Source organism: Planotetraspora kaengkrachanensis (genome assembly GCF_016862895.1).
Taxonomy (GTDB): domain Bacteria; phylum Actinomycetota; class Actinomycetes; order Streptosporangiales; family Streptosporangiaceae; genus Planotetraspora; species Planotetraspora kaengkrachanensis.
In genome coordinates, this window is record NZ_BONV01000011.1 from 1 (window position 1) to 57671 (window position 57671).

Here is a 57671-nt window from a genome sequence, read left to right on the forward strand (position 1 = left end):
CTAGCGGAGGGTGAGGACCGGCTCCCACGATCCCGGTTTCTGCGTGTTCTTGCGGAAGGCCGCCAACTGGAGCGACTTCCTGCCGTCGACGCTCACCAGCACCAGCCCGTTGTTGAACTCGTTGCCGCACGTGCCCGCGCAGCCCAGCCCGATGAGATGGTCGTCGTCGGCCCAGGCCAGCAACTGGAGGACCTGCTGGCTCCCGACGACCTTCCCGGTCGAGAGTTCGGTGACCGCGGTCGGCAGGCCCGCGGGGCCCGCGAGCAACCTGCCGTCCGGCGACACTCCGGCCTGCGACCCCCTCGACAGAACGAGGGAGTCGGGGGAAGGGGGGTCGTGCGGCCTGCCGCCAAGGTCGTAGAAGAGCGCGGGACGCTCGGTGGAGACTCCCCACTCGTACACCAGGCTGCCGTCCGTGCTCCATTGGAAGTCGCGCCGCGTGTTCCAGGGCGAGGACTCGGCCGCGCAGGGGTCGACGGCATGGAAATCACCCGCGTCCGCGGCCGCCACGTCGATCACATAGAACCCGGTGCGGCTGGTGCCGATCATGTTCGGGATCGGCGGGTGGTCCTCCGATCCCGGCCCTTCGACGGGCGCCTCTCCCCCGCTGCCCGGGGGGCACTCCGTGTGGGGTTCGGAATCCCCATCGGGATCGCGATCATAGGCCGTGGCGAGCAACCTCGTGCCGTCCGGCGACCAGGCGATCCCGCCGACGGGACGGTCGACCGGGATCCAGGCCAGCACCTTGCGCGTCTCCATGTCCAAGACGCCGATCCTGCGCGCCGGAAGGGTCTTCTCCAGCACGGCCGCGTACCGGAGCCCCGGCGCCACGTCGAGGTACGCCCAGGGGGTCTTCCGGTACGTCCGGGTGACCGGGTCGAGGAGGTACCACGTGCGGTCGAAGGTCTCGCCGCCGTTGCCGGTCTTGTGCCGCCTGCCCGTCCAGTAGGCCGAGACGGCCACGCGACCGGCCGCGAGCATCTTCTGGGGCGGGGAGTTCCCCGTGTCCGTCAGGATGCCGCCCTCGGTGTCGACCCCGCTGGTCACCTTGGCGGGCGGCCGGTGTGCCGGAGCCAGGTGGATCACCTCGTGCCGTGCCGGCGTGGCGACGGGATCGTGCGGGCCGAACCTCGGGACGACCAGTGCGACCGAGGTGACGACGGCGGCCGTCGCCAGGGCGGCGATCACCGCCGTGCCGAGTCGCCTGTGGCTGCGCCGGCGGAGCGCCCGGTCGGCCAGGTCCGCGGGGACGTGCGCCTCGCGGGACCAGTCGTCCATGGTCTCCTTGAGGATTCGCGGCGTCATGAGGTCACCTCGCTGACGGAGAGTCGGAAATCGGCGAGTTCCGGCGCGGTCACGCGCAGCCGGGCAAGCGCCCGGTGCGCCGTGCTGCGTACCGTGCCGACAGAGCACCCGAGAAGCCGCGCCACTGTCTCCTCGGGCAGGTCCTCGGCGTAGCGGAGGACGAGCACGGCCCTTTGCCTGGGCGTGAGCCGGGCGAGCGCGTGGCGCAGCACGAGCCGGAGCTCGGCCCTGCTGGTACCGTCGGCAGCCACCCCCTCGGGCAGGCTGGCCATCGGCGTCTCCCGCTGCCTCCAGGCCAGACGCCACCAGCTGATCTGCTGGCGGTACATGATCTGCTTGACGTACGCCTCTGGCTCGTCGATGCGCTGCCACTTCACGACCGCCTTCGCGAGGGCGGTCTGCACGAGATCCTCGGCGGTGTGCTGGTCGCCTCCGGTCAGCAGGAACGCCAGCCTCATCAGCGCGGGCGACCGCGCCGACACGAACTCGCGGAATCGTCGTTCGTCTGCGGCGTCCACAATCACCTCCAAGGAATACTGTCGGCTTCTAGACGCCTTGCGCACCCTCCCGCTATGCGTCCGAAGGACACGAAGTGACATCAAGAGCGTTGCCGGCCGAATCGATCGGAAGAGACGAATGACTGAGTGGACTCCCGACGCGCGGGAACTGGCGGACCTGGAGTTGCTGCTCTCCGGGGCGTTCGCGCCGCTGACCGGCTTCCTGACCTCGGCCGACGCGAACGCGGTGGCCGAGACCGGCAGGCTGTCCGACGGGACGCCCTGGCCGGACCCGATCACGCTCGCCCTTCCCGACGACATCCCTCCCGGCGCCCGGGTGACACTCATGGATCCCGAAGGCGCGGCGGTGGCCACGCTGACCGTCGAGGAGCGGGACGGCCACCATGCGGCAGGCCCGGTGGCGGCCCTCGACGCGCCCGCCTTTGGCCCGTTCGCCCGGCTGCGCCGTACGCCCGACGAGGTCCGCAAGGACCTCCCCGACGGGGAGATCCTCGCCGTGACCATGCGGGGCCCTCTCGACTCCGCCGTCCTCGAGGATGTGGCGGCGACCGCCGAGGAACTGGAGGCCACCGTCCTGCTGATGCCGCTGGTGTTCGGCGAGAGCGGCCCCGCGCTGGTGCGCGCGGCGCTCAAGGCGTCGGAGCGGCTGCCCGGATCGACCGTGGTCGCCGTGCCGCTCGCGCCCCGCGAGGACACCGAGATCGACCTGGAGCTTCGTGAGCATGTGGCGCGCAACTACGGCGCGACCGAGCACTACGCCGGGCCTGCCCCCGTCGTCATCCCGGGGCCGCCGCACCGGCGGGGACTCGTCGTGTTCTTCACCGGCCTGTCCGGGTCGGGCAAGTCGACGGTCGCGCGCGGCCTTCGCGACGCCCTGCTCGAACGGGGCGGGCGCACGATCACCTATCTCGACGGTGACGTGGTACGGCGGCTGTTGTCCGCCGGGCTCACCTTCTCCCGGGAGGACCGCGACCTGAACATCCGCCGCATCGGCTTCGTCGCCGCGGAGGTCGCCCGGCACGGCGGCCTGGCCATCTGCGCGCCGATCGCGCCCTACGCGGCCACCCGCGACGAGGTGCGGGACATGGTGGAGGAGGTGGGCGCCGACTTCCTGCTCGTCCACGTCGCGACGCCGCTGGAGGAGTGCGAGCGGCGCGACAGGAAGGGCCTGTATGCCAAGGCCCGCGCGGGGCTGATCCCCGAGTTCACGGGGATCTCCGATCCGTACGAGGAGCCGGACGACGCCGAGCTCGTGCTCGACACCACCGGGGTGACGGTCGAGCGTTCCGTGAACGCCGTGCTCAACCTGCTGACCTCGGGAGGCTGGATCCGCTGATCCGCGGCGTCCCCGCCCGCCGGTTCAGCGGGTGGGGACGCGCGTGCCGGAGAACTGGGGCTCGCGTCCGAGCTCGGCGAACGCGCGGCCGCCGCCCGGAGTCGTGTCGAACCGGGTGTCGCCACGCGGCGCCACCGGCGAGTCGAAATACACCAGCGCCTTGATCTGCGGATAGTCGTCGATCTGCCGCGCGACGGACGCGAAGAAGTCACGCTTGAACCTGGGCGAGCCCGATCGCTCGAAGGCCCCCCATTCGGCGATCATGATCGGCTTGCCGGGGAAGCGCCCCTGCATCCACCGATAGAAGCCGGGCCAGTGGGGATAGTCCGGGCGGGTCTTGTTCACCATGCCGGCGAAGTCGTTCACCTGCGAGTCGGCGTAGGGGTCGATGGCGACCCAGTCGACCACGTCGTCGCCCGGGTAGAGCGACTCGAACCACGGCTTGGACGCCCAGTTGGGCGCACCCATGTAGGTCATCACCGTCACGGCGTTCTGGACGCCCCGGGCCCGGAGGCGGGAGACGACGTGCCGGTACATGGCCACGTAGTCGGTGGCGGAGAACCCGTCGCCCGGGCGGACGTCGTCCTCGGGCTCATGGTGGATCGTCAGGAAGAAGCGGCCGGGGAAGGTCCGGGTGATGTAGTCCGCGAGCCGGTCGATGCGGTCGTCCACCTCGCCCCGGGCCACCTGCGCCCACGTGCGGTCAGGTGCCGGCTTCCAGTTGACGAGCAGCAACCGGGGGCCCCGTGCGACGGCGCGCTCCTGAGGCGTGGGGAACAGCTCCTCACCCCGGTGGTACACGTGCACGATGTCCGCCCGGCGGCCCATCCTCCGCTCGGCCGTCTGGACCGACTGCAACGGGCGCCTGCCGGAGAAGACGTCGGGCGCGATCCCCCACCACGCCCCGCACGTCGGGATCAGCTTCTCCGTCACCACGCAACTGGCGACCCTCGGCGGCCTGTGCGTCTGCTCAAGGTACGTCCCGACCCCCCGTGACGTGCTGTTCGCGGCCGAGCAGCCCACCGCGCCCGTCCCCATCAGTACGGCCAGGCCGGTGAATGCGGCCAAGCCGGCGCCCCCAGTTCGTCGCACCGCTTCCCCCCTCGTGTGGTCCACATCCCCGCGGGGGTTCACCTTCCCACCAAGAAGGGGAGCCTGGTGGGCCATTCTTACCAAGTCATCTGTCCAGAAATTTCCGAGAAAAGTAGGCCGCTATCCGGTCATTCCTGCGTTGAAAATCTTCAATAGTGGAGGGGGAAAACCTCTCACCGGCCTATAGTTCGACTCCGAGCGAGGGGCACGGAGAGTTGGACATGATTCTTTCACCGCACAGCAGAGACATCGCGGAATACGGTTCCGTCCTGCGCAGGCGGTGGCAAGTCTTCCTGTCATGCCTGGCCACAGGGATGATCGGCGGTGCGGTTCTCCTGTTGGAGACGCCCGCCTCCTTCATGTCCACGGCCCAGGTCCAGGTCTTTCCCACGGGAATGCAGGAACAACTCAACCTGATAACCCCACGGCAGAGGGAACCCCTCAACCTCGACACCGAGTCGCAGATCGCACAATCCACCGTGGTCGCCTCCATAGCCGCACAGGGCCTGAATTATGCGGATCCTGAGGGCTTACGAGAAATGGTCGACGTCAACGTTCCGCCCAATTCGGCCATTCTTGCCATCTCATTCACCACCACCGATCCCGGATCGGCGGCGAAGGGCGCCCAGGCGTTCGCCGACGCGTATCTCCAAAATCGGTTCCGCTCGGCGATGGACGCACTCACGGCCGAGCAGAAGGTCATCGCGGCCAAACTGCGCCAGGTGAACGCCGATCTGGCGAAGGCGGCCGCCGCCGTATCCGTGCAGGCCCCCGGATCGGCCGCGCGGGCGGTCGCGGCGCACCGGCAGACGGTGCTGGCCCGCCAGGCGTCCAACCTCACGGTCAAGTACGACGCCCTCAAGACCGTCGCGATCACTCCGGGCACCGTCATCAGCCCCGCCCGGCCGCCTGTCGAGCCGAGTGCCCCCAGCGCACCGATCCATCTCGGCAGCGGGCTCTTCCTGGGCCTGGTGTGCGGCGCGGGGGCGGCGTTCGCCCGGGACCGGCTCGACACCCGCCTGCGCCGGGCCGGCGACGTGGAACGGCTGACCGGACTGCCCATGCTCGCCGAGACCACGGGGCGACCGGAGGCGGTGATCTCCCGCGAACTCGCGGCCATCGCGGTGACCGCGCTGGGCGACGGCCGCCACACGCTGCTCCTCGACGACCTCGGAGACGAGGGCCGCGGCCGGTCCATGGCCGAAGGACTGCGCGCCGCGCTCGCACCGCTCGCGCCCATCTCCGTCGCGACCGAGCGCGGCACCGGACCGGGCGCGGCGATGCTCCTCGCCCCGCTGGGCTCGACCACGTCCGCCGACGTGGCCGAGGCCGTACGGCGACTGGCCCGACAGGGCGTGCGCGTGCTGGGCGTGGTGGCCTTGCCGCCCAGGCCCGCCGCGCCGGTGCCCGACCAGGCGGAGCAGGTCACGTGAGGCCGGCGGTGTGGCCGGTCGGCGCGCTGCTGATCGGCTATCCCGTCTGGTGGGCACTCGGACTCGGCGGCCTCGCGGTCATCGTGCTCGCCGTGCCGATGGCCGTGATCCTGTGGCGCAGGCGGCCGATCAGGGTGCCCAAGGGCTTCGGCCTGTGGCTGCTGCTGCTCGCCGGATACCTCATCAGCGCCGCCACCCTGGCCGAGACGCCCGACGGCACCTACGGCGACCTGTCCCCCGGCCGGGTCACCGGCTACCTCGTGCGCCTGGCCGTCTACGTCTCCCTGCTCGTCATGGTCGTCTACCTGGGCAACCTCTCCCTCGACGAGCTTCCCCAGCTCACCCTCGTGCGGATGCTGGGGGTGCTGTTCGTCACGACGGTCACCGGGGGCCTGCTGGGCGTGTTCGCCCCCGGCTTCCAGTTCACCTCGCCGCTCGAGACGGTCCTGCCGGGGTGGATCGCCGACAACTCGTTCGTGCGGAACCTGATCCATCCGACGGCGGCGCAGATCCAGCACGTGCTCGGGCACAGCTCGCCCCGTCCGGAGGCGCCGTTCGAGTGGGCCAACGCCTGGGGCAGCAACGTGTCCGTCCTGGTCATCTGGTTCGTGGTCGGCTGGTGGGCGTACGGCGGGCCGTACCGGCGGGTGACGGCGGTGCTGCTGCTCGCGGCCGCCGCGGTGCCGATCGTCTACTCGCTGAACCGCGGCCTGTGGATCGGGCTCGCCATCTCGGCCGTCTACCTCGCCCTGCGCGGCCGCCCGCTGCTCGTCGGGGCCGCGGCCGCCCTCGCGGGCGCGGCCTTCTTCCTGTCGCCGCTGAGCACGATCGTCGCCCAGCGCATCGACAGCCCGCACAGCAACGACATCCGGGCCTTCACCGTCTCCTCCACCGTGCGCGTGGCCGCCACGTCGCCGCTCATCGGGTACGGCAACACGCGCAACGCCTTCGGCAACCAGCGCACGGTGACGACGGGCAAGACGCAGTGGTGCGAGGAGTGCGGCCATCCTCCCCTGGGCAGCGACGGCCAGTTGTGGCTGCTGCTGATCAGCCAGGGCTTCGCCGGCGCCCTGTTGTACGTCGGCTTCTTCGCGGGCGCCGTCCGCCGGTTCTGGCACGACCGCACGCCCATCGGGCAGGCGGGCACGCTCGTCATGATCCTCGTGCTGTTCTACATGTTCGTCTACGACGGCCTGATCAGCGCGCTGAGCCTGTATCTGATCTCCTTCGCCCTCCTCTGGCGGAACGCATGAGAGACACCACGACACGTCTGCGCTACCTCCACGAGGTGCTGGCCGAGCTGTATCCGCCGGGCACCTCGAGGGGGTCCCGCACGCTGCTCCCGCACCGGCTGGTGCCCCGGAGGCTGGTCCCGCGCACCCGCTGGCACGCGGCCCTCGGCCGCGGCGTGCCCGTGTGGGACGGCCCGGACACGATCGAGACCCACCTCAGCCAGGTACTCGGCACGCGGATCCGGGCCGTCGTGCACGTACGGCCGGCCAGGCGGGCCAACCGCAAGCCCGTCCTGGAGGCGCACGGGGAGGGCGGGCTCATCGCGTTCGTGAAGATCGGCGACTCGGATCGGACCAGGGAACTCGTCCGCCACGAGGGCGAGGTCCTGCGGCTGCTGGCGGATCACCCCATGAAGGTGGTGGTGCCGCCGTCCGTCGTCCATCAGGGAACGTGGCGCGGGCTCGAGGTGCTCGTGGTCTCCGCGCTGCCCGTCACCGCGGCACCGGCGCCCCGCGGGCTCCGCGACGCGGCCGTGGCCGAGATCGCCTCGTTCGGCCGCCGGCGGATGGCCGCGGGATGCGAGCGGAGCGAGCCGGCCCGGCCGCGGGCGGTGCCCGCGCGGGCGGGCGGCACGCCCCCGCATGACCACTCCGGATGGGGGTGGCACGGCGACTTCGCGCCGTGGAACGTGTCCGCGGCCCCCGACGGGCGGCTGCTCGTCTGGGACTGGGAACGGTTCGCCACCGGCGTCCCCCTCGGGTTCGACGCCCTCCACTACTACTTCAACCGGGCGCTGCGCCGGATGCGCCCCGCCGTCGCGGCCCGCTCCTGTCTGGCGCAGGCCGGCCTGCTCCTGGAGCCGTTCGGCCTGTCCTCCGCGGAGGCACGCGGGACCGCCGCCCACTACCTGATCACCCTTGCCGATCGGCACCACCGGGACGGCCACGAGCCGCTCGGCCCGTCGTCCCTGTGGCTCAACCCCCTCGTCGATCATCTGGAGAGCCTGCTGTGAGGTCCACGTTGAAGCGCTCGGCTCATGCCGTCTCCCTCACCACGGGCATGCTCACGACGCGCGCGCGGATGTTGCCCTCCTTCCTGATCGTCGGAGCGCAGCGGTGCGGCACCACCTCGCTCTACCGTGCGCTCTCCCGGCACCCGTTGATCGTCAAGCCGGTGCTGCGCAAGGGCGTGCACTACTTCGACGTGAGCTACGACCGCGACCTGTCGTGGTACCAGGCGCACTTCCCGCTCAAGGCCACCGGGCAGCGGCTCGAGCGCCGCCACGGCCATCGCACCCAGGCCTTCGAGTCGTCGCCGTACTACCTCTTCCATCCGCTCGCGGCCGCCCGGATCTCCTGGAACCTCCCCGGCGTGAAGCTGATCGTGCTGGTCAGGGATCCGGTCGAGCGGGCCGCGTCGGCGCACGCGCACGAGCTCGCCCGGGGGTTCGAGGTCGAGCCGTCGTTCGAGCGCGCGCTGGACATGGAGGACGCGCGGCTCGCAGGCGAAATCGCACGGCTGCGTGAGTCCCCCCACTACCTCAGCCACGCCCACCGGCACCACGCCTACGTCGCCCGCGGCAGGTACGCCGAGCAGCTGAACCGCCTGGAGCTGCTCGTCGGCCGCGACCGGCTGCTCGTACTTGACAGCGGCAGGTTCTTCCGCGAGCCGGAACCCGTCTACGACCGCGTCCTGGAGTTCCTGGGGCTGCCGCGGCTGGGTGACCCGGTGTTCGAGGTGCACAACGCGCAACCGCGGACCTCAGAGATGCCCCTGTCGGTGCGCCGGCGGCTGAGCGCGCACTTCGGCCCCTGGGACGCCCTCCTCAAACAATGGCTCGGGACAGAGCCCTCGTGGCACCGATGAGCGTCCTCGGAACACGTCTTCCCACCGGCCGTGTGGCGCGCGGCGGCATCGCCGGACTCGCCGCCGCGGGAGGCGGGGCCGCGAGCCAGTTCCTCATCGTGTTGCTCGTCACCCGATCACTCGACCCCGGCGCGGCGGGGGCGTTCTTCACCGCGACGGCGTTGTGCCTCATGCTCGCCGGGATCCTGCGGCTCGACGCCGGCAACGGGCTGATCTACGCGCTGGCGCGGCCACGGGACGAGCACACGGCCCGCGCGGTGGTGTGGGCGGCGCTCGCCCCCGTCGTGGCGTGCTCCGCACTCGCCGCGGTCACCGTCACGATCCTCGATGCCGAACTGGCAGCGCTGACCGGCGTCCCCGACGCCGTCTGGCCGGTGCTGGCGGCGGCCCTGCCCGCCGTCGTGCTGGCGGACGTCCTGGTGGCGGCCACCCGAGGGCTCGGCTCGATGCGCCCGACGCTCCTGCTCGACGGCCTCGCCCGGCCGGCGAGCCAACTGCTCCTGGTCGCCGTGGGGGTCCTCACGGGTGCCTCCCTGCCGATGACGACGGCCGCGTGGGCCCTGTCGGCCGTCCCCGCCACCGTGCTGGCGGCGTGGTGGCTCGGCCGGCGCCTGCCGGGCCCGGCGGCTCTCCCGCTCACGTGGGATCGGGAGGCGACGGCGTCGTTCTGGCGATACACCGGCCCGCGGTCGGTCGCCTCGGCCATCCAGGCGGTGTTCCAGCGCCTCGACATCGTGATCGTCGCGGTGCTGGCCGGCCCGGCGCCCGCGGCCGTCTACACGGCGGCCACCCGATTCAAGGTCGTCGGGCAACTGGCCAACCAGGGGCTGACCCAGGCCGTGCAGCCCCACCTCGTCAGGGCGATCGCCGACGGCGACCTCGCACGGGCCCGGCGCCTCTACCAGACCACGACCATGTGGCTGGTCGTGCTCACCTGGCCGATCTGGCTCGGGTACGCGGCACTCGCGCCGTGGTTGCTGCCGCTGTTCGGCCCGTCCTACGCCGACGGCACGGCTATCGCGCTGGTGCTCTCCGGGACCATGGTGGTCGCCACCGCCTGCGGCATGGTCGACGTCGTCCTCATCGCATCCGGGCATACGGCGGCGAGCCTGGCCAACACCGGGTGCGCCGTGGCGGTGACCGTCGTGGCCGACGTGCTGCTGGTGCCGTCCCACGGCGCGCTCGGTGCCGCGCTCGGCTGGTCGGCGGGGGTGCTGGTGAAGAACGCGTTGCCGCTGGTACAGATCTCCCGGCGTTACGGTCTGCTGCCATTCGGCCGGCATTCCGCGGGAGCCCTGAGGTTGCGAAGGAGCGTCGCGTGACCGCGTCAGGGCCGCCTGTTCTGGTCACCGGCCTGCCGCGCAGCGGCACGAGCTGGGTGGGCAGGATGCTCGCGGCGAGCGGGGAACTGGTCTATGTCAACGAGCCGCTCAACCCGCAGCGTCCTCCCGGCCGTTCCCCCGGCGTGCTGGCAGCGTCGGTGACCCACCGGTTCCAGTACATCTGCGACGACGACGAGATTCCCTGGCTCGACGCCTTCTCCGGGACGATCGCGCTCCGCTACCACTGGCTGGCCGAGATCCGCAGCAACAGGCGGCCCGGCGATCTGGCCCGGATGGCCAAGTACGGCACAGCGTTCGGGATGGGCGCCCTGCGGGGCAGGCGGGCGCTGCTCGACGACCCCTTCGCGCTTCTGTCCGCGGAGTGGTTCGCCCGGCGGCTCGGCTGCCAGGTGATCATTCTGGTCCGCGATCCCGTGTCGTTCGTCGCGAGCTGGCAGCGGCTCGGCTGGACGGTCTCCGTCGACGAACTCCTGGGGCAGTCGCTGCTCCTGCGTGATCACCCCTGTGTCGAGGGGCTCCGCCCGCTGGCCGGCTCGGCGGACCGCATCGCCACGGCGGCCGCACTGTGGAAGACGGCCCGCCAGGTGACCGAGTCGGTGTCCGCACGCTCGGCCGGCATCCGCGTGGTGGGCTTCGAACACCTGGCATCCGCTCCCCTGGACGGCTTCCGCGACCTCTACGAGTGGTGCGGCCTGCCGTGGACCCGGCGCGCCGCCCGGCGCATCACCTCGGCCTGTACGGCACGGCGCTCCCGGTCGGGCGGCTTCGCCTGGACGGGCCTGTCACGGACGGCCTTCCGCCCGATGGACTCCCGCGAGGCGCTCACGGCCTACCGCCGGCGCCTGTCCCCCGAAGAGATCGCCCGCGTCCAGTCCCTGACCTGCCTCCCCGCAACCTGACCAGGTCAGGAGATGCGAGAAAACGCAATCAACACACACCATGCTAGTTAGCATGTCAGTTAGCATGCTCGCGTCAGCGTAAGGAGGACTCCGAGGATCGGCGCCCGCAGATACTCGATGCTCTTGGCGAAGAGATTCTTTCGAGAGCTGAACTTGCCCGCCGAACAGGTCTGACGGACCAGACAGTTCGGCGATGGCTATCCATCATGCGGGAAGAAGGCACGGTGGAGCTCATCGGCGATTCACCTCGAAGCAGTTCCGTGCGCTACCGCAGGGCCCGCCAAGGATCCCTGTTTCCCTGAGAAAGATGTCTCCGGCGATCAGGATCCACGCCGGAGCCGCCGCGACAGGCGTTTCAACAGGCAGACGGCGAGCAGGCGCAGCGCGAACGGCAGGTCGTCGACGAGGTAGCGCCGCGCCAGCCTGCCCGGCTCGCTCAGTAACCGGAACAGCCACTCCAGCCCGTGATCTCCCATCCACGCGGGAGCCCGCCGTACGGCGCCGGCGGTGAAGGCGATCGCGGAGCCGCAGCCGACGAACCACGCCCCGGGCAGATCGGCCCGGACCGTGGCGATCAGCCGATCCTGCTTGGGGAAGCCGAGCCCCACGAAGACCAGCCGCGGGGCGGCCGCGACGAGCCGCCTCCGCACCTCGGCGACGGCCTCCGGGCACGATTCGAATCCGTACGGCGGGGCGTCGGTCCCGGCCACCACCAGCCCCGGATAGCGGTCGCACAACACGTCCCTGGCGGTCTGCGCCACCCCCGGCGGACCGCCGAGCAGGTAGATCGGCATGCCGCCGGCGGCGGCGGCTTCCGACAGCGACCAGATCAGGTCGGCTCCGGTGACCCTTTCCGGCAAAGGACGGCCGAGCAGCCGGGCGGCCCAGACCAGTGGCATGCCGTCCGCGACCGCCAGGTCGGCCCGGGTCACCAGGGCGCGCAGGTCGGCGTGCCGCGAGATCGCCCGGCAGATGTCCACATTGGGAGTGACGAGGTGGCCGCCCCTGCCGCGGCGGAGCGCCGCGACCACATGCTCCACCACCTGCGCCTCGGTCAGCGGATCGACCTTGACACCGGCGACCGCAACCCGACCGTGGCGCCGGCGGGCCGGAGCCTGCGCCACCTCCGATCGTGTGGCCATCAGATGCCGTGACCGCGGGCGTTGAGCAGGCTCAGCACGGCGCTCGCGGAGATCAGCCTCCCGGCGACCGCCAACGCGACGGCGGCGCGGGGTTCACTCCTGCGGGCCGCGAAGGCCCTGAGCGCCCAGCGGGCGGCCTCGCGGCGGTGACCGAGAGCCGCGTGCGAGAAGGCCAGCTGGCCGTAGATCCGGGCGGCGCCGCGCGCGTCGGCCGCCAGCTCGGGATGGCGGCCCAGCATCCAGTCGAGGCCCGCGATGCGGTCGGCCCACTTCGTGACGTACTGCGAGGCGCCCCAGCGCACCCGGACGAGGGGACGGTCGACGTGGACGATCGGATGCCGCCACGCCGCGCGCAGCGCGAGGTCCCAGTCCTCGTTCTGACCGCCGGGGGCGCTCTCGTCCACCCAGATGGAGCCCCGCCGGAACAGGAACGTGGACGAGTGGACCATCATCATCCGCGAGCGCGTCAGATGCTCGCGCGTCACCCTGTCGGTTCCGGCGAGGCGGGGGACGCGGCGCGAGCCGTACTCGATCTCGATCGCACAGCTCGCGAAGTCGGCCTCCGGCTCCTCGGCCAGCGCGGCCGCCTGCGCGGCCAGCTTGCCGGGCAGCCAGAGGTCGTCGTCGTCGCAGAAGGCGACGAGTTCGGTCTCGAGGGCGGCGATTCCGGAGTTCCTTGCTCCGGGCAGCCCGGGCCGCTGGCGGTTCGGCAGGATCCGGACGCGGCCCCGAGGCGAGCCCATGATGCTCCCCAGTCGCCCGGCCACCTGCTCGACCGGCACGTCCGCCGCGTCGACGACCACGACGACCTGCAACGGGCGGCCGTAGGCCTGGTCCAGCACGCCGGCCACCGCGGCGGCGAGCGAGTCAGGCCGGTCTCCTCGGGTGGGGATCACCACTCCCACGGACGGGTTCACGTAACGAGCTCCGATCAGTAGGCGAGGGGGTAGCCGTAGACGAGCAGCAGCGGCCAGGTCAGCGCGGTGACCAGCCAGCGCTGCCGGAACCGGAGTGCCGCGCGGCGGTCGTGGAACTCGATGTGGCCCACGGCGAACCGCATGGGGTTGCCGGAGACCGTGTGCGCGACACCCAGCCGGGCCTGGCCGTCCTCGACGAAGCCGAGCGCCTCGGGGGAGTCGGGCAGCCGCAGGTCCGCGGCCAGCCGCGTCAGCGTCGTGACGGGGTCCTGCACGAGGTCCTCATAGTGGACGCGGACGACCTGGACGCCCTTCCACCGCAGGACCTCGAAGGCCAGGTTCTGCGCGAGCCAGTGCATGGCCGTCCTGGCGGGCGCCCACCGCGCCATCGGCCGGCCGTCCTCGGGCCGCCGCACCCTTCTGCGCCAGGACGCCGCGACCGCCCGCGGGTCGCGCACCACATGGACGACTCGTACGTCCATGGTCGCGGACAGGCAGAACGCCAGGGAGGCGTGCTTGCTGGAGTCGATGACGACGCGCGCCGCCGCGACCTCGGCCGCGGCGGCGTAGATCCGTGAGTACGCCGAGACGTACTCGGCGAGTTCGGCCTCCCGGGTCAGCAGCCCGACGGCGAAGACCGGGATGCGGCGGGTGCGGTCCACACGGGCGCGCAGCTCCTGCAGCATGACGGCCCGGCTCTCCCGCCAGAAGCCGAACGCGCGGCCGCCGACCTTGGTCCAGAACGTGCACTGGGAGAACCGTGAGCCACAGCCGCAGGGCTCGTCGGCGCGGACGCCGCGGGCCCACAGATGGACGACCTCTCCGAGCGGCGCCACGCCCGGAATCTCTCCGAGAAGGCGTTCGAGCAGGGTGGTGCCGCTACGGCCCAGCCCCCCCACGAAGATCACCGGCTGAGCGTCGGCCACGAGCCCTCCACCTAGTGGATGCGGAACGTGACGACACTAGCGCGGAGAGTAATCGAACGCCGGATGATCCCTAAAGGATCTACTCAGTGCGCATCGACGATCATCCCTGCACCGACGGTGCTGTTGGTGGCCTCGTCGATCAGGATGAACCCGCCGGTTTGGCGGTTCCTGGCGTAGTCGTCCACGAACAGCGGCTGGGTGGTGCGCAGCGTCACCCGGCCGATCTCGTTGAGCCCGAGCGAGGTCGCCGACTCGTCGCGGTGGAGCGTGTTGACGTCCAGGCGGTACTGCAGGTCCCTGACCACGGTCCGCGCGGTCCTGGTGCTGTGCTTGAGAACGAGCTTGGAGCGCGACTGCAGCCGCACCCCGTCGGTCATCCACGCGACCATCGCGTCGATCTCCTGGGCCACCTGCGGCTGGTTGTGCGGGCGGCAGATCATGTCGCCACGCGAGATGTCGATGTCGTCCTCCAGCCGGAGCGTGACCGACATCGGCGGGAAGGCCTCGTCGAGCGCGCCGTCGAACGTGTCGATCGACCTGATCCGCGTGGTGAGGCCCGACGGCAGGTGCATGACCTCGTCGCCCGGCTTGAGTACGCCCCCGGCCACCTGACCCGCGTAGCCGCGGTAGTCGTGCAGCGACTGGTTCGTCGCGTTGTGCGGGCGGATCACGTACTGCACAGGGAAACGCACGTCGACGAGGTTGCGGTCGGAGGCGATGTGCACGTGCTCCAGGTGATGGAGCAGCGAGGTCCCCTCGTACCACGGCATGTTCTCCGAGCGGGAGACCACGTTGTCCCCGTGCAGCGCGGAGATCGGGATGAACGTGAGGTCGCTGGCGTTCAGCTTCGACGCGAAGGCGGTGAACTCCTCGCGGATCTCCTCGAACCGGGCCTCGGAGTAGTCGACGAGGTCCATCTTGTTGACCGCGAGGACGAGGTGGGGCACCCGGAGCAGCGTCGTCAGGAACGCGTGCCGCCGCGACTGCTCCAGCACGCCCTTGCGGGCGTCGATCAGGATGATCGCCAGGTCGGCGGTCGAGGCGCCGGTGACCATGTTGCGGGTGTACTGAATATGCCCCGGGGTGTCGGCGATGATGAACTTCCGCCGCGGCGTCGCGAAGTAGCGGTAGGCGACGTCGATCGTGATGCCCTGCTCCCGCTCGGCCCTGAGCCCGTCGGTGAGCAGCGACAGGTCGGTGTACTCCGTGCCCCGGTCGCGCGAGGTGCGCTCGACCGCTTCCAACTGATCTTCGAAGATCGCCTTGGAGTCGAACAGCAGCCGGCCGATCAGCGTCGACTTGCCGTCGTCCACGCTGCCCGCCGTCGCGAAACGAAGGATGTCCATTACTCGTGCTCCCCAAGGTTCGTACGGCTCGCAGCAGGAAGATCGGCGCGCGTCGGAAGCGGCCTTCGCGTCCGGCGGGGCCGGTCCTCCGTGACCCCGCCGCGGGAAGACAGGCCGGCCATCAGAAGTAGCCTTCCTTCTTGCGATCTTCCATGGCGGCCTCGGACGCGCGGTCGTCGGCGCGGGTGGCGCCGCGCTCGGTGATCCTGGTCGCCGCCACCTCGTCGATGATCTGCTCGACGGTCGTGGCGGTCGAGGCCACCGCGCCGGTGCACGTCATGTCGCCGACCGTGCGGTAGCGGACCACCGCCTCGAAGATCGGCTCGTCCTCGCCCCGCTGGACCACCTCGGCGTCGGCGAGCAGCATGCCGTCGCGCTCGAACACCTTGCGGGTGTGGGCGAAGTAGATCGAGGGGATTTCGATGCCCTCGCGCTGGATGTAGTGCCAGATGTCCAGCTCGGTCCAGTTGGACAGCGGGAACACGCGGATGTGCTCGCCCTTGCGGATCCGGGTGTTGTAGAGGTTCCACAGCTCGGGCCGCTGGTTCTTCGGGTCCCACTGGCCGAAGTCGTCGCGGAAGGAGAAGACGCGCTCCTTGGCCCTGGCCTTCTCCTCGTCCCGGCGGGCCCCGCCGAACACGGCGTCGTACTCGTGCTCCTCGATCGCGTCGAGCAGGGTCGTGGTCTGCAGGCGGTTGCGCGAGGCGCGCCGCCCGGTCTCCTCCATCACCCGTCCCGCGTCGATGGACGCCTGGACCGAGGCCACGACCAGCCGTGCGTTCAGCTCGGCGACGCGGCGGTCCCTGAAGTCGATCACCTCGGGGAAGTTGTGCCCGGTGTCCACGTGCATCAGCGGGAAGGGGATCGGCGCCGGCCAGAACGCCTTCTCCGCCACCCGCAGCATGACGATCGAGTCCTTGCCCCCGGAGAAGAGCAGACACGGGCGCTCGAACTCGGCCGCGACCTCGCGCATGACGTGGATCGCCTCGGCTTCGAGCACGTCGAGCTGTGACGTCGTGTAGTCACGCTGGAGCATTGGTGCTTCCTCCGGGAGATTAGCGATGAAGGTCACGGATGCCGGCGAGCAACGTTGGCGCCAGATCCGGTAGGCAGACAAGGATATCCGGCAGTGAGGGGTCCGCCTGGTTGTATACGAGCGGCGAGCCGTCGATCCTGCTGGCGTGCGCGCCCGCGGCGAGCGCCACGGCGACCGGCGCCGCGGAGTCCCACTCGTACTGGCCGCCCGCGTGGACGTAGGCCTCGACCTCGCCGGTGAGGACGGCCGAGATCTTGGCCCCGGCGGAGCCGATCGGGACGAGGTCGGCGCCCGCGAGGACCGCGAGTTTCCGCACGAACTCAGGGGGTCGGGTGCGGCTGACCGCGATCCGGAATTCGTCGCCGGGCTCGGCGATCACGGGGGGAGCGGCCGTCGTGAGGGTCCTGCCCTGCGCCGGAAGCGCCACCGCCCCCGCCGTCAGCCCGCCCCTCTCCCACAGCGCCACGTGAACCGCCCAGTCGGACCGGCCCTCCTCGGAGAACTCACGGGTGCCGTCGAGCGGATCGATGATCCACACGCGGTCGGCCGTCAGGCGGCGCGGATCCATCCGCTCCTCGCGGGTGGCCTCCTCCGACAGCACGCTGTCGCTCGGCCTGAGCCGCTGCAGGGCCTCGGTGAGGAAACGGTGCGACGCCTGGTCGCCCGCGTCCTTCAACGCCCGCTGGTCGGCGAACCCCTGCTTGTCACGGAGCGTGAGCAGCCGCTCCCCCGCCTCGGTGGCCAGATCCGCCGCGAGGGCGTGGTCGTCCCTAATCGTCATTCAGTAAGCTCCCGCGCCGCCGGCGACCGCTGACCAGGTCTTCCATAGGATCTGCAGATCCAGCATCAGCGACCAATTCTCGATATAACGCAGGTCCAACCGTACCGATTCCTCCCACGAAAGATCAGACCTGCCGTTGACCTGCCAGAGGCCGGTCATCCCGGGACGCACGACCAGGCGCCTGCGGACGTCGTCGCGGTAGCGGGCGACCTCCTCCGGCAGCGGCGGGCGTGGTCCCACCAGGGACATGTGACCCCGGAGCACATTGATCAACTGGGGCAGCTCGTCGAGCGAGTGCCGCCGCAGGCGGACCCCCATGCGGGTGACCCGCGGATCCTGACGGATCTTGAACAGCAGTCCGTGGCCCTCGTTGACCAGCTCCACCCTGCGGGCCTCGGCGTCGTTCCGCATGGTCCGGAACTTCAGGATCGTGAACTCCACACCGTCTTTCCCGATCCGCGTCTGCCGGAACAGCACCGGCCCGGGGCTCGACGCCCGTACGGCTATCGCGATGGCGAGCATCAGCGGAGCGAGCAGAATCAGGGCGACGCCCGCGACCAGCCGGTCGAAGGCCGTCTTGAGCAGCTGGCGCGCGCCGGCGAGCTCCGGATGCTCCACGTGGAGCAGGGGAAGCCCCGCCACGGGCCGGATCGTGGTGCGCGGCCCGGCGACCTCCATGAGGGCCGGGGCGACCACGAGGTCGGTGCGGGTCCGCTCCAGCCGCCAGGCCAGCCTCCGCAGCGCCGTGCCGTCGAGTTCGGGACAGGCGAGGACCGCCACGGTGTCCGCACCCATCTGCTGCACGACGAGGGGCACGTCGGTGAAGTCGCCCAGGACGGGGATCTCCTCGATCTCCCCGGACGACTCGGCGGGCAGGCACGCCGCGACGATCTCCATCCCGTGGTAGCGCTCGCGCCGGAACCTCGTGATCAGCTCCGCGATGCCCGCGTGGTGGCCCACCGCCACCACCCGGCGCATGCAGTCCTCGCCCCGGCGCCGGCGACCGTGCAGCCGGCGGCGTAGGCCGTACCGGGCGAGAAGGGTCAGGACGGTCATGAGCGGCAGCGCCACGACGACGTACCCGCGGGCGAGATCGGCCTTGGTCACGTAGGCCGTGATGGCGACCGCCGCGATGAGGATGAATCCGCACTGGGCGATCCGGCGGAACTCCTCGGAGCCCACACCGATCAGGCGGGGCTCGTAACCCCTGTCGAGACAGATCATGGCGGCCCACACGGGTGGAAGCGCACAACTCAACACCACATACGGCGCCACGTAAGGAGTAACCTCGCCGAACCTGAGCAGTACGGCGGCGACCCCGGACAGAAGGGCACACGTCATGTCGGACACAACCGCGTGTAACCGGTATCGGGTCGCCCAGCGTGGCGGCCGCGGGGTCGGATGCGCCGGCGCCACCCGCGCCCGGCCGGCGGCGACCACTGACACTTCGCCGTCCAGCACGCACCCTCCACACTCATCACCCTGCGCCGTCGCGTAACGGCGTCGTCACTGACAGTGAGGAATGCTAGCGGTCATCCGGCGGGGCTTAGAGGAGAATTCGTGAAAGCCGAAACGTACATCTCTGTGGATATCGAGGCCGATGGCCCGATTCCCGGCCCCTATTCCATGATCAGCTTCGGCATGACGGTCGCGGGGAGGATGGTCGGAAGGCGGTTCGAGAAGACCGACCCCGAGGCGACGACCTTCTACGCGGAGCTCCGGCCGATCAGCGACGACTTCGTGGCCGAATCGCTCGCTGTCAGCGGACTCGACCGCGACGCGCTGGTCGCGGACGGCCGCGACCCCGCCGAGGCCATGGCCGACGCCGCGGACTGGATCCGGAAGGTGTGCGGCGCCGACCTCCCCGTGCTGGCGGCGTTCCCGCTGGCCTACGACTGGATGTGGCTGTACTGGTACTTCCTGCGTTTCACCGGGGAGAGCCCTTTCGGCCACTCCCGGTGCATCGACATCAAGACCCTCTACACGGCCAAGGCGGGCGTTCCCGTCGCCTGGTCGACCAAGCGGCAGATGCCGCGCGAGGTGCGGTCGGACCGCCGCCACACCCACAACGCGTTGGACGACGCCGTCGAGCAGGCCGAACTGTTCCAGAACCTGATGCGCTGGCAGGGATCAGCGGGGCGGCTTCACCGGGTTGAGGTCCCCCGCGTGGAACCGGTTCTGGGTGACCTCGACCCCGCTCGTGATCAGTGACTCCACCATGTCGGCGGCCCGGTCGACCAGGAACGGCAGATCCTTGCGCTCGGCCATGGCGAAGTCCTTCAGCACGTAGGCCGCCGGATCCATCCGTCCCGGCGGGCGGCCGATACCGAACCGGATCCGCGGATAGTCCTTCGTGCCCAGCGACTTGGTGATCGACTTCAGGCCGTTGTGGCCGTTGTCGCCGCCGCCCAGCTTCGTGCGCAGCGCGCCGTACGGGATGTCGAGCTCGTCGTGGACGACGATCACGTTCGCGGGCGCGACCTTGTAGAAGTCGGCCAGCGCCTTCACCGGACCGCCCGACAGGTTCATGTACGACAGCGGCTTGGCCAGCACGGCCCGAGCCCCGGCCGACCTGCCTTCGACGATCTCGGCACGCGACTTGTGGACCTTGAAACGGCCCCCCATCCGGGCGGCCAGCTCGTCGACCACCAGGAAACCCGCGTTGTGCCGGTTCCCGGCGTACTCAGGCCCGGGGTTGCCCAGGCCGACGACGAGCCACCGCTGGTCACCGGGCTCGGCGATCCCAGACATCACGGTCTCCTCACATGAAGAAGTCCTCCACAGGAGGTCCTGTGGAGGACTGTCTCACAATCGGTGCTACTCGGCGGCCTCGGCCGGAGCGGCCTCAGCCTCTCCCGCGGCCTCCTCGGCGGCCTCGCCCGCCTCGGGCAGCTCGGCGGTCGGAGCCGCGATCACGTGCAGGACCAGCGCCTCGGGGTCGCCCACGAGCGTGGCGCCCTTCGGCAGCACGATCTCGCCGGCGTGGACGGCGAAGCCGACGTCCTTGCCGTCGACGTCGACCTCGACACCGGTCGGGATGTGCGTCGCCTCGGCCTCGACGGACAGCGCGACGAGCTGCTGGTCGAGGATGCCGCCGCCGATCACGTCGCCGGAGACGGTGACCGGGATGTCGACGGTGACCTTCTCACCACGCTTGACCAGGAGCAGGTCGACGTGCTCGACGAAGCCCCTGATCGGGTCGCGCTGGACGCCCTTCGGCAGCGCGATCTCGTCGACCCCGTCGCCCTTGACGTGGATGAGCACGTTGGCCTGACGCAGCGCGAGCAGCAGCTCGTGCCCCGGCAGGGTCAGGTGCCTGGGCTCGGTGCCGTGGCCGTACAGCACGGCGGGGACCTTGTCGCCCCGGCGGATCTTGCGGGCGGCGCCCTTGCCGAACTCCGTGCGGAGCTCAGCGGCGATTCGAACCTCGGCCATGGCACATCTCCTAGGGATGTCTCGTGGATGGATGACCGCGCTCCCCCTGATCCGCCCTAGCGGTAGGCGTTACGAGCGCAGCCTGCACAGTCTAGCTGTGTTTTTTTGGCCTCGCCTCCGGCGAAGCGGCCGTCTGGCTAGCTGTCGCCTTCGAAGAGGCTGGTGACGGAGCCGTCCGTGAAGACCTCGGTGATGGCGCGGGCGATCAGCGGGGCGATCGACATCACGGTCAGGCTGTCGAACCTCTTCTCCACCGGGATCGGCAGGGTGTTCGTCACGACCACCTCGGAGATCCGCGAGTTCTTCAGGCGGTCCACCGCCGGGTCGGAGAACACCGCGTGCGTCGCCGCCACGATGACGTCGGTCGCCCCGTGCTCGTAGAGCGCGTCGGCCGCCTTGCAGATCGAGCCACCGGTGTCGATCATGTCGTCGATCAGCACGCAGGTCCGGCCCTGGACCTTGCCGACCACCTCGTGCACCTTCACCTGGTTGGCCACATCGAGGTCGCGGCGCTTGTGGATGAACGCCACCGGCGTGCCGAGCGAGTCGGACCAGCGCTCGGCCAGCCGTACGCGGCCGGTGTCGGGCGAGACGATCGTCGTGGTCGCCGGGTCGAGTTTGCCCCGCAGGTAGTTGATCAGCACGGGCATCGCGAACAGGTGGTCCACCGGGCCGTCGAAGAAGCCCTGGATCTGAGAGGTGTGCAGGTCGATCGACATCAGCCGGTCCGCGCCTGCCTGCTTGAACATGTCGGCCATCAGCCTGGCCGTGATCGGCTCTCGCCCGCGGCCCTTCTTGTCCTGCCGCGCATAGCCGTAGAAGGGCATGATGACCGTGATCCGCTTGGCCGAGGCGCGCTTGAGCGCGTCGACCATGATCAGCTGCTCCATGATCCACTGATTGATCGGCGCGGTGTGACTCTGCATCACGAAGGCGTCGCAACCGCGGACGGACTCCAGGTAGCGCACGTAGATCTCGCCGTTCGCGAAGTCGCGCAGCGCCGTGGGCGTGATCTCGACCGCGAGGTTCGCGGCCACCTCGTCGGCCAACTCGGGGTGAGCGCGTCCGGAGAAGAACATGAGGTTCCGCTCACCCATCGTCTTCTTGCCGCTCATGCCACACTCCTCGAATGCCGAGCCCCCCGGCCGGCCGTTCCGTAACGGGTCGCCTGGTCCCGCACACACGGCTCGACGCCGTGCCGTCCTGTTCGCTCGCCCCGCTGAACCACGGTGTCCTCCTGGCCTGCCCCTGAGGGCGTTACGCGGTGAGACCGCGCCTTGTTCTCATTACCGTTGCCGTGCGGGTCCATGCCACAGGAGCGGCACGCCGTACAGCGGCGCCGCCGACCCGTGACATCAGACCCGTTCTCGCGACTACTCCGCGCCCGTCTCCGGTTCCGCCTCGCCGCCCTCGGCCACGGCCTGCTCGGCCGCCTTGGCCGATGCCGTCCCCGGGCGGCGGCGGACCACCCACCCCTCGATGTTGCGCTGCTTGCTCCTGGCCACGGCCATCGCCCCCGGGGGGACGTCGCCCGTGATGACTGAGCCGGCGGCGGTGTAGGCGCCGTCGCCGATGCTCACCGGAGCGACCAGCATGTTGTCGCTGCCCACCCGCACGTGGTCCCCCACGAAGGTGCGGTGCTTGTTGATCCCGTCGTAGTTCACGAAGACGCAGGCCGCGCCGATGTTGGAGCCCGTCCCGATGGTGGCGTCGCCGACGTACGACAGGTGGGGGATCTTGGACCCCTCGCCGACGGACGAGTTCTTGGCCTCGACGAAGGTGCCGATCTTGCTCTTGCGTGCGAGGACCGTGCCCGGCCGCAGGTAGGCGTAGGGGCCGACCAACGCCTGCGGGCCGATCTCGGCCCGGTCGCAGACCGCGTAGCGCACCACGGCGTCCGCGCCGACGACGGTGTCGGTCAGCGTCGTCGACGGTCCGACCTCGGCCCCCGACGCGATCCTCGTGGCACCGTGGAGCTGGGTCGCCGGGTGGATCACCGCGTCGGCCTCGAGCCTGACCCCGGCGTCGATCCAGGTGCTCGCGGGATCGACGACGGTCACGCCGGCCCGCATGTGCGCGTGGAGGATCCGGTCGTTGAGCACCCGGCGGGCGAAGGCGAGCTGGACGCGGTCGTTCACGCCCTCCACCTCGACGTAGTCGGTCGCGACGTGCGCGCCCACCCGGTGCCCGTCCTCGCGGAGGATGGCGAGGACGTCGGTGAGGTACTCCTCGCCCTGTGCGTTGGCGGCGCCGACGCGCTTGACCCCGTCGGCGAGCAGGGCCCCGTCGAACGCGTAGACCCCCGAGTTCATCTCGTGGATCGCCCGCTGCTCGGGGGTCGCGTCCTTCTCTTCGACGATCTCCAGGACGGTTCCGCTTTCGTCGCGGACGATCCGTCCGTACCCGGTCGGGTCCGGGACCTCGGCGGTCAGCACCGTGACCGCGTTGCCGTCCGCCGCGTGCCTGTCCAGCAGCGCCGCGAGGGTCTGCGTGCGCAGCAGAGGCGTGTCGCCGTACGTGACCAGGACGGTGCCCCGGATGTCGCCGACCGCCTCGAGCGCGGTTCGCACGGCGTGGCCGGTGCCGTTCTGCTTGTCCTGGACGACCGGCCGCGCGTCTGGCGCCGTGCCGGCGAGGTGATTTTCCACCTGCTCTCGGGCGTGTCCGATGACCACGATCAACTGCTCGGGGTCGAGGCCGCGGGCTGCGGCGAGCATATGGTCCACGAGCGCGAGGCCGCAGATCTCGTGGAGGACTTTGGGGGTGTTCGACTTCATCCGAGAGCCCTCGCCGGCGGCGAGGACGATGACGGCAGCCGGACGCGGCACACTCACGGACTGAGGCTCCCTCGGCGTCACGATAGGGACGAGTCGGCTTCCGGATCACGGGCGGCCACCCACAGGGCACCGCACGGTCACCCGCTCGACAAGGTGAGCTTACCTGTCGGGCCTGCGCTCGAATCCAGCCCCACCCTCAATCGCCGGATCCTCAGTTGAGCTCCGGCGCCAGGACTCGAACCTGGACAACAGGGACCAAAACCCTGCGGGCTGCCAATTACCCAACGCCGGAAAGGTGTGGCGAACGCCGGTGATCCCGGCCGCAAGCCGCCTCCTACGATACCGATCCCCCCGGATCTGTGACGCCAAGACGCGGCTTCGTCGATCATCCGGATCCGGCCGTCGGCGTTCCGTCATGAAGCGGTTACCAGGTCAGCGTTTTCGGGCAGACAACCTCATATCCACACCTCGACAGGTCCGAACCACGTGGCCGGGGAAAGCTCATAACAGATCGCACACCGTTCCAGCAAGGCGTGGATTCGCCACCAGATGTACGTGGGAGCGTCACCTTCCACACATTCAGTCCCGGGAAATTCCTAACTTACGATGGCGTAGGTTACGGTGGCGTAGCCAGACATCTTCCCCACACGCGAGGTAGCCCATGACCGTCCTGACGGAACGGCCCGGACCGCAGCCCAAGCCCGACTTCGAGCCCCAAGGCAAGTCCAGGGGCGACCTGATCATCTTCGGCGTCGTCGTCGGAGCGCCCATCCTCGCGGTCCTCGCCGCGGTGCCCTTCGCCTGGGGATGGGGTCTGGGCTGGACGGACGTGGCGATCGCCTTCGTCTTCTACACAGTGTCCGGTCTGGGAGTCACGGTCGGCTTCCATCGCTACTTCACGCACGGCTCCTTCAAGGCCAAGCGCCCCCTGAAGATCGCTCTGGCGGTCGCGGGCAGCCTCTCGCTCGAGATGTCGGTCCTCGACTGGGTCGCCGCCCACCGCAAGCACCACAAGTTCTCCGACAAGGAGGGCGACCCGCACTCGCCCTGGCGATTCGGCACCAGCTTCTGGGCCCTGTCCAAGGGGCTGCTCTGGGCGCACATGGGCTGGCTGTTCGAAGTGGAGCGGGTCAACCGGCAGAAGTACGCCCCGGACCTGGCCAAGGACCCGGACATCATGAAGCTGCACAAGTTGTTCCCCGCCCTCGCGCTGACCTCGCTCCTGCTGCCCGGCGTGCTCGGCGGCCTGCTGACCTGGTCGTGGCAGGGCGTCCTGACCGCTCTGTTCTGGGGCACGATCGTCCGCATCGGCCTGCTGCACCACGTCACCTGGTCCATCAACTCGATCTGCCACGTGTTCGGCGACGAGGAGTTCGAGTCGCGGGACAAGTCCCGCCAGGTGTGGTGGCTCGCCATCCCCTCCTTCGGCGAGTCCTGGCACAACCTGCACCACGCCGACCCGACCTGCGCCCGGCACGGCGCGCTCAAGGGCCAGATCGACCTGAGCGCCGGGACGATCCGCCTGTTCGAGAAGGCCGGCTGGGCCCACGACGTGCGCTGGCCGACCCCTGAGCGACTGGCGGCGAAGCGTCTTGCCTGACGGTTCACATACCGATGACAGGGCCGCCGCCGTCGACCTGGTGGCCCTGTCGTCTCCGCGTCACACCTCCGTCGACGACGACCCGCTGACGGCCGTCGCGTTACCCCTCACCAGGGCGACGCTGGTGGCCGTACGCGCACAGATCCCACCAGTGCCCCGCGAAGTGGCGCGGGCCGAACCCGCGAAAGCCGTACAGGGGAAGACGGCCGGCGGACGCGGACAGGCCATGATTGAAACCGTGAGCGACTCCTCCCGATCCCGCAAGCGCATGACTGGCGCGGAACGGCGCGAGCAACTGATCCAGATCGGCCGGACCCTGTTCGCCGAGAAGGGCTTCGACGGCACGTCCGTCGAAGAGATCGCGGCGAGCGCGCAGGTCTCCAAGCCCGTGGTGTACGAGCACTTCGGCGGCAAGGAGGGCATCTACGCGGTCGTCATCGACCGCGAGATGCAGCGGCTGCTGAGCCTGGTCACCCAGGCGCTGGTGGCCTCGCACGCGCGAGTGAAGCTGGAACGTGCCGCCCTCGCCCTCCTGCAGTACATCGAGGAGAGCAGCGAGGGTTTCCAGATCCTGGTCCGCGACTCGCACGCCGCCTCCGGCACCGGCACGTTCGCCAGCCTGATCAGCGACATCGCCGCCCAGGTCGAGAACGTGCTCGCCGACGAGTTCAGGGAGCGGGGATACGACCCCGGCCTGGCGCCGATGTACGCCCAGATGCTGGTGGGGATGACCGCGCTGACCGGCCAGTGGTGGCTGGAGGAGCGCAGGCCCCCGCGCGAGGAGGTCGCCGCCCACCTGGTGAACCTCTCCTGGAACGGTCTCACGGGCCTCGACCCGGCCCCCGGACTCACGTCCGCCTCGCGCGGCCTGGTGCTGACCCCGGCGACGGACGTACGGCCGCCGCCTGTGCGGACCCCGTCCGAGCGCGAGCTCAAGGAGCAGGAGAAGGTCCGGCGCGAGCAGGACAAGGCCCGCGAGCGCGAGCTCAAGGAGCAGGAGAAGGCGCGCGAACGCGAGCAGAAGGAACAGGACAGGGCCCGCGAGCGCGAGCTCAAGGAGCAGGAGAGAGCCCGCGAGCGCGAGCAGAAGGAACAGGACAAGATCCGGCGCGAGCAGGACAAGGCCCGCGAGCGCGAGATCAAGGACCTGGAGAGAGCCCGCGAACGTGAGCAGAAGGAGCTCGAACGCGAGCTCAAGGAGCAGGAGAAGGCGCGCGAGCGCGAGCAGAAGGAACGGGACAGGCAGCGGGCGCAGTCCCAGGATTCCCACCCGCCGGGGCCGGAGAACACGGCGGGTCCGGCGGACACTGAGGCAGACAGGGTGCCCTGACGATTTCGTTGCGTCGTAGTTAACGTATCGTTCAAACAATTAGGGCATATTTTGTCATATGTCCGCCGAATTCGCTTCCGTCCCTGAACCCGAGGATGTCACCCTGCCCGAGGACGCCCCGCTGCCCCAGGATCGGTTCCTCAACCGAGAGGAGAGCTGGCTCCAGTTCAACGAACGAGTGCTGGAGTTATCGGAGGACCCGTCCGTACCGCTGCTCGAACGCGTCAGGTTCCTCGCGATCTTCGCGAGCAATCTGGATGAGTTCTTCCGCGTCCGGGTGGCCGGCCTCAAGCGGCGAATGGCGACCGGCCTGCTCCTGCGGACCAAGAGCGGTCTGAAGCCCAGCGAGGAACTGGCCAGGATCGCCGCGATCGCCGACGACCTCGCCCGGCGGCACGCCGGCGTCTTCCACGACGTCGTGCTGCGCCAACTGGCCGCGGAGGGGATCGAGATCGTCCGCTGGGACGATCTCGGCCAGGAGGAGCGGACGGCGCTGCGGCAGCTGTTCTCGGCGCGGATCCGGCCGGTGCTCACACCGCTCGCGGTGGACCCCGCCCACCCCTTCCCTTACATCTCCGGCCTTTCTCTCAACCTCGCCGTGACCGTCCGCAACCCCATCAGCGGGAACACGGTCTTCGCCAGGGTGAAGGTGCCCTCGCAGCTGCCGCGGTTCGTCTCCGCGTCGCGGGACCGGTTCGTGCCGATGGAGGACGTCATCGCCGCCCACCTGGGCGAGCTCTTCAAGGGCATGGAGATCGTCCAGCACCACGCCTTCCGGGTGACCAGGAACGAGGACCTGGAGGTCGACGAGGACGTCACGGAGAACCTCATGCAGGCGCTGGAGCGTGAGCTCCGGCACCGGCGGTTCGGGCCGCCGGTGCGCCTGGAGGTCGAGGACACCATCACTCCCGAGGTGCTGGAACTGCTCGTCGACGAGCTCCGGGTGGCCGACCACGAGATCTACCGGCTGACCGGCCCGCTGGACCTGACCGGCCTGCACGCCATCGCCGACCTCGACCGCAGCGAGCTGAAGTTCAACAGGTTCGTGCCTGCGGAGGCCGTGAGCGCCGAGGACGGCCTGTTCGCCACCCTGCGGGAGCGGGACATCCTGCTGCACCACCCGTACGACTCGTTCGCCACGAGCGTGCAGCGGTTCGTGGAGGAGGCGGCGGCCGACCCGGACGTCCTGGCGATCAAGCAGACCCTGTACCGGACCAGCGGCGACTCCCCCATCGTGGACGCCCTGATCGACGCGGCCGAGGCCGGCAAGCAGGTCGTCGTCGTCGTCGAGATCAAGGCCAGGTTCGACGAGCACGCGAACATCTCCTGGGCGCGCAAGCTGGAGAAGGCCGGCTGCCACGTCGTCTACGGCGTGCTCGGCCTGAAGACGCACTCCAAGCTGGCCCTCGTGGTCCGGCAGGAGGCGAACGGCGAGCTGCGGCGCTACTGCCACATCGGCACGGGGAACTACAACCCGAAGACGGCCAGGCAGTACGAGGACTTCGGCCTGCTGACGGCCGACCCCCAGGTGGGCGAGGACGTCACGGACCTGTTCATCCACCTCACCGGATACTCGATCCAGGAGGACTACCGCAGGCTTCTCGTCGCGCCCGACTCGCTCAGGCAGGGCCTGCTGTCCAGGATCGACGGTGAGATCGCACGGCACAGGAACGGCGAGCCCGCGCGGATCCGCATCAAGACCAACTCGATCGTCGACGAGCCGCTCATCGACGCGCTCTACCGGGCGTCCCGGGCCGGCGTGCCGGTCGACCTGTGGGTCCGCGGAATCTGCGCGCTCCGACCGGGTATCCCCGGCCTGTCGGAGACGATCCGGGTCAGAAGCATCCTGGGCCGGTTCCTCGAGCACTCGAGGGTGTACGAGTTCGGCGAGGGCGACCGGTCGGAGATCTGGATCGGGAGCGCCGACCTCATGCGCCGCAACCTGGACCGGCGGGTCGAGGCGCTGGTGCGGGTGACGAGCGGCCAGCAGCGCGAGTACCTGTCCGACCTCCTTGACCTCGCCATGAGCGACGCCACGACCGCCTGGTCCCTGAACTCGGACGGCAAGTGGCTGCGTCACAGCGGCGAGATCGATCTGCAGCACCATCTGATCGCGCGCAGGCGCTGGCGGGCCGTGGACGATTCGACCAGCCTGGACTGAGGGGTGGACATGTTCGAATCCGGGGTCAGATCCACCGGCGTGACCGACATGATCCGCGCGGCCGGAGCCGTGGTGTGGCGCGGCGACGAGGCCGACCCCGAGGTGGCCCTCGTCCACCGGCCGAAGTACGACGACTGGAGCTTTCCCAAGGGGAAGCTCAAGCCCGGCGAGCACGTGATCGTGGCGGCCCTGCGCGAGGTGCGGGAGGAGACCGGGCTCGACGTGGTGTTCGGCAGGCCCCTGCCGCCCAGCCACTACCTCAAGGACGGCCGTCTCAAGCGGGTGGACTACTGGGCGGCGCGGGTCGTGGGCGTCGCCGAGGAGTTCCCCTACGGCGACGAGGTGGACGAGGTCGTCTGGCTCCCGCTGGACGAGGCCCGGCGGCGGCTGACCTACGAGTGGGACGCGGGCCTCCTCAGGGCGCTGACCGCCCTGCCGCTCGCGACCGTGCCCCTGATCTTCGTACGGCACGGCCTGGCCGGGTCCCGGCAGGAGTGGAAGGGCGACGACGACCTCCGCCCGCTCGACGAGTCGGGGTGGGCGCAGTCGGCGGCCTTCACCGCGGTGCTCGGCGCCTACCGCCCGGCGGTCCTGGTCAGCTCGCCCAGCCTGCGGTGCGTCCAGATGCTGAAGCCGTACGCGGACGACCTGGGGATGCGCGTGCGCGAGGACTTGACGCTGTCGGAGGACGGCTACGATCCGCGCGCCGCCGAGCGGCTGGTGGGCGAACTCGCCGCCTCGGGCGAGCCGGCCGTCGTGTGCAGCCACGGCAAGGTGCTGCCCGAGCTGCTGGCGATGTCGTGCCGGGACCGCCCGGACGGCGACCCGGCCGAGGTCGAGCTCGACAAGGGGGCGTTCGCCGTGCTGAACCGGGCGGCCGGGCGGCTCGTGAGCGTCGAGCATCACCTCACGTGACGCCGGCGGTGGGCGGGGTCAGCCGACCTTCGCCCACACGTCCGGGAACTGCTCGTGGGCGAGATCGGCCTCCGCGTGTTCCAGGCCGACCAGGACTCCGTAGGTGAAGGTGTCCTCGCCCGCGCCGCGTGCGGCCTCGGCCTCGTCGGCCAGCACGCCCTGGGCCACCACGCCGTCCTGGTGCCTGCCCAGCACCTCCTGCACGGTCTCCGCGCGTTTGGCCAGGTCGGACAGCCCGACCGCCTCGGCGGTGTAGCGGGCCCGCTTGGCGGCCTTGCGGACGTCGTGCATGGCGATCTCGCGCTCGTCGGGGTCCTCCATGGCCTGTGCGGCCTTGTATGCGGCGCCGACGCGCTTCCAGTTCTTGTCCGCGATCTTCTCCAGGGCCTTGCCCGCGCCCGCGGCCGCGAGGTCGGTCAGCGGGGGCCTGGCGGCGAACTCCTCCAGGGCGTCGAGCAGCGCGAAGTACCGCTCGCCGCTGAGCGCCTCCCGGATCCTGCCGTAGGCCTCGTGCTCCTTCGCCAGCAGGTCGTCGCCCAGCCGCCGCCGTACGGGCCCCACGACCAGCGAGGGGTCGAGGGCGTCGAGGCGGGCGGCGAACCTGTCCCTGATGACCTCCAGGTCACGCGCCTCCCCCAGCACCTCGCCGAGCCACCTCAGCTCGTCCTGCAGCGCGGTGGTCTCGCCGAGGAGCGACTTGAAGGCCTTGAACGCGCTCCTCAGCCGCCGGCTGGCGACCCTCGCCTGGTGGACGGCGTCCTCCTCGGCCCGCCTGACCCGCGGGTCCTGGGCGGTGAGCGCCTTAACGTGGCCTCTCAGGTAGTCGACGACGACCGCGCCCGCCGATCCCGGGTCCAGCGCGGTCTCCCGCCTGACCGGGACGTCGCCGAGCAGGCGGGCCAGCTTGTTGCTCGCGCCCGCCGGGGTCGCCCCGGCCTTGAGCAGGCGTTTGCCGACACGCCTGAGCACGTCGCGGTCGCCGTCCTTCAGCTCGGCCTCGACCTCGCGCCATCGGACGACCCGCGGCTCGTCACCGAGGATCGTGCCCTTGACGCGGTCGTCAGCGACCTCCACGAGTTCCTGGCCCTCGGGGCCGAGGAGCCGCGTGACGCCCCGCCGCGTCTCCAGCTGGGCGACGGGGGCCAGCGCCGAGCCCCTGGTGTAGGCGAGGACGAGCTCCGCGAGCTCCGGCGGCACGATCTTGGCGCTGCGCGTCAGCGGGACAGTGATCTCCTGCCTGGTGGAGCGCTTGGCCTTGGGCAGCTTGAGGTGCCAGCCCTCGTCGTCGCCGCCGCGACGGCGGCGCAGGGTGATCCCGCGTGCGGCGAGCCGCAGATCCGGGGTGTCGAAGTACAGCGCGACGAGACGATGGCTGAGAGGCTGTGACACCTCGGCGCAACCCTTGACATCACTCAGATCCGGCAAGCCGAACTCGGATGGCACGTCGAACTTGTCTTCGATCTCGATCGTCATGATCACCCCTAGCATCGGGACCCTATTTGACGCGATATTTCCACCCTAAATGGAATATATGCTTTTGCGGCTATTTATGGGCGACCACGAAGATTCTTCGGAACGGGAAGGCCGTGCCGTACGGCTCGCGCGGGTAGGCCTCGCGGAGGCGCCTCCCGCACTCGGCGAGGAAGACCTCCTGCTCCTCGGGGGACAGACGGTCGAGGACCGGCCGCATGGCCGTGCCCCTGACCCAGGTGAGCACCGCGTCCTCGCCCTGAAGCACGTGGACGTAGGTCGCCTCCCACGCGTCGACCGCGCAGCCGAGCGCGCTGAGCCTGCGGAGGTACTCGACCGGCTCCGCGACGGGCGCCTCCCGGGCCAGGTCGCCCAGCCGGTCCCGCCATTCCGTACGGCACAGCTCCCGGATGATCGTGTGGCTCGGCGAGCCGAAGTTGCCGGGGACCTGGAAGGCCAGCCAGCCGCCCTCCGCCAGATCTCCGGCCCAGCGCCCGAGCAGATCGAGATGTCCTGGCACCCACTGGAGCACGGCGTTCGAGACGAGCACGTCGACGGGACGATCGGGCCGCCAGTCGCGGACGTCCGCCACCTCGAACGTGGGGCCGGGCGGCGCGCCCTCGATCATCGCGGGCGAGGAGTCCACCCCGTGCACCCGCGCCGCCGGCCAGCGGCGGCACAGCGACGCGGTCAACTCTCCGCTGCCGCAGCCCAGGTCGACGACGTATCCGGGCTGGTCCGCGCCCACACGCGCGACCAGGTCGAAGAACGGACGCGAACGCTCACCGGCATAGGCTCGGTAGGCGGCCGGGTCCCATATATCGTGATCCATCAACGATCCTCCCCGAGGTTTATCTTGACATCAAGATAAGCGATATCGCGGAAGATATCTCGACGTCAAGAAAGCTAGACTCTGCGCATGACCTTCTCGAGGCCCGTCGAGGACGAGGTGGACCGTCTGGTCGCCGCCTGGCAGCAGGAGCGGCCCGACCTGGACGTCGCACCGCTTGAGGTGCTGAGCCGGGTCTCCCGGCTGAGCAAGCATCTCGAGCGCGAGCGGCGTGCCGCCTTCGCCGACCAGGGCGTCGAGTCGTGGGAGTTCGACGTCCTCACGGCGCTTCGCCGTTCTGGCGAGCCGTACGAACTGAGCCCCGGCGCGCTGCTGCGGGCCACGCTGGTCACCTCCGGCACGATGACCAACCGGATCGACCGGCTGGCGGCCTCCGGCCTCGTGGTGCGGCGCCCCGACCCCGAGGACCGGCGCGGCGTGCTGGTGCGCCTGACCCCCGCCGGGCTCGAGCGGGTGGACGCCGCCTTCGCCGACCTGCTCCGCCGCGAACGGGAACTTCTGGCGGGGCTGGACGAGCGGGAGCAGCACGTCCTCGCCGGACTCCTGCGCACGCTGCTCGTGCCGTTCGACGCCTCAGGGGACGCGGCCCACTAGTCTCGCGGCTCTTTCTCTCGCCTTCTCGCTGTGCCCGGCGTTCAGTGCCGCGTCAGCGCTTCATTGGAATAGTGCGACTTATCGCCGTTTTTTCCGAAACACACAAGACCCAATTTACAGAATCACGCTGTGATTGATGACACATTGGTGTCAAGCGGTTGGCAATCTATAAAGGTTGAAATGCCACGCATATCCCCCCGGATGCGAGCAAAGAGGCTCTATGCCCTGCGCCCATTCGGTGCCGACCACTGAGGGGTCCCCCGCGCATGCTTCCTCGTTTCGCCGTTTTGTCGACGGCCGCCGTCATCGGCTTCGCCCCGTTCGCCGTCCCCGTTCACGGCACGTCGCACCAGCCGCCGTGCGGCCGCGCCGGGACCGGCACGGCCGTCCAGTCGCCCGTGGAGATCGACCGTTCGGCCGTCTGCCGGCGCGCCACCCCGAAGCTCGTCATCCACTATCCGTCCAGCGTCGACGGCAAGATCGTCTTCCAGGACAAGGCTCCCATTGGAGGCAGGCCGAGCGAGCACGACGACATCAGATTCGTCATCGGCGGCGAGGGCGCCCGGCCGTACATCACTCTCGGCGGTGAGCGATACGACCTGGCAAACGTGCACTTCCACGGCCACGCCGAGCACAGATTCGCAGGTGAGCCGTTCGCCCCCGTGGAGGCCCACTTCGTGCACGAGAAGGCCGCGGGCGGGCGGGGTTATGCCGTGCTCTCCGTCCTGCTCGACCGGAGAGGCGACGGCCGGACATCCGAACACGACCGCCTCTTCACGTCGCCCCCGGCTTTAGGAACATCCCGCAATATCCGAAATATCCACCTTCGCGAACTTCTGCCTGCCGAGCGGACGACCTATCGGTACACGGGGTCGCTCACCACACCCGACGAGGAGGGGACCTACTTCCAGCCGGTGAAGTGGATCGTCTTCGGCCAGCGGGCGAAGGCCGGGCGCAAGGGCCTCCAGACGTTCAGGTCGTTATGGCCCGCCGGCGAAGGCAACGCCCGAGAACTCCAGCCCAACACGCCACCCCCCACCATCTACCGCTCCCCCGCATGACCCCGCCCCCTCGGTGTGGCCCCCGCGCCGGCGCCCTCCCGCGTGATCATGCACAACTTCGTGATCACGCCTCCCGACCTGCGCCGACCTCATCCGTGATCATGCGCAGATTCGCGACCATGCCGGCTGACCTGGAGAGACGCCGTTCGTGATCTGGCACGCCGTACGTGATCCGGCACGCCGCACGTAATCTGGCACGCCGCACGTAATCTGGCACGCCGCACGTGATCCGGCACGCCGCACGGAAGGGTCCGGCCACCGATCAGGCGGCCGGACCTGCGAACGTCAGGAGGCGGAATCGAGCCGTTCGGCCAGTTCCATCCACTCGAGCTCGACCGAGTCCTTCTGCGCCCCGACCTCGCGGAGCTCGGCGTCGAGCTTGCCGAGCAGTTCGAAGTCGCTGGCGGCCGCGGCCATCTCGGCGTGCAGCTTCGTCTCCCGCTCGCCCAGCTTGTCGAGCTGCCGCTCCAGCCGGCTCAGTTCCTTCTGGAGCTCCCGCAGCTCCTTGGCGGACAGGCCCGCGGGAACCGCGGCCGGGGCGGCCGCGGGGACCTCCGGAGCGGCAGTCGCCGAGGCCGCGCGGGCGGACAGCGCCGTTCCGGACGCCCGGCGTTCCAGGTATTCGTCCACGCCGCCCGGCAACATCGACAGCCTGCCGTCGCCGAGCAGCGCCACGCAGCGGTCGGCGACCCGCTCCAGGAAGTACCGGTCGTGGCTCACCACGACCAGCGTGCCGGGCCAGGCGTCGAGCAGATCCTCCAGCTCGGTCAGCGTCTCGATGTCGAGATCGTTGGTCGGCTCGTCGAGGAGCAGCACGTTGGGCTCATCCATGATCAGCCGGAGCAGCTGGAGCCGCCGACGCTCGCCACCCGACAGGTCGCCGACGACCTTCCACTGGGCCTCGCCCTTGAACCCGAGGATCTCGAGCAGCTGGGACGCCGACCACTCCTTCTTGCCGACCGTGACGTACTTGCGGATCTCTTCCACCGTCTCGAGCACGCGCCGCCGGGGATCGAGCTCGGCCAGCTCCTGCGAAAGGTGGGCGAGGCGCACGGTCTTGCCCTCGACGACCTTGCCGGAATCGGGCGCGATCACCCCGGAGAGCAGGCGTAACACCGACGACTTCCCAGAGCCGTTGACCCCGATCAGGCCGATGCGGTCACCGGGACCGAACTGCCAGGTGCAGTGGTCGAGCACGAGCGGGCCCGCGCCGGGGCCGCCCGCGTGAACCGTCACGTCCTCGAGGTCGTAGACGGTCTTGCCCAGCCGCGCGGAGGCGAACTTCAGCAGTTCGACGGTCTCCCTCGCCGGCGGCACGTCCGCGATCAGCGCCTCAGCGGCGTTGATGCGGAACTTGGGCTTGGAGGTCCGGGCCGGCGGACCGCGCCGCAGCCACGCGATCTCCTTGCGCATGAGGTTCTGCCTGCGATCCTCGGCTGCCTGGGCGATCCGGGCCCGTTCGGCCTTGGCCAGGACGTAGGCGGCGTAACCGCCCTCGTACCGCTCGACCGCCCCGTCCACGACCTCCCAGGTCCGGGTCGCCACCGCGTCGAGGAACCACCGGTCGTGCGTGACCACCAGGAGCGCCGACTTGCGCTGCGACAGATGGCCGGCGAGCCAGGCGATGGCCTCGATGTCGAGGTGGTTGGTCGGCTCGTCGAGAATGATCAGATCGTGTTCGCCGATGAGCAGCCTGGCCAGGGCCGTACGGCGTCGCTCGCCGCCGGACAGCGCGGCCGCCGTGGCGGACAGGTCGATGTCGCCGAGCAGGTTGGCGAGGATCTCCCGGATCGCCGGGTCTCCGGCCCACTCGTGCTCCGCCCTGTCCGCGAGGACCAGGCTCTCCACAGTGGCCGCCGGATCCAGGTCGTCACGCTGCGACAGACCGCCCACGCGCAGACCGCGATTGTGGGTCACCCGTCCGCTGTCGGGCTTCAGCTCTCCGGCGATGATCGAGACCAGCGTGGTCTTGCCACCGCCGTTGCGGCCGACGACACCGATCCGGTCGCCCTGCTCGATGCCGAGGGAGACGCCGGAAAGCAGGGGCTTGGGCCCGAAGGCTTGGGAGACGGACTCGAGATTGACCAGGTTCATCGCCCGTAAAGCCTATCCGGCGGCGACGGCTCCCGGAACGGGCCCTGACGCCGTCACGACGGACCTGCAGACCCCGGCGCCCGTGAGCGCGAGCGCCACCTCGGCGGCGTGCGCGGCGGAGTCGACCAGGAAGGCGCACGTGGGCCCGGAGCCGGACACGATCGCGCCGAGCGCGCCCGCGTCACGACCCGCGTCGAGCGTCCGTCCGAGGGAGGGCCGCAGCGCGAGCGCGGCGGGCTGCAGGTCGTTGACCAGGGCCAGGCCGAGCGCCTTCGCGTCGCCGTCGCGGAGCGCCGCCATGAGCGGCTCGCTGGCGATCGGCCAGGCGACCTCCTCGCCCGCCGCCTCGCGCAGCCGGTCGCACTCGCCGTACACCTTCGGCGTGGACAGCCCGCCGTCCGCGAGGGCGAAGACCCAGTGGAAGGTGCCGCCCGTCTCAACCGGCGTGAGCAGTTCGCCCTTGCCCCTGCCGACCGCCGTGCCGCCGAGAAGGGCGAACGGGACGTCGCTGCCGAGGTCGGCACCGATCTCCATGAGTTCCTCGAGCGGCAGCCCGAGGCCCCACAGCTCGTTGCAGGCCACCAGGGCCGCCGCGGCGTCCGCGCTGCCCCCGGCCATCCCGCCCGCCACCGGGATCGTCTTGCGGATCAGCAGGTCGGCGCCGCACGCGCGGCCCGCCCGTGCCGCGAGGGCACGCGCCGCCCGCACCGCCAGGTTGTCCTCGCCCGTCGGCACGTTGTCGGCCGACTCGCCCTCGACCCTCACGGTCAGCGCCCCCGCCGACGTGGACGGCTCGGCAGCCGTGAGTTCGTCGAACAGCGACACCGCGTGGAAGACGTTCACCAGATCGTGGAAGCCGTCATCCCGGAGGGGGCCCACGGCCAGCTGAAGGTTGACCTTGGCGGGCACCCGGACGGTGATCTCACTCATCGCCCGCTCACCGCTTCCCCGACTCGTCCTGTCATCTCGGCCACGGGATCCGAGCCTAACGTGGCCTGGACCTGCGGCCGGCCAATGGATCCTCCTGAATGAGGGCGAAAGGTTTACAGCGAAACGGTACGGTTTGACTGATCCCCCCGGTCAATGGAGCACACCGATAGACGGCCCCAGCGTGACGAGCGCGCCTCTGTCCCCGAGCGACCCGGCTGCCATCGGCGGCTACACGCTGCTCGGGCGGCTCGGCACGGGCGGGATGGGCACGGTATACCTCGGCTCCGGGGACGACGAGCGGCTCGTGGCCGTGAAGGTCGTCCGGCGGGAGTACTCGGAGGACCCCGACTTCACCGCGCGGTTCCACTCGGAGGTCGAGCACGCTCAGGCGGTGGCCTCCTTCTGCACCGCAGAGGTCATCGGACACGGCGAGGCCGCGGACGGCCGGCCGTACATGGTCACCGAGTACATCCCGGGCACACCGCTCGACCGGCAGATCTCGACGTACGGCAGGCTCGAGCCGACGACCCTGCACGGGGTCGCGTTCGGGGTCGCTGCGGCGCTGACCGCGATCCACTCGGCCGGTCTGGTGCACCGGGACCTGAAACCCGCCAACGTCATCCTGTCGATGTCGGGACCCCGGGTCATCGACTTCGGCGTCGCCCGGGCCGTGGACGCGACCCACGGGCACACCAAGACGGGCGAGGTGGTCGGGACCCCCGGCTGGTGGGCGCCCGAGCATCTCCAGGCGCACCCGGTGGGGCCGCCGGCCGACGTGTTCACGTGGGGCTGCCTGGTGGCGTACGCGGGAACGGGCCGCCATCCCTTCGGCGAGGGCCCTCCCATGGTCCTCGCCCATCGCATCCTGGAGACCGAGCCCGACCTCACCGGCCTGCCCGAGAGTCTCGCCCACCTCGTGCGCCGGGCGCTGAACCGCTGGCCGAGGAACCGGCCGACCGCGCAGGAACTGCTGCTCGCGCTTCTCGGCGGGCAGACGGAGGAGCAGACGACCGAGGCGATCGACGAACTGTGGGAGCCGCCGCGGAATCTCCTGCCCGTTACCGCTCCCGAGACGGTGCCGCAGCCCCGCCGGAGAAGCTGGACAAGCCGGCGGAGACCGCCCCTGGCCGTGCTCCTGGCCGCGGGCCTCGTGGCGGTCGTCGCCGCCGGTCTGCTCATCGGGCTGCGCGCCGGGAGTCGGGGTGAGGTGGCGGCCCCCGCCTCGAACGCCCGGGCGAGCGACATCGGCCGGCGGTTCGAGATCGGGGACGTCCAACTCGTCGTCCAGCGCCCCTCCTGCCGTGGCACGGCGGGGTCGGGGCAGACCTGCCTCGTCGAATGGGTCCTGCTCAACACGGGCTCCAACAAGATCGACCTGTCCGGGCCGCTCGACCTCGTCGACGACGAGGGGATCACGCGTGCCGCCGTGCGAGCGGTCAAGGACTCCCCCGCCTCCATCCAGCCCGGGGACATGCTCACCCTGTCCACGGAGTACACGCTCCCCGCGGACCGCAGGGCCGTACGGCTCGTCGGCCCGGTGATCACGGGAGGCGGCGACATCGAGGTGCACCTGTGACCGCCACGCGAAAGGGACGCCTGGTCCTCACCGCGATCGCACTCGCCTGCGTCGCCGCCATGTCCCCCTCCCCGCCGCCGACGCCGCCCGATCCCACGCCGGAGATCACGCCGACGATCACTCCTGAGCCGACCCCGAGCGTCTCGGTCGAGCCCACCCCGACCCCGACGCTCGTCGTCCCCTCGCCGGGATCCCCTCCGCGGCCGCCGCGGCAGGGCACTCCTCGTCCGCCCGCGCCTCCCCGGTCGGACAGGTGCCCGAACGCGGGTGAGTTCGACTTCGACGGGGACGGCCAGGACGACGCCGTGGTGGGCGACCCGTTCGCCGGCTTCGGGTCGGCGCCCGGCGGACGGCTCTTCCTCCTACGGGGCAGGGCCGGCGCCCCCCTCGACCCGGCCGTACAGGCCATGGACGCGAGCACACCCGGCTGGATCGCCCGGCCCGGGCACATCGACGGCGACCGGTGCATGGACCTGGTCGTCGCCAACCCCTTCGCGGACGGCAGGCGCGGCCGGGCGACGGTGCACGGCTCCGGCATCGCCTACGTCTACTGGGGCGGGCCCGACTTCGGCCGCGTCGCCACCCGCCTGGAACTGAAGCCGCCCGTGGCGCGCTCCTCCGCGCGTTTCGGCTGGTCCGTGGCCGTTCGGGATGGGTTTGTCGCGATCGGCGCACCCTACGAGGACGCCGACGACATCATCGACTCCGGTGCCGTGTACCTCTTCGACCTCAAGGATCGCAAGCCGGGCGAACCTCAGCGGATCACGCAGGACTCGCCCGGCGTCCCCGGCATCGGCCAGCCTGGCGACATGTTCGGCTGGGCGGTGACCCTGGGCAGGCTCGGCGGCTCCCCCGGGGCTCCCGATCTGGCGGTGGGCGTGCCGTTCGAGGACAACGAGGATTCCGGCCAGACGGACACGGGCGGCCTCACCGTGGTCTACGACGTGTCGTCGCATCCGTCGCGCTACCGCGGCGGCAAATGGGATCTCCCGTCCGTCACCGACGAAATCCCCCCGAACTCGGGCGACGACTTCGGCTACTCCCTGCGGTACGGCAAGGACGGCGACCAGGGCTATCTGGCGGTCGGGGCGCCCAGGGCCGATCCGGAGGGCGTAAGGGACGCCGGGGTCGTCGTGCTCTTCGAGGTGACCGAGACAGGTCCGCGCTACCTGCGGACACTGCGCCAGGGGCTCGACATCGTGGGCGACAGCCCCGACCAGGACGACAGGTTCGGCTGGTCGGTCGCCATCAGCGGCCCCTACGTCCTCGTCGGCGCCCCCGGCGAGAGCGGGCCGACCACCCCGCAGAGCGGAGCGGTTAACGTCGTGCCGCTCGGGAACGGCTCCGCCGGGCTGATGACCACGCTGGACGATCCTCAGCCGTACGACCACTTCGGATGGAGCGTGAGCGCGTTCGGGGACGGCAGGTTCCTGATCGGCGCCCCCGATCGGGGAGCCACGGGCACGGTCACCGTTGTGACCACGGCCACCGCCGCGAGCGGCCGCAACCTCCGCGAGCTCTCACCTGAGCAGGCGGGCCCGGCGGGCACGCAATACCTGGACTTCGGCTCCGCGGTGGCGGGCTAGCCGATCCGGTCCGTCCCGGGCCCGGTCTCGGCTTACGTCTCGGCTTACGTCTCGAGAGGGGGCCGGTGCTCGGCGATGCGCGCGAAGTCCTCGATGCCGAGTTGCTCGCCTCTCGCCTGCGGGTCGACCCCCGCCTTGACGAGGGCCTCCTCGGCGGCCGCCGCCGTACCCGCCCACCCCGCGAGGGCGGCGCGGAGCGTCTTGCGGCGCTGGGCGAAGGCGGCGTCGACGGCCGCGAAGACCTCTCGGCGCGGCGCCGACGTCTCCGGAGGGTCCCTGCGGACGAGCGAGACCAGGCCGGAGTCGACGTTCGGCGCCGGCCAGAAGACGTTGCGGCCCACCGGTCCTGCCCTGCGGACGTCGGCGTACCACGCGGCCTTGAGCGACGGGATGCCGTAGATCTTCGATCCCGGGGAGGCCGCGAGCCGGTCGGCGACCTCCGACTGGACCATGACCAGTCCCCGGCTAAGCGACGGCAGCACCTCCAGAAGGTGCAGCAGAACCGGGACGGACACGTTGTACGGCAGGTTGGCCACGAGCGCGGTCGGCTCCGCCCCGAGATCGGCGGGCCGTGCCCGGAGGGCGTCGGCGTGCACGACCGTCAGCCGGTCGGCGTGCTCGGGGGCGTGCTCGGCCACCGTCAGCGGCAGTTGCTCCGCGAGCACCGGGTCGATCTCCACCGCGACGACCCGCGCGACCTCGGGAAGCAGCGCCAGCGTCAAGGAGCCGAGGCCCGGGCCGACTTCGATGACCACGTCGTCAGAGGCGACCTCGGCCGTCCGGACGATCCTGCGCACCGTGCCGCCGTCGATGACGAAGTTCTGCCCGAGCTTCTTCGTCGGCCTGATGTTCAGCTTCTTCGCCAGCGTGCGTACCTCAACCGGACCGAGCAGGCTCATCCCTCCAGTGTGGTGCATGCGCACAGGTCGATTGGCCAGGCGGATGATCACGCAGGAACTTGCCCCGATGGGGCAATCCGCCCCGCCTTCGGCGTCGAACCCGCCATATACCGAAAGGGGCGGACAGACGTGGACGACGTACTCACGGTCAAGATCGACAGAAACCGGTCCCCGCGACCCCCCGGCGCCGAGCCGCTCCGACCGGGCGATCCACCGGTCATCGGCCCCTACCGGCTGCTGGGCAGGCTCGGCGAGGGAGGGATGGGAACCGTCTACCTCGCCCTGGCCCCCACGGGCCGGATGGTCGCGGTGAAGGTGGTCAAGGCCGAGTTCACGCAGGACGAGAGCTTCGCCGCCAGGTTCCACGCGGAAGTGGACAACGCCCGCAAGGTGGCCTCGTTCTGCACGGCCCAGGTGCTGGACAACGGCGACGCCGAGGACGGCCGGCCGTACATGGTCACCGAGTACATCGCCGGGGTGCCGCTGTCGCGGCAGATCGCCATGTACGGCCCGCTGGAGCCGGGGGCGCTCACCGGGGTCGCGCTCGGCGTGACGGCGGCGCTGGCCGCCATCCACGTGGCGGGACTCGTCCACCGCGACCTCAAGCCCGCGAACGTGATCCTGTCCATCTCGGGACCACGGGTGATCGACTTCGGGATCTCCCGTGCCCTCGACGCCACGCACGGCTTCACGCGGGCGGGCGAACTTCTCGGAAGCCCCGGTTGGTGGGCTCCCGAGCAGGTCCGCGGCGACGAGGTGACCCAGGCGTCGGACGTCTTCGCATGGGGCTGCCTGGTCGCCTATGCGGGGAGCGGCCGCCGTCCCTACGGCGACGGCGACGCGCTGGCCCTGGTAGCCCGCGCGCTCAACAGCCGTCCTGACCTGGGATCTCTGCCCGCCCCGCTCGACGAGCTCACCCGTCGCGCCACCCACCCGGATCCCTCTCGCCGGCCCAGCGCGCAGGACCTGCTCATCGCGCTCGTCGGCGGGGTCGCGAGCGCCCCGGCGCATCCGATCTCCGCCGGCGTCGTGGCGCCTGCCGCAGAAGCATTCGCCGTGGACTCGCCACCCACGCGGGCTCTGGCGACCGACGATCTGGCCACGGAGGCGCTGGCGGGCGTCTGGGAGCCTCCGGCCGGTGTCACGCAGATCCTCGGCCTGCCCTCCGCTGACCCGGCGCCTGCCGACGCGGAGCCGGCCAAGGCAGGGCTTGCCGGGGGCGCCGGGGCGTCCCCCGTAGCCGGCGCGCCGTCCCCCGATGCGGAACACGGTGATGCCGTGCGGCGCACCAAGCGGATCCGCGTGCTGGCCGTCGCCGCGTCGGCCGTGATCGCGCTGACCCTCGCCCTTGGCGCGCTGATCACACTGTCCGGCAGCACGACGCGGGGTACGGAAGCGGCCGCCGACACCGTCACGCCCTCTCCCGCGAGCACGGCCGCGGTGGCGAAGGCGCCCGCCGCCGACTCGGACGTCGGCAGGCGACTGCTGCTCGCGGGATCCGACACGCAACTCCTCGTGCCGCAGCAACCGCGCTGCGGGCTGACCACCTACGAGGACATCACCAGCGCTCGCGGCGGCCTGTGCCTCGTCCGCTGGACGATGGTGAACCTGGGCGGCGATCTGGCGCCGATCGGCACCACGCCCCCGCGCCTCGTCGACGACGCGGGCGGCGAGTATCCCGCAGACGAGGCCTCGACGCTCCCGCCCACGGCCCTCGTGCCGGGCGGCAAGGTCGACGGAGTCCTGATCTTCGATCTCCCGTCCCGCCGTACGCCCGTGAAACTGGTCCTCGCCGACGATCTGGAGGTGCGGCTATGAGGCTCCTGCGCACAGTCCCCGCGGCCCTGATCCTGCTCACCGGGTTGATCATCCCTGGTACGGCTTTCGCCAAGGACGGCTGCTCGTCGGCCGGCGCGGCCGACTTCAACGGCGACGGGCTCGACGACGCCGTCGTGGCGGACCCGTTCGCCGACGTCCAGGGCAAGGAGGGTGCGGGAGTCGTCCACGTCCTGCTCGGCGGTGGACGGTCCGGCGTCCTGGTGCTCCAGAGTCCCGACGCCGCCTCCGGCGACGGCTTCGGATGGTCCGTACGGACCGCCCACGTCGACGGCGACCGATGCCTGGACGTGGTGGTCGGCGCGCCGTACAGCGACGGGGAGGGCAGCAAGGACGCCGGAATGGCCTATGTGTTCCACGGCACGCAGAGCGGCCTGCCCAAGGTCACGCGGCTCCTCCCAGAAAGGCAGCCGAACGCCCACTTCGGCTGGTCGCTCGCGGCGGCCGAATCGCCTACGGGCGGCGCGCTCGTCGCCGTCGGAGAGCCCCATGCCGACAGCGACGGTGTGAGCGATTCTGGCGCGGTCCACCTGTTCGAGGTGGGCGACACCGCGAAGGCATCGGCGATCATCACGCAGGAATCCGAGGGAGTGCCAGGCAACGGCGAGATCGGCGACATGTACGGCTGGGCTCTCGCCCTCGGCCACATCGGCGGCCGGCCCGGCGACCTCGACCTGGCCGTCGGAGTGCCGTTCGAGAACGACGACGGCTCCGGCAAGCAGGTGGCCTCGGGGCGGGCGGACGCCGGCGCGGTCGGAGTCGTCTTCGACGTGCAGACCGCGCGAGGCCGCTACTCCGGCACGGCTTTGGGTCTCCAGGGGGACCAGCGCTCGAACGGCCGGTTCGGCTATGCCCTGGACTACGCCGAGTGGCGGGGCGACGGCTTTCTCGCGGCGAGCGCGCCGCGTGCCGCTGGGGGCTCGGGAATCGTGGAGCTGTTCGTCAGGAAGGGCGCGGGAGAGGTGTCGCCGCTGGAGACCGTCCAGGCGGAATCCGGCGACCTCGGCGGCTGGAGCCTCGCCTTCTGGAACCCCAAGGACTCCCTGTCTCTGGCGATCGGCTCCCGGATGACGTCCGTACGCGATCCCGGGACGTCAGGTGTGCTGCGACCCCTTCTCTCGTCCGGCTCCGTGCCCCTCGCGAACGCCGGCGCGTACGTGCACGTCGGTGCGTTCATGCACGACGGCACGTCCGTCAGCGACATCGGGGGCAGGAGCGCGTTCGAGCCGGGCGCGGGCCTGCTCGTGGGCCTGCCGGACGCGGGGCCGGCCGGGTCCGTCGCCGTCCTCGGCGCAGACGCCTCGGTGTCTGGCGGCCCAGGACAGATCAACGAAGACGCCCCGGCGTATCGCGGCCCAGGGCGGATCGACGGAGGCGCCTCCGCCGACTTCGGCGCGGCCGTCGCCGGCTGAGTCACCAGGCGCCGAACGCGGCCTCGCCGTTGGCGCTGATGGCGGCGGCCAGGTCACGGACGTCCGCGCCCTTGACCTCGGCCAGGCAGCGGAGGGTCAGCGGGATGAGGTAGGGGGCGTTCGGCTTGCCCCGGTGAGGCACGGGCGGCAGGTAGGGGGCGTCGGTCTCGACCAGCATGAGCTCAAGGGGCGCGACGCCAGCCGCCTCCCGCAGGTATCCGGCGTTCTTGTAGGTCACCGGCCCGGAGAAGGACATGAAGTATCCGGCGTCCGAGCAGCGCTTGGCCAGCTCGGCGTCCCCCGAGAAGCTATGAAAAATCACGACATCAGGAGCGCCTTCTTCGGCGAGAACCCGGAGAACATCGTCATGAGCTTCGCGATCATGGATGACCAGAGCCTTGCCCGTCCGCTTGGCGATCTCGATGTGCGCGCGGAAGCTCGCCTGCTGCTCGTCGCGGGAGGCCCAGTCGCGGAAGTAGTCGAGACCGGTCTCCCCCACCGCCCGGACGTGCGGGAGGCGCGCCAGCTCCTCGATCTCACCGAGGACCTCAGGGGTGGACGCGTGGGCCTCGTTGGGGTGGATCGCCACGCCCGCGTAGACGTCGTCGTGATCCGCCGCCGTCGCGGCGTTCCAGTGGGAGGACCGCAGGTCGTACCCGACCGTCACAAGCCTGGTGACACCCACGGACCTGGCCTGTTCGAGGATCGCCCTGACGGAGGCGCCGACTGTCTGAGCCGCCTGGGCCACCGGGTCACCCGAGGACGCCTGCCTCTCGCCGACCATGATGTCGAGATGGCAGTGGCTGTCGAACACCTCACCCGGCAGGCCTTCGGGCACCGGCGGAATCCCATTCACGCCCCCAAACCCTACCCGCCCCCCTCAGCAAACCTTTCGCGTGATCATGCACAGGCTCGGCGAAGTGCGGCCCGACCAGCCCCAACCCCGTCCGTGATCATGCACACATTCGGAGAAACGTGCGCCCACCTGGACCGCTTCACTTCGTGATCATGCACTCTTTCGCGGATCGGTAGCCCGATCAGCGGCGACATGGTTCGTGACCATGCAGTCCCGAGTGCCAGATCACGAACAATGTTTCCGCTGGTCACCGCGCACGTCGACGAGTCCGTGCATGATCACGAAATGAATCCGCGCAGGTCAGACCGGCCGTACGCGAACCCGCGCATGATCACGGACGGGGTTGGGGCTGGTCAGGTCACACCCTGCCGAACCTGTGCATGATCACACACAAGGCTGGGGCTGGTCAGGCCTGCCACGCCCGAGTCCGTGCATGATCACACACAAGGTTGGGGCTGGTCGGGCTTGCCATGCGCGAGTCTGTGCATGATCACGAGAGGGGGGTCAGGACTCCAGGCGGGACAGTTCTTCGTCGACGACCTTGTTGTCGAGCTTGGCGAACAGCGGCGTCGGCGGAGCCAGGGGCACCCCGGCCTTGATCGGACGGTGCTCCCACTTGGCCGCCCCGTCGTATTCACCCGTGATGACCGGGTACGACGGGCCGCCGTCCTCGTCGACCTCGCGGATCTCCGGCATGCCGGACCACACGCCCTCGCCTCCGAGCATCTCGAAGATCTTGTTCGACGAGGTGGGGACGAACGGGGTGAGCAGGGTCTTGACGTCGTCCACGATCTGCAGGGCCACGTGCAGGATCGACCCCTGTCGTCCAGGATCGTCCTTGATCTTCCACGGCTCCTGCTCGGCGAGGTACTTGTTCGCCTCGCGCACCACGTCGAACGCCTCGGTGACGGCGTTCTTGAACCGCGACCGCTGGAGCTCTCCCCCGACGGCCGTGAAAGCCGTACGGGACCTTTCCAGCAGTGCGCGGTCGGCGTCGGTCAGGTGGACGGCCTCCGGGATCGCGCCGAAGTTCCTGGCGGCCATGGAGATCGACCGGTTGACCAGGTTGCCCCAGGCGGCGACCAGTTCGCCGTTGTTGCGGTTGACGAACTCCGACCAGGTGAAGTCGGTGTCCTGGTTCTCCGGACCGGCGACGGCGATGTAGTAGCGCAGGGCGTCAGCCGAGTAACGCTCGAGGAAGTCGCGGACGTAGATCACGACCTGGCGCGACGAGGAGAACTTCCGGCCCTCCATGGTCAGGAACTCGCTCGAGACCACCTCGGACGGCAGGGCGAGCTTCCCGAGCGGTCCCGGCGTGCCGCCCCTGGCGCCCTGGCCGTTGTAGCCGAGGAGCATCGCCGGCCAGATCTCCGAGTGGAAGACGATGTTGTCCTTGCCCATGAAGTAGTAGCCCCGAGCGTCGGGGTTCTGCCACCACTGCCGCCAGGCGTCCGGGTCTCCGCTGCGCCGCGCCCACTCGATGGACGCCGACAGGTAGCCGATGACCGCGTCGAACCACACGTAGAGCCGCTTGTCCGAACGGTCGCTCCAGCCGTCCAGCGGGATGGGGACGCCCCAGTCGAGGTCGCGGGTGATCGCCCGCGGCTGGAGGTCGCCGAGCAGGTTGAGCGAGAACTTCAGCACGTTGGGCCGCCACTCGCCCTGCTTGGACTGCAGGTAGGTGCCCAGCGCGTCGGCGAAGGCCGGCAGGTCCAGCATGAAGTGCTCGGTCTCGACGAACGCCGGCGTCTCGCCGTTGATCCGCGACCGCGGGTTGATCAGGTCGATCGGGTCGAGCTGGTTGCCGCAGTTGTCGCACTGGTCGCCGCGGGCGCCGTCGTAGCCGCAGATCGGGCAGGTGCCCTCGATGTACCGGTCCGGCAGGGTACGGCCGGTCGACGGGGAGACCGCCCCCATCGTGGTCTTGGGGAAGATGTAGCCGTTCTTGTGGAGACCCAGGAAGATCTCCTGCGCCACGGCGTAGTGGTTCTTCGTCGTGGTCCGGGTGAACAGGTCGTAGGACAGGCCCAGCGCGGTGAGGTCCTCCGCGATGACGCGGTTGTACCGGTCGGCGAGCTGGCGGGCGGTGACGCCCTCGTTGTCGGCCTGCACCTGGATCGGCGTGCCGTGCTCGTCGGTGCCGGAGACCATCAGCACCTTGTTGCCCGCCATCCGCTGGTAGCGGCTGAAAACGTCGGAGGGCACCCCGAAGCCGGAGACGTGCCCGATGTGACGAGGACCGTTGGCGTACGGCCAGGCGACGGCGGTCAAGATGTGCTGGGACATGCCCACAAGCCTAGAGCCCTCCCGGCGCGGCCTCACACCGGTTTCCCCGACCATCGGCCGCAGACCCTCGTACAGCACGGCCCTCAAGCCGCGGCGCGTAGCCTCCGTACGGCGTGGCCTCGGACCGTACCCCCGCGTACGGCGTGGCCTCAGGCCTCGGCGTGCGTGCGGCTGAGGGCCTCGGCGGCCTCCTCCGCGGCGGACGCGGCGATGTCGGTCGGCGTCTCGCGGGACCGGCGGATGCCGAGGATACTGATGAACAGCGACGCGAAGATCGTCTGGAAGCTCATGATGAACGCGGTCGCGGACGGCACCACCAGGCGCAGCGACTCCGCCGGGATCAGCTCGCCGAAGCCGCGGCCGCCCCAGTGCACCAGGGACGCCACCAGGCCGCCGAGACCGGCGATGGCCAGCAGGCCGCCGGCGAGCAGGCCCTTCTCCAGCGTGACGATGTCGACGAGCTTCCTGATCCGCCGGTCCTCCGGCAGGAAGCCCTCCTCCGCGGCGTACACCTTTGTGAACAGCGCGAACAGGACTGCCTGGAACCCGATCACGACGATCGCCGACGCGCCGACCAGGGTGTCGACGTCGAAGGCCAGGTTGCCGATGCGGACCGGGCCGAAGGTCAGCGCGGCGCCGGCGAGCAGGCCGAGGGTCATCAGCGCGAGCCCCGGGATGAAGAACAGCCAGCGGGGGCTGTACAGCAGCAGGAAGCGCAGGTGGCGCCAGCCGTCACGCCAGGACCGCAGGTGCGGGGGGCGGGAGCGGCCGTCGGGCGACAGCGTGGTCGGGACCTCGCGGACGTCGAGGCCCTGGAGCGTGGACTTGACGACGACCTCGGAGGCGAACTCCATGCCGCCGGTCTGCAGGCCCAGCCGCAGGATCGAGTCGCGGCGGAAGCCCCGCAGGCCGCAGTGGAAGTCGCCGATGGCGCTCGGGAAGAACAGCCGCCCGACGAACGACAACACCGGGTTGCCCAGGTACCGGTGGAGCGGGGGCATCGCGCCCGGCGCGATGCCGCCCTTGAACCGGTTGCCCATGACGAGCTCCGCGCCGTCACGCAGCTGCTCGACGAACGGCATCAGGTTCGTGAAGTCGTAGGAGTCGTCGGCGTCGCCCATGATGACGTACTTGCCGCGGGCGGCCCGGATTCCGCCCATGAGGGCGTTGCCGTAGCCCTTCTCCGCAATGTGCACCACGCGGGCCCCGGCATCCCGCGCGAGCTGCTGCGATCCGTCGGTGCTGCCGTTGTCGGCGATCACCACCTCGCCGTCTATCCCATGCTCACGCATGCAGGCCACGGCCTTGCGAACGCATGTCTCGACGGTCTCGGCCTCGTTGAGGCACGGCATGACGACGGTCAGCTCCACGTCGCAACTCCTTGCATATGACGGCAGGACACCATGATGCCCGCTTCCCTCAGGTGCCCGAGTCAAGTCCACAAAAGGGCTGGCATTCTGTAACCATGGTCGCGGTCGCGGAACCACCGGTTGTGGACGCCTCCCCAGTCACCCGATGGGGGCGTCTTCTCGCTTTTCTGCGCCGACACAGGATATTCGCCGTCGCGGTCGGTCTGGCGGCACTGCTGCGGATCATCACGATGCTGGGCTTCGGCCCGGCCATGTGGTTCAACGACTCCTACGACTACATCTCGGTGGCCCTGCGCCCCCGGCCGCATCCGATCCGCCCGGACGGCTACGGGTTCTGGCTCCTGATCCTGCGCCCGCTGCACAGCCTGGCGCTGGTCGCGTTCACCCAGCACCTGATGGGAATCGCAGCAGGTGTACTGATCTATGCCCTTCTGACCAAGAAATTTGGCATCCCAGGCTGGGGGGCGACGCTCGCCGCGGCGCCGATCCTGTTCGACGCCTACCAGATCCAGCTCGAGCAGCTGGTCATGTCGGACGCGATGTTCATCCTGCTCGTCGTCGGCGTGATCACGCTGGTCCTGTGGCACCGGACGATGCCGTGGCGGGTGGGCGCGGTCGTCGGGGTCCTGCTGGCGTTGACGGCCCTGACGCGGAGCATCGGGCTGCCGATCCTCGCTCTGGTCGTCGTCTATCTGCTGATCAAGCGAACCGGCTGGAAGCCCATCGTCGCCATGATCATCGCCTGCGCCCTGCCCGTCGGGGCGTACATGGGCTGGTTCAAGGCCGTGAACGGCCAGTTCGCGATGACCAACAGCGACGGAGTGATCCTTTACATGAGGACCTCGCTGTTCGCGGACTGCCACGAGATGAACCTGGACAAGCGCAAGGAGCTCGAGCTCGTCCTCCTGTGCATCAACACCCCGCGCGACAAGCGGGAGCCGTCCGCCCAGGCGTATCTGTGGTGGGACAACGAGAACCAGTTGCACGTCTTCGGCTCGGGCATGAAGTTCACCCCGGAGATCAACGCGAACGCGAGCACCTTCGCGAAGAAGGCGATCCTCTCCCAGCCGGGCGACTATCTCGCGGCCGTGGCCAAGGACTTCTTCCGCGCGTTCCGCTGGGACCGGCCGCAGTTCCCCGACTACAAGACCTACATGCTGTACGAGTTCAGGAACTCGTTCACCCGGGAGCTCCCGAAGTGGAGCTCCTACCACAGCACGACCGACAAGGACGCGGAGGCCTACGAGAACGGCCCGGCGGCGACGCGCGTCGTCGCGCCCTGGTCCGACATCATGATCGGCTACCAGAAGGTCGTGCGGCTCCCCGGACTCGTGCTCGGGCTGCTCCTGCTCGTCGGCCTGTACGGCGTGGCCGTGCGATGGCGTCAGCTCGGCGGGGCCGTCCTGCTGCCCTGGCTCGGCGGGGTCGGCCTGGTCCTGGCCCCGGCCGCGACGGCCGAGTTCGACTACCGCTACCTTCTGCCCGCCGCGCCGCTGGCCTGCATGGCCGCCGCCATCACCATCGCGGGGCTGCGCGAACGCCGGCGACCGGGCGCGACCGACCCCTCGGAGCCGCAACCCGCCGACCCCCGGCCCTCAGAGCCGCGACCCGCCGACCCCCGGCCCTCCGACCCGCAAGCCGTCGATCAACAGCACCACGATCAGCGGCCCGCCGGGTCACGACCCGCCGAACTACAGCACCGCGATCAGCGGCCCGGCAGCGAGGCCGCAGAAGCCACAGAAGTGACACAAGCGACAGAAACGGCGGACGCCGCAGAGCGCCCCTGAGCGCACGGGCTCCGCGCTCAGGAGCCGTGGACCGCGTTGTAGAGCTCCCGCTTGGGGATTCCCGCCGACTTCGCGACGTCGACGATCGCCTGCTTGCGCGGCACCCCGGTCTCCTCGAGCCTGGCCACCTCTCCGACCAGGTCGTCCATCGCCGGCGGTGCCTCCTCCGCCGGCCGCCCCGCGACCACCACGGTGATCTCGCCCCTGACCTCGCCGGCCGCCCACTCGGCCAGTTCGGCGAGCGGGCCCCGCCGTACCTCCTCGTAGGTCTTGGTGAGCTCGCGGCAGACGGCGGCCCGCCGCTCGGGGCCGAACGCCTCCGCCATGGCCTCCAGGGCCGCCCCCAGGCGGTGGGGGGCCTCGAAGAAGACCATCGTGCGCTCCTCACCGGCGAGGGCCGCCAGCCGTCGCGCCCGTTCGCCGGGCTTGCGCGGCGGGAACCCCTCGAAGCAGAAGCGGTCGCTGGGCAGGCCGGAAACGGCCAGCGCGGTCGTGACGGCCGAAGGGCCGGGAAGGGCGGTCACCTGCACTCCGGCCTCGACCGCGAGGCTCGTGAGGCGGTATCCGGGGTCGGAGACGCCCGGCATGCCCGCGTCCGTGATCACGACGACGGTCTGCCCCGCGAGCAGGGCCTCCAGCAGTTCCTTCGCCCGGCCGGTCTCGTTGGCGTCGTAATAGGACACGACCCTGCCGGCGACGGTCACCTCCAGGTCGGCGGCGAGCCGCCGGAACCTGCGCGTGTCCTCCGCCGCGATCACGTCGGCCTCCGCGAGCGCCTCGCGGAGTCTGGGCGAAGCGTCCCCCAATCGACCGATCGGCGCTCCCGCGAGAATAAGCACCCGCTCAGCCTATGACTTCCTGAAACGTTCACACGCGAACGGCCAGATGTTCCCAATCAGCGCGTACGCCATGTTCCGCGCCCACCCTCACCAGTACTCTGTCGCAGGTGGCCGTAACCGACTTCCCATACCAGGCGTTCGAGGAGCCGGACCAGGGGCCGAGTACGGCTTCGCAGGTCTCGCTGCGCGATCGGCTGGTGCCGCCCATGCCCGGGAGCGTGTGGTGGGGCTGGATCGGCCCGATCGTCGTCGCCGTGTTCGGCGCGGTCCTCCGGTTCACCCGGCTCGGGACCCCGCACTCGGTCGTCTTCGACGAGACGTACTACGCGAAGGACGCGTGGGCGATCGCCAAGTACGGCGTCGAACGGCAGTTCGTCGACGGTGCGGACAAGCTGATGCTGTCCGGCGACACCGACATCTTCAAGACGTGCCAGGCGGTGGAGCAGTGCGCCAACTACGTGGTGCACCCGCCGCTCGGCAAGTGGCTCATCGGCCTGGGCGAGCTGATCTTCGGCCTCGACCCGTTCGGCTGGCGTTTCGCCACGGCCCTCATCGGGTCGCTGTCCATCCTGATCCTCGCCAGGGTGGCGCGGCGCATGACGCGCTCGACCCTGCTGGGCTGCCTCGCCGGCTTCCTGCTGTCCCTGGACGGCCTGCACTTCGTATTGTCCCGTACGGCACTGCTGGACATCTTCGTGATGTTCTGGGTGCTGACCGGGTTCGCCTGCCTGGTGGTCGACCGTGACCGCATGCGGGAACGCCTGGCCGTCTGGTACGAATCACGAGAAGACGGCGAGGAGTTCGGCCCGCGCCTCGGCCTTCGTCCCTGGCGGCTGGCCGCCGGGCTCTGCCTGGGCGCGGCGCTGGCCAGCAAGTGGACCGCGGTCTTCTTCATCATCGGCTTCCTGCTGCTGACGATCTTCTGGGACTTCGGCGCGCGGCGGGCCGTCGGACTTCGCCGGCCCTATGCCGGGTCGTTCGTCAGGGACGTTCCACTGGCCGCGGGCTGGATGGCCGTGGTGCCCGGCCTGGTCTACATCCTGTCCTTCACCGGCTGGTTCGTGTCCGACAAGGGCTACGGGCGCGACTGGGCGGAGGCCACCTCCGGCGGCAACCCGTTCTATTTCGTGTACAAGTCCCTGGTCTCGTGGTTCACCTACCAGTCGCAGGTGCTGGGCTTCCACAAGGGCCTGGACGCCACCCACCCGTACCAGTCGCAGCCCTGGCAGTGGCCGCTCCTGCTGCGACCGGTCGCGTTCTTCTACGAGTCGCCGACGAACTGCGGGGCGTCGTCGTGTTCCTGGGCCGTGCTCGGGACGGGGACGCCGGTGATCTGGTTCGGCGCCGTGGCGGCCCTCATCGCGATGATCGCCTGGTACGTGTCGACCCGTGACTGGCGCGCGGGCGCGGTGCTGCTGGCCTACGCGGCCGGTTGGCTGCCGTGGTTCTACTTCGCCATCTTCAACCACCGGACGATGTTCCTGTTCTACGCCCTGCCGATGGTTCCGTTCATGGTCCTGGCCATCGTCCTGGCCTGCGGGCTCATGATCGGCCGGGGGGACGCCAGGCCTGCGCGGCGGGTGGTCGGAACGGTGTTCGCGGGTGGGTTCGTCCTGCTCGCCCTGGTCAACTTCTGGTGGCTCTACCCCATCCTTTCGGCCCAGATCGTGCCATATGACGTATGGCACGCACGAATGCTCTTCCCGTCGTGGATCTGACCTTCCGTATCGTTGGTCGCAGGGGTGGTCACCAGTGAGGCATGGTCGTCGTCAACGATGGGTCGCATACGGCAGACTTCGAGTCATGCCCGCACCTGACGTGGCCGCTCTCCTCGCGGAACTGGAGCGCGCCGAGCCGGACACCGCCGACGCGGCACGGGTGGCCGTCGAATGGCTGACCGGCGGCGAAGCGCTGGAGACCATCAGCCAGCTCGATGTGTGCGAGTTCCTCTGGTACACGTTGCCGATCAAGGTCTCAGGTGACCGGCCGACCATCGCCCGGGCGCTCGGCGAGCTCCTCCGCCTCGGCGGACTGGGCCGGTACGCCGCGTTGTGCGACTCCCCTGTGACGGCTGAAATCCTGCGGGTCTACGCCCGGGACGGCGAGGAGGCCGGCGCCGCCGCCTACCACCAGGCGCTGGAGGAGACGGGGGTCCTGCCGCCCAACGTCGCGGAGCTGTCCTGGAGCTCGATCATGGGGCCGGAGGAGCTGGGCGCCCACCTCGCCTGCGCCGCCGCGCTGGAGCTGGCCATCGTGTCGGGCGACCCGGTCGACCGCGGAACGCTGACCACCCGCTGGCTGACCTCTCCCCGCTCCGAGCTGGGCGGCGACTGCTGGCTGCACCGCGTCCACGGGGAGCGGCTCAACCGCTGGGTCCTCGGGCGCGGCAGCGCCCGCCGCGAGTTGGCCCAGCCCTTCGAGGTGCGGCTGCACGCCCCCGTGGCGGCGCCGTCCGGGACGTGCTTCGAGCCGCTCCGCTGGCTGCTGGCCCTCGCCGTGAACGGCGTGCCGCTGACGGAGAGGTCCAACCTCACCCGGGCGCTCGTCCTCGACGCCGTCGACCGTTTCGGCTGGGACGCCATGTCCACGCGGTCGGTGCGGAGCGAGGCCGACGTCCCCGCGCTGACCACGCTCAAGGAGATCGCCGTCCACGAGCTCGGGGCGCTGAGCCGTACGGGCCGGCGGCTCGAGCTGACACCCGTGGGACGCGCGCTGCTCGACGACCCGGTGGCGCTGTGGACGGAGGCGGCCCCCACGCTGCTGCTCCCGGCCCGGGGCGAGCACGACTTCGAGGTCTCCATCCGCGAGTCGGCTCTGATGCTGCTCGTGGACAACGGGCCGCTGCCCTACCGCGAGCTGAGCGAGCGCGTCGCCGACGTCGTCAACGGCGAGGGATGGCGCACGGCCGAAGGCGGCCAGGTCGCGCCGCCCGACCTGGCGGCGCCGCTCGGCGAGCTCCAGCGCCGTCTCGACGCCCTCGCCCTGCGCGCCGACTGCTCGTGGGACGCACCGTGGCGGCTGACCGGGGCGGGACGGTCCGCCGCGCTGGCCGCCCTGCGCGCCCGCGCCCTGCGGCCCCGCCAGTACGCCGGGATGGGCTGAACCATCACCGAAAGATCCAAAACCGTACAATCCGATCATTTCGCAAACGTCGATGCGACGGGTGTGGAACCATCGTGCTCGCACCGCGCGAGCGGGATGAGAGTCGTCATCGCCCCTATGGCGGAGAGATGGGCCGGTCATCTATGAGTGAGCGATTCGACGTGGTCCTGCGGGGTTATGACCGGAAGCAGGTGGACGCGTTCTTCGAGCGTCTCGACGCTGACGCGGTCACCGCCGAAGAAGTGCGCAGGCCGCCGTTCCGGGTGGCGATGGTGGGCTACGACCGGCACCAGGTGTGGGACGCCGTCGAGGACCGTGTCGCGGCCCCGGCCGACGAACTCGGAGGGCACGTCGTGCATCCCGTGTCGTCCTCGTCCGACGAGACCTACGGCAAGGAGTTCGACCTGGTCCTGCGGGGCTACGACCGCCACCAGGTCAATGTGGTCCTCTCGCGGGTCGAGGCGGGCACCATCACCGCCGAAGAGTTGCGCCAGACCTCGTTCAAGGTCGCGATGCGGGGTTACGACCGGCACCAGGTGTGGGACGCCGTCAAGAACTTGGCCGACAAGCTCGACACGCGAACGGAGCAGTAGGCCCGTCCGCCGGGCTCACTGCTCGTGATCATCGATCACCGCGGTCGCGTGGGAGAAGACTTCTCATGAGCGTCGTCGCCCGTGCCCGCAGGCCGTACGAGGAACTCAGCCGCATCGGGCGGATGCGCCGGATGCGGCGACTGGCGGAGGTCGCGGTCGGCGCCTACCCCGTCGAGACCACGCGGATCACCCCGCTGACGCGCGGCTTCAACACGACCTTCCGGGTCGACACCGCCGACGGCGGACGGCACGTCCTCCGGATCCAGCGCACCGGCGGTCCTTCGCCCGAGATGGTCCGCTCCGAGATGACGTGGCTCGCGGCGCTGCGCCGGGACACCGGCCTCGTGGTACCGGAGCCGGTGCCCACCCGCGACGGCGATCTGCTGACCGTCGCGGAAGCCGAAGGCGTCCCCGGGACGCGAAGCTGTGTGCTGTACCGATGGGTCAACGGCAGGTTCGCCGACGACAGGCTGACTCCGGCGCATCTCGAGCGGGTGGGCGCGCTCATGGCGCGCCTGCAGTCGCACGGAGCCGAATTCGCCGCACCCGAGGGGTTCCATCGCGGCGCGGTCGATCACGTCACCTCGTTCGGGCGCACCCAGGACGACGGACTGTCACCCGAGGTGGCCGCGCGCGCCGCGGCCCTCGTCGACGACGTGCATTCATCCGGCGGCGGGCCGATCGTCCAGGCGGTGATCGAGCGGGCCCGGACGGCCCGCGACTCGCTCGGCAGGGATCCTGCGGTGTTCGGGCTGATCCACGCCGATCTCCACCAGGAGAACTACCTGTTCCACCGCGGCGAGGCCCGGGCCATCGACTTCGACGACTGCGGCTACGGGCCGTACGTCTACGACCTCGCGGTGACGCTCAGCGAGCTGAAGCGCAGGCCCGACTATCCGGACCTGCGCTCCGCCCTGCTGTACGGCTACCGCGGGGTCCGTCCGCTGCCCGCGTCGCACGAGCGGCTCATCGACGTCTTCATCGCGCTGCGGGCGGTGCAACTGATGATGTGGACGGTCGAGCACCGAGATCAGCCGATGTTCCGCGAGGCGTGGGCCACGTCGGCGACCCGGACACTGGACTGGTTGAGATCCTTCCTGGACGGCGCCTGAGCCGTCCTTCAGACCTTCTGTCTCGTACGGCGAGCCGCCACGAACGACGCGAGCACGAGCAGGGTGAGCAGGCCCCAGTAGGCGAAGCCCTTTCTGCCGTGCATGGCCAGGTTCTCGCCCAGGTACGTCAGGCCGGGGATCAGATAGAGGGCCGCGGCGAGCGCCCACCTGGCATCCCTGACCGCGATCGTCGCCCAGACCACGGCTCCGAGCACCAGCACCTCGACGCCCGCGCGGAAGAGCATCCACGGCAACATCTCGTCGTAGGAGTGGAAGACGAACTGGAGCCCCCAGCAGAGCGCCGGAATCAGGAGCCACGCCCACGATCGAGCGGGAAGACCCTTTCCTGGCCGCACCGCGAGCACGGCCAGGCCGGCGACGATCACCCAGAAGGGCATCATGTTCGACACCTCGCCGTAGCCGGGACCGAAGTCGGCCACCTGCCACGTGTCGCCATGCAGGACCAGGAAACGGCTCGCATCGAGTGCGGCGATCAGGGCAAGGGGAAGTGCCAGCCGCGCCCATCCACGGATGATCGCCACCATCAGCACGATCGCGCCGAGGGTCCAGATCGGCCGGACGACATACCCCGGGTCCGCCCAGACGTCGATTTTCATCGCGAATGTGGTCGTCGCGACGGCGAGTACGCCCAACTGGAGCCCGTCCGCCCACCAGGGCGCCCCCGCGGCCCTGGCGTTCCTGGCATGGGCGGCGAAACCGCCGGCGATCAGTGCGAAGGCCTCCCTGAGCGAGGGACGCCGCGCCTCAGGGCCTGATGCCGCCATCAGCGTGCTGACGAGCTCCTCGCCGTGCCACTCGCGATAGACCTTGGGATACGCCCTGAGCAGGCTCCGGTAGCGCCGTTCCAGCGCACTCGCGGCGCTCATGCGCCCACCACCGAGATCTGGCCCGTGACGACCCTGGCGGCCTGCTGCAGGCGCACCGCCTCCTGGCGGACGGCGACGACGCCGTCGTCGGTGATCCGGTAGTAACGTCGCGGCCGTCCGTCGACGACCTCTTCCCTGTCCACCACCACCAGGCCAGCCTCAGCGAGCCGGTCGAGCGCGCCGTACAGGGTTCCGACGGCGAGCTTCACCCGCCCGGCGGACTGTTCGCCGGCGCGTTTGATGATCCCGTAGCCGTGAAGCGGAGCTTCGAGAAGTGCGGCGAGTATGAAGTACGTCGCCTCCGTCATCTTGGTCATACAGGGGACCATATATCGGGTCCCGATATATGGTCCACCGGTTTGCGCGGAATGCCACCGGATCCCCACCCCCGGCGGCGGACGGCCTCGGCCGCCCTCGTTAACGTGTGGCGCTATGACGGAGCCGATCAGACGGGTGGTCCCGCTCCCGGACGGTCAGACCGGCGACACCCCGGCGGACGACGTGACGCCCGTGACGGGATTCTGGCGGGCCCTCGGCCTGCCCGGCCTGATCGACGTGCACACCCACTTCATGCCGGAGCGCGTGCTCGCCAAGGTGTGGGCCTACTTCGACGCCGCTGGACCCCTGGTCGGCCGCGAGTGGCCGATCACCTACCGGCTCGCGGAGGAGGACCGGGTCGAGCGCCTCCGCGCCTACGGCCTGCGGGCGTTCACCTCGATGCTCTATCCCCACAAGCCCGACATGGCGGCGTGGCTGAACTCCTGGGCCGCCGACTTCGCCGCCCGCACTCCCGGCTGCCTGCACACCGCGACGTTCTTCCCCGAACCGGACGCCACGCAGTACGTGACGCGTGCCGTCGAGTCGGGCGCCCGCGTATTCAAAGCACATCTCCAGGTGGGCGCCTACGACCCGAACGACCCGCTTCTCGACGACGTCTGGGGGCTGCTCGAGGACGCGGGCATACCGGTCGTGACGCACTGCGGGTCCGGCCCGGCCCCCGGTCCGCACACCGGCCCGGGCCCGATAGCCGCCCTGCTCACCCGGCACCCCCGCCTGCGGCTGGTCATCGCCCACATGGGCACCCCCGAATACGCCGAGTTCCTCGCCCTGGCCGTACGGCACCCGCGGGTCCACCTGGAC

The 57671-nt window shown here is 70.2% G+C and carries 49 protein-coding genes, 1 tRNA gene and 1 pseudogene (1 of these 51 running past the window's edge); 25 read left to right on the plus strand and 26 right to left on the minus strand.

Annotated elements, in window-relative coordinates; translation table 11 throughout:
• Both Pka01_RS14755 and Pka01_RS14760 read right to left on the minus strand, forming a co-directional pair.
• The gene (locus Pka01_RS14755) at window positions 1-1305 is read right to left on the minus strand and encodes a hypothetical protein (protein ID WP_203883313.1); all 1305 of its coding nucleotides are present in this window, start codon (window positions 1303-1305) and stop codon (window positions 1-3) included.
• Complete coding sequence (locus tag Pka01_RS14760; protein ID WP_239114990.1) at window positions 1302-1823, minus strand: SigE family RNA polymerase sigma factor; 522 nt, start codon at window positions 1821-1823, stop codon at window positions 1302-1304. The genes Pka01_RS14755 and Pka01_RS14760 overlap by 4 nt, the downstream gene beginning before the upstream one ends.
• Here Pka01_RS14760 and cysC point away from each other — a divergent pair.
• Entirely contained in the window at window positions 1723-3159 is a 1437-nt protein-coding gene (gene cysC / locus Pka01_RS14765; protein ID WP_373318142.1) for an adenylyl-sulfate kinase, read from the plus strand. The genes Pka01_RS14760 and cysC overlap by 101 nt on opposite strands.
• Before the next feature lie 24 nt (window positions 3160-3183).
• Here the strand turns inward: cysC and Pka01_RS14770 are convergent, their stop codons facing one another.
• Complete coding sequence (locus Pka01_RS14770) at window positions 3184-4251, minus strand: glycoside hydrolase family 26 protein (protein WP_203883316.1); 1068 nt, start codon at window positions 4249-4251, stop codon at window positions 3184-3186.
• A 221-nt stretch (window positions 4252-4472) separates the two neighbouring features.
• On the opposite strand from Pka01_RS14770, the gene Pka01_RS14775 reads away from it, so the two are divergent.
• The 7 genes and pseudogenes from Pka01_RS14775 to Pka01_RS41600 form a co-directional block, all read left to right on the plus strand.
• Window positions 4473-5684 (plus strand): YveK family protein, encoded by a 1212-nt coding sequence (locus Pka01_RS14775; protein ID WP_203883317.1) that lies wholly within the window; start codon window positions 4473-4475, stop codon window positions 5682-5684.
• On the plus strand, window positions 5681-6937 hold the full coding sequence (locus Pka01_RS14780) for a hypothetical protein (protein ID WP_203883318.1): 1257 nt from the start codon (window positions 5681-5683) through the stop codon (window positions 6935-6937). Before Pka01_RS14775 ends, Pka01_RS14780 begins: the two co-directional genes overlap by 4 nt.
• Window positions 6934-7929 carry a hypothetical protein gene (locus Pka01_RS40765; RefSeq protein WP_239114991.1) on the plus strand — a complete coding sequence of 332 codons (996 nt, stop codon included), beginning with the start codon at window positions 6934-6936 and terminating at the stop codon, window positions 7927-7929. The genes Pka01_RS14780 and Pka01_RS40765 overlap by 4 nt, the downstream gene beginning before the upstream one ends.
• Window positions 7926-8783: a sulfotransferase domain-containing protein gene (locus tag Pka01_RS14785; protein WP_239114992.1), complete on the plus strand. Its 858-nt coding sequence runs from the start codon at window positions 7926-7928 to the stop codon at window positions 8781-8783. The genes Pka01_RS40765 and Pka01_RS14785 overlap by 4 nt, the downstream gene beginning before the upstream one ends.
• Window positions 8780-10105: a lipopolysaccharide biosynthesis protein gene (locus tag Pka01_RS14790; RefSeq protein WP_203883320.1), complete on the plus strand. Its 1326-nt coding sequence runs from the start codon at window positions 8780-8782 to the stop codon at window positions 10103-10105. The genes Pka01_RS14785 and Pka01_RS14790 overlap by 4 nt, the downstream gene beginning before the upstream one ends.
• Complete coding sequence (locus Pka01_RS14795; protein ID WP_203883321.1) at window positions 10102-11025, plus strand: sulfotransferase; 924 nt, start codon at window positions 10102-10104, stop codon at window positions 11023-11025. Before Pka01_RS14790 ends, Pka01_RS14795 begins: the two co-directional genes overlap by 4 nt.
• Window positions 11026-11111: 86 nt before the next feature.
• A pseudogene (locus Pka01_RS41600) lies at window positions 11112-11327 on the plus strand (helix-turn-helix domain-containing protein); the annotation flags it as partial.
• Window positions 11328-11345: 18 nt separating this feature from the next.
• Here the strand turns inward: Pka01_RS41600 and Pka01_RS14805 are convergent.
• From Pka01_RS14805 to Pka01_RS14835, 7 genes are all read right to left on the minus strand, one after another.
• Entirely contained in the window at window positions 11346-12167 is an 822-nt protein-coding gene (locus Pka01_RS14805; RefSeq protein ID WP_203883322.1) for a WecB/TagA/CpsF family glycosyltransferase, read from the minus strand.
• The gene (locus Pka01_RS14810) at window positions 12167-13084 is read right to left on the minus strand and encodes a glycosyltransferase family 2 protein (RefSeq protein ID WP_203883323.1); all 918 of its coding nucleotides are present in this window, start codon (window positions 13082-13084) and stop codon (window positions 12167-12169) included. Before Pka01_RS14810 ends, Pka01_RS14805 begins: the two co-directional genes overlap by 1 nt.
• 14 nt (window positions 13085-13098) lie before the next feature.
• Window positions 13099-14010 carry a sulfotransferase gene (locus Pka01_RS14815; RefSeq protein ID WP_239114993.1) on the minus strand — a complete coding sequence of 304 codons (912 nt, stop codon included), beginning with the start codon at window positions 14008-14010 and terminating at the stop codon, window positions 13099-13101.
• An 83-nt stretch (window positions 14011-14093) separates the two neighbouring features.
• Entirely contained in the window at window positions 14094-15356 is a 1263-nt protein-coding gene (cysN, locus tag Pka01_RS14820) for a sulfate adenylyltransferase subunit CysN (RefSeq protein ID WP_203883324.1), read from the minus strand.
• Window positions 15357-15477: 121 nt separating this feature from the next.
• Window positions 15478-16392, minus strand: a complete 915-nt coding sequence (cysD, locus tag Pka01_RS14825; RefSeq protein ID WP_203883325.1) for a sulfate adenylyltransferase subunit CysD — start codon at window positions 16390-16392, stop codon at window positions 15478-15480.
• Between the two features lie 19 nt (window positions 16393-16411).
• Window positions 16412-17173: a 3'(2'),5'-bisphosphate nucleotidase CysQ gene (locus Pka01_RS14830; protein WP_203883326.1), complete on the minus strand. Its 762-nt coding sequence runs from the start codon at window positions 17171-17173 to the stop codon at window positions 16412-16414.
• Entirely contained in the window at window positions 17174-18514 is a 1341-nt protein-coding gene (locus Pka01_RS14835) for a sugar transferase (RefSeq protein ID WP_203883327.1), read from the minus strand.
• Window positions 18515-18733: 219 nt separating this feature from the next.
• Here Pka01_RS14835 and Pka01_RS14840 point away from each other — a divergent pair, with 219 nt between their 5' ends.
• Window positions 18734-19384: a 3'-5' exonuclease gene (locus Pka01_RS14840; RefSeq protein WP_203883328.1), complete on the plus strand. Its 651-nt coding sequence runs from the start codon at window positions 18734-18736 to the stop codon at window positions 19382-19384.
• On the opposite strand, the gene pth is transcribed toward Pka01_RS14840, so the two are convergent.
• From pth to Pka01_RS14865, 5 genes are all read right to left on the minus strand, one after another.
• Complete coding sequence (pth, locus tag Pka01_RS14845) at window positions 19304-19924, minus strand: aminoacyl-tRNA hydrolase (RefSeq protein ID WP_203883329.1); 621 nt, start codon at window positions 19922-19924, stop codon at window positions 19304-19306. The genes Pka01_RS14840 and pth overlap by 81 nt on opposite strands.
• A gap of 66 nt (window positions 19925-19990) precedes the next feature.
• Window positions 19991-20608 (minus strand): 50S ribosomal protein L25/general stress protein Ctc, encoded by a 618-nt coding sequence (locus Pka01_RS14850; protein ID WP_203883330.1) that lies wholly within the window; start codon window positions 20606-20608, stop codon window positions 19991-19993.
• A gap of 137 nt (window positions 20609-20745) precedes the next feature.
• Entirely contained in the window at window positions 20746-21723 is a 978-nt protein-coding gene (locus tag Pka01_RS14855) for a ribose-phosphate diphosphokinase (protein WP_203883331.1), read from the minus strand.
• 258 nt (window positions 21724-21981) lie between these two features.
• On the minus strand, window positions 21982-23442 hold the full coding sequence (gene glmU, locus Pka01_RS14860) for a bifunctional UDP-N-acetylglucosamine diphosphorylase/glucosamine-1-phosphate N-acetyltransferase GlmU (protein WP_203883332.1): 1461 nt from the start codon (window positions 23440-23442) through the stop codon (window positions 21982-21984).
• 163 nt (window positions 23443-23605) lie between these two features.
• Window positions 23606-23677: transfer RNA gene (locus Pka01_RS14865), tRNA-Gln, on the minus strand.
• Between the two features lie 369 nt (window positions 23678-24046).
• On the opposite strand from Pka01_RS14865, the gene Pka01_RS14870 reads away from it, so the two are divergent.
• Genes Pka01_RS14870 through Pka01_RS14885 form a run of 4 tightly spaced genes read left to right on the plus strand, consistent with a single transcriptional unit; the run spans window position 24047 to window position 29391 of the window.
• The gene (locus tag Pka01_RS14870; RefSeq protein WP_203883333.1) at window positions 24047-24985 is read left to right on the plus strand and encodes an acyl-CoA desaturase; all 939 of its coding nucleotides are present in this window, start codon (window positions 24047-24049) and stop codon (window positions 24983-24985) included.
• Window positions 24978-26315, plus strand: a complete 1338-nt coding sequence (locus tag Pka01_RS14875; RefSeq protein WP_239114994.1) for a TetR/AcrR family transcriptional regulator — start codon at window positions 24978-24980, stop codon at window positions 26313-26315. The genes Pka01_RS14870 and Pka01_RS14875 overlap by 8 nt, the downstream gene beginning before the upstream one ends.
• Window positions 26316-26373: 58 nt before the next feature.
• A complete protein-coding gene (locus tag Pka01_RS14880; protein ID WP_203883334.1) occupies window positions 26374-28476 on the plus strand; it encodes an RNA degradosome polyphosphate kinase in 2103 nt (700 codons plus the stop codon).
• Window positions 28477-28485: 9 nt separating this feature from the next.
• Window positions 28486-29391 carry an NUDIX hydrolase gene (locus tag Pka01_RS14885; protein ID WP_239114995.1) on the plus strand — a complete coding sequence of 302 codons (906 nt, stop codon included), beginning with the start codon at window positions 28486-28488 and terminating at the stop codon, window positions 29389-29391.
• 18 nt (window positions 29392-29409) lie between these two features.
• On the opposite strand, the gene Pka01_RS14890 is transcribed toward Pka01_RS14885, so the two are convergent.
• Together Pka01_RS14890 and Pka01_RS14895 are read right to left on the minus strand one after the other, a co-directional pair.
• Window positions 29410-30864: a CYTH and CHAD domain-containing protein gene (locus Pka01_RS14890; RefSeq protein WP_203883335.1), complete on the minus strand. Its 1455-nt coding sequence runs from the start codon at window positions 30862-30864 to the stop codon at window positions 29410-29412.
• A gap of 70 nt (window positions 30865-30934) precedes the next feature.
• Window positions 30935-31693, minus strand: a complete 759-nt coding sequence (locus tag Pka01_RS14895) for a trans-aconitate 2-methyltransferase (protein ID WP_239114996.1) — start codon at window positions 31691-31693, stop codon at window positions 30935-30937.
• 87 nt (window positions 31694-31780) lie between these two features.
• On the opposite strand from Pka01_RS14895, the gene Pka01_RS14900 reads away from it, so the two are divergent.
• Entirely contained in the window at window positions 31781-32305 is a 525-nt protein-coding gene (locus Pka01_RS14900) for a MarR family winged helix-turn-helix transcriptional regulator (protein WP_203883336.1), read from the plus strand.
• Between the two features lie 266 nt (window positions 32306-32571).
• Window positions 32572-33366 (plus strand): carbonic anhydrase family protein, encoded by a 795-nt coding sequence (locus Pka01_RS14905; RefSeq protein WP_203883337.1) that lies wholly within the window; start codon window positions 32572-32574, stop codon window positions 33364-33366.
• 285 nt (window positions 33367-33651) lie between these two features.
• Here Pka01_RS14905 and Pka01_RS14910 read toward each other — a convergent pair whose 3' ends face one another.
• A complete protein-coding gene (locus Pka01_RS14910) occupies window positions 33652-35460 on the minus strand; it encodes an ABC-F family ATP-binding cassette domain-containing protein (RefSeq protein WP_203883338.1) in 1809 nt (602 codons plus the stop codon).
• Between the two features lie 12 nt (window positions 35461-35472).
• The gene (locus Pka01_RS14915) at window positions 35473-36390 is read right to left on the minus strand and encodes a 4-(cytidine 5'-diphospho)-2-C-methyl-D-erythritol kinase (RefSeq protein ID WP_203883339.1); all 918 of its coding nucleotides are present in this window, start codon (window positions 36388-36390) and stop codon (window positions 35473-35475) included.
• 181 nt (window positions 36391-36571) lie between these two features.
• Here Pka01_RS14915 and Pka01_RS14920 point away from each other — a divergent pair, with 181 nt between their 5' ends.
• Together Pka01_RS14920 and Pka01_RS14925 are read left to right on the plus strand one after the other, a co-directional pair.
• Window positions 36572-37966: a serine/threonine protein kinase gene (locus Pka01_RS14920; protein ID WP_239114997.1), complete on the plus strand. Its 1395-nt coding sequence runs from the start codon at window positions 36572-36574 to the stop codon at window positions 37964-37966.
• Entirely contained in the window at window positions 37963-39552 is a 1590-nt protein-coding gene (locus Pka01_RS14925; RefSeq protein WP_203883340.1) for an FG-GAP repeat protein, read from the plus strand. Before Pka01_RS14920 ends, Pka01_RS14925 begins: the two co-directional genes overlap by 4 nt.
• A gap of 44 nt (window positions 39553-39596) precedes the next feature.
• Here the strand turns inward: Pka01_RS14925 and rsmA are convergent, their stop codons facing one another.
• Entirely contained in the window at window positions 39597-40451 is an 855-nt protein-coding gene (gene rsmA / locus Pka01_RS14930) for a 16S rRNA (adenine(1518)-N(6)/adenine(1519)-N(6))-dimethyltransferase RsmA (protein WP_203883341.1), read from the minus strand.
• 129 nt (window positions 40452-40580) lie between these two features.
• Here rsmA and Pka01_RS14935 point away from each other — a divergent pair, with 129 nt between their 5' ends.
• Both Pka01_RS14935 and Pka01_RS14940 read left to right on the plus strand, forming a co-directional pair.
• Window positions 40581-42269: a serine/threonine-protein kinase gene (locus tag Pka01_RS14935; protein WP_239114998.1), complete on the plus strand. Its 1689-nt coding sequence runs from the start codon at window positions 40581-40583 to the stop codon at window positions 42267-42269.
• A complete protein-coding gene (locus tag Pka01_RS14940; RefSeq protein ID WP_203883342.1) occupies window positions 42266-43699 on the plus strand; it encodes an FG-GAP repeat protein in 1434 nt (477 codons plus the stop codon). Before Pka01_RS14935 ends, Pka01_RS14940 begins: the two co-directional genes overlap by 4 nt.
• A gap of 1 nt (window position 43700) precedes the next feature.
• On the opposite strand, the gene Pka01_RS14945 is transcribed toward Pka01_RS14940, so the two are convergent.
• The 3 genes from Pka01_RS14945 to Pka01_RS14955 form a co-directional block, all read right to left on the minus strand.
• Window positions 43701-44555, minus strand: coding sequence for a TatD family hydrolase (locus Pka01_RS14945; RefSeq protein ID WP_203883343.1), 855 nt, complete (start codon window positions 44553-44555; stop codon window positions 43701-43703).
• A 504-nt stretch (window positions 44556-45059) separates the two neighbouring features.
• Window positions 45060-46841 (minus strand): methionine--tRNA ligase, encoded by a 1782-nt coding sequence (gene metG / locus Pka01_RS14950; protein WP_203883344.1) that lies wholly within the window; start codon window positions 46839-46841, stop codon window positions 45060-45062.
• Window positions 46842-46990: 149 nt separating this feature from the next.
• Window positions 46991-48211, minus strand: a complete 1221-nt coding sequence (locus Pka01_RS14955; RefSeq protein WP_203883345.1) for a glycosyltransferase family 2 protein — start codon at window positions 48209-48211, stop codon at window positions 46991-46993.
• A gap of 95 nt (window positions 48212-48306) precedes the next feature.
• Between Pka01_RS14955 and Pka01_RS14960 the strand changes: the two genes are divergently transcribed.
• Window positions 48307-49998 carry a hypothetical protein gene (locus Pka01_RS14960; protein WP_203883346.1) on the plus strand — a complete coding sequence of 564 codons (1692 nt, stop codon included), beginning with the start codon at window positions 48307-48309 and terminating at the stop codon, window positions 49996-49998.
• A 17-nt stretch (window positions 49999-50015) separates the two neighbouring features.
• On the opposite strand, the gene rsmI is transcribed toward Pka01_RS14960, so the two are convergent.
• On the minus strand, window positions 50016-50837 hold the full coding sequence (gene rsmI, locus Pka01_RS14965) for a 16S rRNA (cytidine(1402)-2'-O)-methyltransferase (RefSeq protein WP_203883347.1): 822 nt from the start codon (window positions 50835-50837) through the stop codon (window positions 50016-50018).
• Window positions 50838-50944: 107 nt separating this feature from the next.
• Between rsmI and Pka01_RS14970 the strand changes: the two genes are divergently transcribed.
• The 4 genes from Pka01_RS14970 (at window position 50945) to Pka01_RS14985 (ending at window position 55644) form a co-directional block, all read left to right on the plus strand.
• Window positions 50945-52555: a dolichyl-phosphate-mannose--protein mannosyltransferase gene (locus tag Pka01_RS14970; protein ID WP_373318145.1), complete on the plus strand. Its 1611-nt coding sequence runs from the start codon at window positions 50945-50947 to the stop codon at window positions 52553-52555.
• Between the two features lie 85 nt (window positions 52556-52640).
• Entirely contained in the window at window positions 52641-53939 is a 1299-nt protein-coding gene (locus tag Pka01_RS14975; protein ID WP_203883348.1) for a hypothetical protein, read from the plus strand.
• 143 nt (window positions 53940-54082) lie between these two features.
• Window positions 54083-54532, plus strand: coding sequence for a DivIVA domain-containing protein (locus Pka01_RS14980; RefSeq protein ID WP_239114999.1), 450 nt, complete (start codon window positions 54083-54085; stop codon window positions 54530-54532).
• Window positions 54533-54597: 65 nt separating this feature from the next.
• The gene (locus Pka01_RS14985; protein WP_203883350.1) at window positions 54598-55644 is read left to right on the plus strand and encodes a phosphotransferase enzyme family protein; all 1047 of its coding nucleotides are present in this window, start codon (window positions 54598-54600) and stop codon (window positions 55642-55644) included.
• A gap of 8 nt (window positions 55645-55652) precedes the next feature.
• Here the strand turns inward: Pka01_RS14985 and Pka01_RS14990 are convergent, their stop codons facing one another.
• Complete coding sequence (locus Pka01_RS14990; protein WP_203883351.1) at window positions 55653-56531, minus strand: hypothetical protein; 879 nt, start codon at window positions 56529-56531, stop codon at window positions 55653-55655.
• On the minus strand, window positions 56528-56848 hold the full coding sequence (locus Pka01_RS14995; RefSeq protein WP_203883352.1) for a PadR family transcriptional regulator: 321 nt from the start codon (window positions 56846-56848) through the stop codon (window positions 56528-56530). The genes Pka01_RS14990 and Pka01_RS14995 overlap by 4 nt, the downstream gene beginning before the upstream one ends.
• A gap of 115 nt (window positions 56849-56963) precedes the next feature.
• On the opposite strand from Pka01_RS14995, the gene Pka01_RS15000 reads away from it, so the two are divergent.
• Window positions 56964-57671, plus strand: the 5' portion of a protein-coding gene (locus tag Pka01_RS15000; RefSeq protein WP_203883353.1) for an amidohydrolase family protein. Its footprint extends 234 nt past the window's final position; the window shows 708 of its 942 coding nt (coding positions 1-708); its start codon is at window positions 56964-56966; the stop codon falls past the right edge of the window.

Excerpts from the sequence above, each read along its gene's own strand:
- Pka01_RS14755 (WP_203883313.1), bottom strand. The coding sequence starts at position 1,305 with ATGACGCCGCGAATCCTCAAGGAGACCATGGACGACTGGTCCCGCGAG.
- Pka01_RS14775 (WP_203883317.1), top strand. The coding sequence starts at position 4,473 with ATGATTCTTTCACCGCACAGCAGAGACATCGCGGAATACGGTTCCGTC.
- Pka01_RS40765 (WP_239114991.1), top strand. The coding sequence starts at position 6,934 with ATGAGAGACACCACGACACGTCTGCGCTACCTCCACGAGGTGCTGGCC.
- Pka01_RS14790 (WP_203883320.1), top strand. The coding sequence starts at position 8,780 with ATGAGCGTCCTCGGAACACGTCTTCCCACCGGCCGTGTGGCGCGCGGC.
- Pka01_RS14805 (WP_203883322.1), bottom strand. The coding sequence starts at position 12,167 with ATGGCCACACGATCGGAGGTGGCGCAGGCTCCGGCCCGCCGGCGCCAC.
- cysN (WP_203883324.1), bottom strand. The coding sequence starts at position 15,356 with ATGGACATCCTTCGTTTCGCGACGGCGGGCAGCGTGGACGACGGCAAG.
- cysD (WP_203883325.1), bottom strand. The coding sequence starts at position 16,392 with ATGCTCCAGCGTGACTACACGACGTCACAGCTCGACGTGCTCGAAGCC.
- Pka01_RS14830 (WP_203883326.1), bottom strand. The coding sequence starts at position 17,173 with ATGACGATTAGGGACGACCACGCCCTCGCGGCGGATCTGGCCACCGAG.
- Pka01_RS14835 (WP_203883327.1), bottom strand. The coding sequence starts at position 18,514 with ATGACGTGTGCCCTTCTGTCCGGGGTCGCCGCCGTACTGCTCAGGTTC.
- pth (WP_203883329.1), bottom strand. The coding sequence starts at position 19,924 with ATGTCTGGGATCGCCGAGCCCGGTGACCAGCGGTGGCTCGTCGTCGGC.
- Pka01_RS14850 (WP_203883330.1), bottom strand. The coding sequence starts at position 20,608 with ATGGCCGAGGTTCGAATCGCCGCTGAGCTCCGCACGGAGTTCGGCAAG.
- Pka01_RS14855 (WP_203883331.1), bottom strand. The coding sequence starts at position 21,723 with ATGAGCGGCAAGAAGACGATGGGTGAGCGGAACCTCATGTTCTTCTCC.
- Pka01_RS14870 (WP_203883333.1), top strand. The coding sequence starts at position 24,047 with ATGACCGTCCTGACGGAACGGCCCGGACCGCAGCCCAAGCCCGACTTC.
- Pka01_RS14880 (WP_203883334.1), top strand. The coding sequence starts at position 26,374 with ATGTCCGCCGAATTCGCTTCCGTCCCTGAACCCGAGGATGTCACCCTG.
- Pka01_RS14885 (WP_239114995.1), top strand. The coding sequence starts at position 28,486 with ATGTTCGAATCCGGGGTCAGATCCACCGGCGTGACCGACATGATCCGC.
- Pka01_RS14890 (WP_203883335.1), bottom strand. The coding sequence starts at position 30,864 with ATGACGATCGAGATCGAAGACAAGTTCGACGTGCCATCCGAGTTCGGC.
- Pka01_RS14895 (WP_239114996.1), bottom strand. The coding sequence starts at position 31,693 with ATGGATCACGATATATGGGACCCGGCCGCCTACCGAGCCTATGCCGGT.
- Pka01_RS14900 (WP_203883336.1), top strand. The coding sequence starts at position 31,781 with ATGACCTTCTCGAGGCCCGTCGAGGACGAGGTGGACCGTCTGGTCGCC.
- Pka01_RS14905 (WP_203883337.1), top strand. The coding sequence starts at position 32,572 with ATGCTTCCTCGTTTCGCCGTTTTGTCGACGGCCGCCGTCATCGGCTTC.
- Pka01_RS14910 (WP_203883338.1), bottom strand. The coding sequence starts at position 35,460 with ATGAACCTGGTCAATCTCGAGTCCGTCTCCCAAGCCTTCGGGCCCAAG.
- Pka01_RS14915 (WP_203883339.1), bottom strand. The coding sequence starts at position 36,390 with ATGAGTGAGATCACCGTCCGGGTGCCCGCCAAGGTCAACCTTCAGCTG.
- rsmA (WP_203883341.1), bottom strand. The coding sequence starts at position 40,451 with ATGAGCCTGCTCGGTCCGGTTGAGGTACGCACGCTGGCGAAGAAGCTG.
- Pka01_RS14940 (WP_203883342.1), top strand. The coding sequence starts at position 42,266 with ATGAGGCTCCTGCGCACAGTCCCCGCGGCCCTGATCCTGCTCACCGGG.
- metG (WP_203883344.1), bottom strand. The coding sequence starts at position 46,841 with ATGTCCCAGCACATCTTGACCGCCGTCGCCTGGCCGTACGCCAACGGT.
- Pka01_RS14960 (WP_203883346.1), top strand. The coding sequence starts at position 48,307 with ATGGTCGCGGTCGCGGAACCACCGGTTGTGGACGCCTCCCCAGTCACC.
- Pka01_RS14975 (WP_203883348.1), top strand. The coding sequence starts at position 52,641 with ATGCCCGCACCTGACGTGGCCGCTCTCCTCGCGGAACTGGAGCGCGCC.
- Pka01_RS14980 (WP_239114999.1), top strand. The coding sequence starts at position 54,083 with ATGAGTGAGCGATTCGACGTGGTCCTGCGGGGTTATGACCGGAAGCAG.
- Pka01_RS14985 (WP_203883350.1), top strand. The coding sequence starts at position 54,598 with ATGAGCGTCGTCGCCCGTGCCCGCAGGCCGTACGAGGAACTCAGCCGC.
- Pka01_RS14990 (WP_203883351.1), bottom strand. The coding sequence starts at position 56,531 with ATGAGCGCCGCGAGTGCGCTGGAACGGCGCTACCGGAGCCTGCTCAGG.
- Pka01_RS14995 (WP_203883352.1), bottom strand. The coding sequence starts at position 56,848 with ATGACCAAGATGACGGAGGCGACGTACTTCATACTCGCCGCACTTCTC.